The organism is Aeoliella straminimaris (assembly GCF_024054565.1).
GTDB lineage: Bacteria > Planctomycetota > Planctomycetia > Pirellulales > Lacipirellulaceae > Aeoliella > Aeoliella straminimaris.
Genome location: NZ_JAMXLR010000073.1, coordinates 1 through 57,671 on the forward strand (window position 1 = coordinate 1; position 57,671 = coordinate 57,671).

At 60.1% G+C, this 57,671-nt stretch carries 50 protein-coding genes (1 of these 50 running past the window's edge); 27 read left to right on the top strand and 23 right to left on the bottom strand.

The window, feature by feature from the left end; all coding sequences use genetic code 11:
* Positions 1-364 precede the first annotated feature (364 nt).
* The 5 genes from NG895_RS21055 to pgsB form a co-directional block, all read right to left on the bottom strand.
* Positions 365-1,222 (bottom strand): PP2C family protein-serine/threonine phosphatase, encoded by an 858-nt coding sequence (locus NG895_RS21055; RefSeq protein ID WP_252854509.1) that lies wholly within the window; start codon positions 1,220-1,222, stop codon positions 365-367.
* Positions 1,189-2,490: a serine/threonine protein kinase gene (locus tag NG895_RS21060; protein ID WP_252854510.1), complete on the bottom strand. Its 1,302-nt coding sequence runs from the start codon at positions 2,488-2,490 to the stop codon at positions 1,189-1,191. The genes NG895_RS21055 and NG895_RS21060 overlap by 34 nt, the downstream gene beginning before the upstream one ends.
* Positions 2,491-2,573: 83 nt before the next feature.
* Entirely contained in the window at positions 2,574-3,731 is a 1,158-nt protein-coding gene (gene pgsW / locus NG895_RS21065) for a poly-gamma-glutamate system protein (protein WP_252854511.1), read from the bottom strand.
* 164 nt (positions 3,732-3,895) lie between these two features.
* Positions 3,896-4,375, bottom strand: coding sequence for a poly-gamma-glutamate biosynthesis protein PgsC (gene pgsC, locus NG895_RS21070; protein ID WP_252854512.1), 480 nt, complete (start codon positions 4,373-4,375; stop codon positions 3,896-3,898).
* Position 4,376: 1 nt separating this feature from the next.
* On the bottom strand, positions 4,377-5,573 hold the full coding sequence (pgsB, locus tag NG895_RS21075; RefSeq protein ID WP_252854513.1) for a poly-gamma-glutamate synthase PgsB: 1,197 nt from the start codon (positions 5,571-5,573) through the stop codon (positions 4,377-4,379).
* Positions 5,574-5,944: 371 nt separating this feature from the next.
* Here pgsB and NG895_RS21080 point away from each other — a divergent pair, with 371 nt between their 5' ends.
* Entirely contained in the window at positions 5,945-6,388 is a 444-nt protein-coding gene (locus NG895_RS21080; RefSeq protein WP_252854514.1) for a hypothetical protein, read from the top strand.
* A 103-nt stretch (positions 6,389-6,491) separates the two neighbouring features.
* Positions 6,492-7,442, top strand: coding sequence for a VESA1 domain-containing protein (locus NG895_RS21085; protein ID WP_252854515.1), 951 nt, complete (start codon positions 6,492-6,494; stop codon positions 7,440-7,442).
* Between the two features lie 140 nt (positions 7,443-7,582).
* Here the strand turns inward: NG895_RS21085 and NG895_RS21090 are convergent, their stop codons facing one another.
* Positions 7,583-8,677, bottom strand: coding sequence for an endonuclease/exonuclease/phosphatase family protein (locus NG895_RS21090; RefSeq protein WP_252854516.1), 1,095 nt, complete (start codon positions 8,675-8,677; stop codon positions 7,583-7,585).
* 276 nt (positions 8,678-8,953) lie between these two features.
* Positions 8,954-11,815, bottom strand: a complete 2,862-nt coding sequence (locus NG895_RS21095; RefSeq protein ID WP_252854517.1) for a hypothetical protein — start codon at positions 11,813-11,815, stop codon at positions 8,954-8,956.
* Positions 11,816-12,062: 247 nt separating this feature from the next.
* Between NG895_RS21095 and NG895_RS21100 the strand changes: the two genes are divergently transcribed.
* The 12 genes from NG895_RS21100 (at position 12,063) to NG895_RS21155 (ending at position 26,022) form a co-directional block, all read left to right on the top strand.
* Entirely contained in the window at positions 12,063-13,598 is a 1,536-nt protein-coding gene (locus NG895_RS21100; protein ID WP_252854518.1) for a sigma 54-interacting transcriptional regulator, read from the top strand.
* A 365-nt stretch (positions 13,599-13,963) separates the two neighbouring features.
* Positions 13,964-14,743: a class I SAM-dependent methyltransferase gene (locus NG895_RS21105; RefSeq protein WP_252854519.1), complete on the top strand. Its 780-nt coding sequence runs from the start codon at positions 13,964-13,966 to the stop codon at positions 14,741-14,743.
* 833 nt (positions 14,744-15,576) lie between these two features.
* Positions 15,577-15,996 carry a hypothetical protein gene (locus NG895_RS21110; protein WP_252854520.1) on the top strand — a complete coding sequence of 140 codons (420 nt, stop codon included), beginning with the start codon at positions 15,577-15,579 and terminating at the stop codon, positions 15,994-15,996.
* Positions 15,997-16,452: 456 nt separating this feature from the next.
* The gene (locus tag NG895_RS21115) at positions 16,453-17,295 is read left to right on the top strand and encodes a hypothetical protein (protein WP_252854521.1); all 843 of its coding nucleotides are present in this window, start codon (positions 16,453-16,455) and stop codon (positions 17,293-17,295) included.
* A 597-nt stretch (positions 17,296-17,892) separates the two neighbouring features.
* The gene (locus NG895_RS21120; RefSeq protein WP_252854522.1) at positions 17,893-18,504 is read left to right on the top strand and encodes a leucine-rich repeat domain-containing protein; all 612 of its coding nucleotides are present in this window, start codon (positions 17,893-17,895) and stop codon (positions 18,502-18,504) included.
* A complete protein-coding gene (locus NG895_RS21125) occupies positions 18,449-19,120 on the top strand; it encodes an SMI1/KNR4 family protein (RefSeq protein WP_252854523.1) in 672 nt (223 codons plus the stop codon). The genes NG895_RS21120 and NG895_RS21125 overlap by 56 nt, the downstream gene beginning before the upstream one ends.
* A gap of 126 nt (positions 19,121-19,246) precedes the next feature.
* On the top strand, positions 19,247-19,450 hold the full coding sequence (locus NG895_RS21130; RefSeq protein ID WP_252854524.1) for a hypothetical protein: 204 nt from the start codon (positions 19,247-19,249) through the stop codon (positions 19,448-19,450).
* Between the two features lie 362 nt (positions 19,451-19,812).
* Positions 19,813-21,414, top strand: a complete 1,602-nt coding sequence (locus NG895_RS21135) for a glycosyl hydrolase family 28-related protein (protein ID WP_252854628.1) — start codon at positions 19,813-19,815, stop codon at positions 21,412-21,414.
* A 122-nt stretch (positions 21,415-21,536) separates the two neighbouring features.
* On the top strand, positions 21,537-22,232 hold the full coding sequence (locus NG895_RS21140; protein ID WP_252854525.1) for a polysaccharide biosynthesis protein: 696 nt from the start codon (positions 21,537-21,539) through the stop codon (positions 22,230-22,232).
* A gap of 104 nt (positions 22,233-22,336) precedes the next feature.
* On the top strand, positions 22,337-23,131 hold the full coding sequence (locus tag NG895_RS21145) for a hypothetical protein (protein WP_252854526.1): 795 nt from the start codon (positions 22,337-22,339) through the stop codon (positions 23,129-23,131).
* The gene (locus tag NG895_RS21150) at positions 23,128-23,805 is read left to right on the top strand and encodes a TIGR03067 domain-containing protein (protein ID WP_252854527.1); all 678 of its coding nucleotides are present in this window, start codon (positions 23,128-23,130) and stop codon (positions 23,803-23,805) included. Before NG895_RS21145 ends, NG895_RS21150 begins: the two co-directional genes overlap by 4 nt.
* A gap of 864 nt (positions 23,806-24,669) precedes the next feature.
* The gene (locus NG895_RS21155; RefSeq protein ID WP_252854528.1) at positions 24,670-26,022 is read left to right on the top strand and encodes an NAD(P)/FAD-dependent oxidoreductase; all 1,353 of its coding nucleotides are present in this window, start codon (positions 24,670-24,672) and stop codon (positions 26,020-26,022) included.
* On the opposite strand, the gene NG895_RS21160 is transcribed toward NG895_RS21155, so the two are convergent.
* The 3 genes from NG895_RS21160 to NG895_RS21170 are packed head-to-tail and all read right to left on the bottom strand — an operon-like array spanning position 25,999 to position 31,643.
* A complete protein-coding gene (locus NG895_RS21160) occupies positions 25,999-26,889 on the bottom strand; it encodes an ROK family protein (RefSeq protein WP_252854529.1) in 891 nt (296 codons plus the stop codon). The two genes, NG895_RS21155 and NG895_RS21160, sit on opposite strands and share 24 nt — an antisense overlap.
* A complete protein-coding gene (locus NG895_RS21165; RefSeq protein ID WP_252854530.1) occupies positions 26,886-29,108 on the bottom strand; it encodes an HAD-IIB family hydrolase in 2,223 nt (740 codons plus the stop codon). Before NG895_RS21165 ends, NG895_RS21160 begins: the two co-directional genes overlap by 4 nt.
* 51 nt (positions 29,109-29,159) lie before the next feature.
* Positions 29,160-31,643, bottom strand: a complete 2,484-nt coding sequence (locus tag NG895_RS21170) for a sucrose synthase (protein WP_252854531.1) — start codon at positions 31,641-31,643, stop codon at positions 29,160-29,162.
* A gap of 420 nt (positions 31,644-32,063) precedes the next feature.
* Here NG895_RS21170 and NG895_RS21175 point away from each other — a divergent pair, with 420 nt between their 5' ends.
* Complete coding sequence (locus tag NG895_RS21175) at positions 32,064-33,434, top strand: C1 family peptidase (RefSeq protein WP_252854532.1); 1,371 nt, start codon at positions 32,064-32,066, stop codon at positions 33,432-33,434.
* A gap of 44 nt (positions 33,435-33,478) precedes the next feature.
* Here NG895_RS21175 and NG895_RS21180 read toward each other — a convergent pair whose 3' ends face one another.
* Together NG895_RS21180 and NG895_RS21185 are read right to left on the bottom strand one after the other, a co-directional pair.
* A complete protein-coding gene (locus NG895_RS21180) occupies positions 33,479-33,706 on the bottom strand; it encodes a hypothetical protein (protein ID WP_252854533.1) in 228 nt (75 codons plus the stop codon).
* Between the two features lie 98 nt (positions 33,707-33,804).
* A complete protein-coding gene (locus NG895_RS21185) occupies positions 33,805-34,737 on the bottom strand; it encodes a UbiA family prenyltransferase (protein ID WP_252854534.1) in 933 nt (310 codons plus the stop codon).
* A gap of 51 nt (positions 34,738-34,788) precedes the next feature.
* On the opposite strand from NG895_RS21185, the gene NG895_RS21190 reads away from it, so the two are divergent.
* On the top strand, positions 34,789-36,753 hold the full coding sequence (locus tag NG895_RS21190; protein WP_252854535.1) for a RecQ family ATP-dependent DNA helicase: 1,965 nt from the start codon (positions 34,789-34,791) through the stop codon (positions 36,751-36,753).
* Here the strand turns inward: NG895_RS21190 and NG895_RS21195 are convergent.
* Both NG895_RS21195 and NG895_RS21200 read right to left on the bottom strand, forming a co-directional pair.
* The gene (locus NG895_RS21195; protein WP_252854536.1) at positions 36,696-37,736 is read right to left on the bottom strand and encodes a DUF6807 domain-containing protein; all 1,041 of its coding nucleotides are present in this window, start codon (positions 37,734-37,736) and stop codon (positions 36,696-36,698) included. The two genes, NG895_RS21190 and NG895_RS21195, sit on opposite strands and share 58 nt — an antisense overlap.
* 35 nt (positions 37,737-37,771) lie before the next feature.
* Complete coding sequence (locus tag NG895_RS21200; protein WP_252854537.1) at positions 37,772-39,109, bottom strand: hypothetical protein; 1,338 nt, start codon at positions 39,107-39,109, stop codon at positions 37,772-37,774.
* A 236-nt stretch (positions 39,110-39,345) separates the two neighbouring features.
* On the opposite strand from NG895_RS21200, the gene NG895_RS21205 reads away from it, so the two are divergent.
* The 9 genes from NG895_RS21205 (at position 39,346) to NG895_RS21245 (ending at position 46,577) form a co-directional block, all read left to right on the top strand.
* On the top strand, positions 39,346-40,740 hold the full coding sequence (locus tag NG895_RS21205) for a glycoside hydrolase family 88 protein (RefSeq protein ID WP_252854538.1): 1,395 nt from the start codon (positions 39,346-39,348) through the stop codon (positions 40,738-40,740).
* A 45-nt stretch (positions 40,741-40,785) separates the two neighbouring features.
* The gene (locus NG895_RS21210) at positions 40,786-41,568 is read left to right on the top strand and encodes a 3-ketoacyl-ACP reductase (protein WP_252854539.1); all 783 of its coding nucleotides are present in this window, start codon (positions 40,786-40,788) and stop codon (positions 41,566-41,568) included.
* Positions 41,569-41,599: 31 nt separating this feature from the next.
* On the top strand, positions 41,600-42,997 hold the full coding sequence (locus NG895_RS21215) for a BNR-4 repeat-containing protein (RefSeq protein ID WP_252854540.1): 1,398 nt from the start codon (positions 41,600-41,602) through the stop codon (positions 42,995-42,997).
* 3 nt (positions 42,998-43,000) lie between these two features.
* Entirely contained in the window at positions 43,001-43,630 is a 630-nt protein-coding gene (locus tag NG895_RS21220) for a bifunctional 4-hydroxy-2-oxoglutarate aldolase/2-dehydro-3-deoxy-phosphogluconate aldolase (RefSeq protein ID WP_252854541.1), read from the top strand.
* 70 nt (positions 43,631-43,700) lie between these two features.
* Positions 43,701-44,801 carry a sugar kinase gene (locus NG895_RS21225; protein ID WP_252854542.1) on the top strand — a complete coding sequence of 367 codons (1,101 nt, stop codon included), beginning with the start codon at positions 43,701-43,703 and terminating at the stop codon, positions 44,799-44,801.
* 71 nt (positions 44,802-44,872) lie between these two features.
* Entirely contained in the window at positions 44,873-45,070 is a 198-nt protein-coding gene (locus tag NG895_RS21230) for a hypothetical protein (protein WP_252854543.1), read from the top strand.
* Positions 45,071-45,085: 15 nt separating this feature from the next.
* Complete coding sequence (locus NG895_RS21235) at positions 45,086-45,337, top strand: ParE family toxin-like protein (protein WP_252854544.1); 252 nt, start codon at positions 45,086-45,088, stop codon at positions 45,335-45,337.
* A gap of 109 nt (positions 45,338-45,446) precedes the next feature.
* Positions 45,447-45,953 carry a DinB family protein gene (locus tag NG895_RS21240; RefSeq protein WP_252854545.1) on the top strand — a complete coding sequence of 169 codons (507 nt, stop codon included), beginning with the start codon at positions 45,447-45,449 and terminating at the stop codon, positions 45,951-45,953.
* Positions 45,954-45,989: 36 nt separating this feature from the next.
* Positions 45,990-46,577, top strand: coding sequence for a DUF6940 family protein (locus NG895_RS21245; RefSeq protein WP_252854546.1), 588 nt, complete (start codon positions 45,990-45,992; stop codon positions 46,575-46,577).
* Here the strand turns inward: NG895_RS21245 and NG895_RS21250 are convergent.
* The 9 genes from NG895_RS21250 to NG895_RS21285 all read right to left on the bottom strand — a co-directional run bounded on the left by NG895_RS21250 (position 46,574) and on the right by NG895_RS21285 (position 55,941).
* Entirely contained in the window at positions 46,574-48,376 is a 1,803-nt protein-coding gene (locus NG895_RS21250) for a biotin/lipoyl-containing protein (RefSeq protein WP_252854547.1), read from the bottom strand. The genes NG895_RS21245 and NG895_RS21250 overlap by 4 nt on opposite strands.
* Before the next feature lie 107 nt (positions 48,377-48,483).
* A complete protein-coding gene (locus tag NG895_RS30950) occupies positions 48,484-48,882 on the bottom strand; it encodes a four helix bundle protein (protein WP_425267246.1) in 399 nt (132 codons plus the stop codon).
* Positions 48,883-48,915: 33 nt separating this feature from the next.
* Entirely contained in the window at positions 48,916-50,043 is a 1,128-nt protein-coding gene (locus NG895_RS21255) for a sodium ion-translocating decarboxylase subunit beta (protein WP_252854548.1), read from the bottom strand.
* A gap of 60 nt (positions 50,044-50,103) precedes the next feature.
* Positions 50,104-50,427 (bottom strand): OadG family protein, encoded by a 324-nt coding sequence (locus NG895_RS21260; RefSeq protein WP_252854549.1) that lies wholly within the window; start codon positions 50,425-50,427, stop codon positions 50,104-50,106.
* Between the two features lie 159 nt (positions 50,428-50,586).
* The gene (locus NG895_RS21265) at positions 50,587-51,381 is read right to left on the bottom strand and encodes a biotin--[acetyl-CoA-carboxylase] ligase (protein WP_252854550.1); all 795 of its coding nucleotides are present in this window, start codon (positions 51,379-51,381) and stop codon (positions 50,587-50,589) included.
* Positions 51,382-51,441: 60 nt separating this feature from the next.
* On the bottom strand, positions 51,442-52,917 hold the full coding sequence (locus NG895_RS21270; protein ID WP_252854551.1) for a rhamnulokinase: 1,476 nt from the start codon (positions 52,915-52,917) through the stop codon (positions 51,442-51,444).
* A 70-nt stretch (positions 52,918-52,987) separates the two neighbouring features.
* Entirely contained in the window at positions 52,988-53,182 is a 195-nt protein-coding gene (locus NG895_RS21275) for a hypothetical protein (protein ID WP_252854552.1), read from the bottom strand.
* Positions 53,183-53,196: 14 nt separating this feature from the next.
* Positions 53,197-54,633: a purine-cytosine permease family protein gene (locus tag NG895_RS21280; protein WP_252854553.1), complete on the bottom strand. Its 1,437-nt coding sequence runs from the start codon at positions 54,631-54,633 to the stop codon at positions 53,197-53,199.
* An 18-nt stretch (positions 54,634-54,651) separates the two neighbouring features.
* Positions 54,652-55,941 carry an L-rhamnose isomerase gene (locus NG895_RS21285; RefSeq protein WP_252854554.1) on the bottom strand — a complete coding sequence of 430 codons (1,290 nt, stop codon included), beginning with the start codon at positions 55,939-55,941 and terminating at the stop codon, positions 54,652-54,654.
* Between the two features lie 222 nt (positions 55,942-56,163).
* Here NG895_RS21285 and NG895_RS21290 point away from each other — a divergent pair, with 222 nt between their 5' ends.
* Both NG895_RS21290 and NG895_RS21295 read left to right on the top strand, forming a co-directional pair.
* Positions 56,164-57,024, top strand: coding sequence for a helix-turn-helix domain-containing protein (locus tag NG895_RS21290; RefSeq protein ID WP_252854555.1), 861 nt, complete (start codon positions 56,164-56,166; stop codon positions 57,022-57,024).
* Between the two features lie 156 nt (positions 57,025-57,180).
* Positions 57,181-57,671, top strand: partial view of a phenylacetate--CoA ligase family protein gene (locus tag NG895_RS21295; RefSeq protein ID WP_252854556.1) — the start only. It continues 907 nt past the right edge of the window; the window shows 491 of its 1,398 coding nt (coding positions 1-491); it begins with the start codon at positions 57,181-57,183; the stop codon falls past the right edge of the window.

A 57,671-nucleotide genomic window follows, 5' to 3' on the forward strand; every position in this document is an offset into this window, starting at 1 on the left:
GTGAATTCCAGCACCCGCGACAAAGCGGCATTGTCCTCGGCGACCAGGATTTTGTGCGGACTAATGCTCATCGATACAAATCGGGGTACTCTGGCACGCGGACGGCGCGCAATCTGTGCACAAGACTTGTTGGGTTTCATCGGCCCTTAGCGGCCTGCAACTTCGTGGCAACTGCGAAACTAGTTGCGAGCAGCAAGTATCCGGCAGGATATCGGATTGCCAGATTTCCTAAAGCGACGAACGAATGCCAACAATGGGTGATGTGCGGCCGCTGGAAGCGCGGACGGATTCAACGGGTCGCGGTTGCTGCAGGTCGTGCTAGCAGTTCTGGTGGTCGGACAACGACCAAATCTCAAAAAAACCACTAGCGGCAAACGACAATGGTCAGGTCGTCCGCCTTCGAAGGCTGGCCATCGACTGGCGTGTCCATTCTCGCGCGGGCGGTGCTTCGCAGTTTCTCGCACGCCTTGTGGACCGGGCCCTTGCGAGCCAGCTCCACAATCTCCGCCAGGTGCAGGTTGTCGAACAGGCCGTCGCTTGCCAGCAGCAAGGTATCGCGAGCGGCCAGTTTGCGTTCCGGGCCGATTTCGATTCGCAGGTCGGGCGTGCCGACCACGTTGGACACGACGTGCCGATCTTCATGGTGCATAGCGTCGCTCTCGTCGATCAAGCCGGCCTCGACGCCATAACCCACGGGGGAGTGAGCCGTGGTCTGGAGTTTCATCTTGCCACGCCCGCCAAAGGCGAGGATGCCGGAGTCGCCCACGTGATAGGGGCGAATAGTCGATCCGGACAGCTCCACCACGGCCAGCGTGGTGGCGGCGCCGCGGCCGAGGTCGATCACATCGCGGTTGGCTGCCTCGATGCCATTGAGAATGGCCGAGCGAAGCATCGCAAAGGCAGGGTCGGCCTGTTGCAGGCTCAAGCGAATGCGGCGCACTGCCAGGGCCGAGGCCTGCTCGCCCAGGGCCTGGCCGCCAAGTCCGTCGGCCACCACCAGAACGGCCGCGTTGTCGCCCCAGGGAATAACGGCGGCCGAGTCCTCGTTGGCGGTCTCTTTGCCAGGCGAACGTTGCGACACGACTGCCACCCGGCGACCGGCGACAAGCACCTCGTCCGGCGCATCCATGTCGGCGGCCGTGTAAAGTTTTGCGCGTTGGAGCGATTTGTCGACAGTGGCGCCCGTGGTTAACGGACTGTCTTGAGCGCCTTGCTGCACCATGGGCAGTAACTCCAGTAATCACCCGCCACGCCCCAGCCACAACGCTGGCAACTCTGTTTCGATCCGTGCAATTGCCACCGCCGCCTGACTTTGGTCTGGCACCATGGGCAATATCGCATAAACGGCATCAGCACTTTGCGATCGCAACTGCGATTGGTGCATTTGGCCGTGTAACGCTTGTCGGAGTATTGTCGCTCACTTTCGGGAACAAAACCAGCGCCATAGCACCAAGGGCAGTAAACCCAGTCGAGTTTCATGCCTCGGTAACAGCGTGGGCAGCATTGCGGAAACTTGGTGTCGTCGGGGTGTTTGGTGCGTTTCTTGCCACACCAGGGGCAAGCAATCATCGCTTCGGACACGGGACCTTCGCAGTGGTGACACTCGTAGTTGGTCTCGAGTTCCCCACCAAACAGGCGCTGAAATTGTTTGCGTTGCACGGCCCGCCAATCGCGCATCCGCTGTGTCTTGGTGGCGGACGTGGTCTTGCCGTTTACTTTCAAAGCGCGGCCCCGCACCGCGTCGTAAGCGGCTTCCATCTGCACCGCGTCGCGGAATCGCTTGCGAGCGTCGAACTCCATGGCTCGCCGCAACAGGGTGATGAAGTCGGGATGCAGCTTGCCCCGCAAACGGTCGAAACCCGTGGGGGGCCATTCGTAAGGAAAGCTGGGGAGCCGGCCGGTGAGCATGCGATAGAACGTGATGCCCAGCGAGAAGACGTCGCTGCGGGGCGAAACATGCCCCATCGCTTGCTCGGGCGCTACGTAGCCCAGGGTGCCCGCACCCGAGCCTTGCAGCGTGTGCAGGGCTACGCGAGCGATGCCGAAGTCGGTGAGCCGAACACGATCGCCGCGGAACAACAGGAAGTTATCGGGCTTAATGTCGCAATGGACGATTCGCTGGCTGTGGGCGTAGGAGACAGCCGAAACCATCTGATCGGCATAATCGAGCGCCAGCTTGGGCGATAGCCGCCGCTGCAACCGGTCGTCGAGGCTCATCTGCCCCAGTGGTTGGATGATGACGAATTTGCCGTCGATGTAGTCGGCGTACTTCAGCGGCAGGATGTTGGGGTGATCCAGCTTGGCAACCAGGCGGACTTCCTGCCTAAATTCTTCCAGCGTCTCCTTGTTCAGCAAATGCGCATACGGCATTTTCAGCGCAACACGGATCCCCTCGATGGTGTCCCGAGCCTGGTAGACCACTGCAAAACCACCTTCGGCGATCTTGCGTTCGATGATGTATTTACCAAATCGCTGACGAGCGCGAAACATACTGTTGATAAGGGGATAGGCGGCAGGGGGAAGAGGTGAACTGGCCAGCGCTCGGGCTTGCCACGCACTTTTCCACCTTTGAATTATACCATTGGTTCGGGGTGCCCGGCTTGTTTCCGGGAGTGCCCGCCTTGCAGCAACCGGAAACCGATATCGGAACGGATAAATCCGAATAGGCTGGCTACGATCACCACCAGCACCCCGAAGGCCAGCGGCTTATTATAGTCGATGGCTTCGAAAACGGCGCCCTGACCCACCTCGACCAGTTCCCGCTGGTCGGCCATGGGGGCAACTGGCAGGCCAAACCGCTCGGCCAGATCGACGATATTGATAATATTGATTACCGGTATGCCCTGACGGCTGAGGCGAGGCATCACGCCGTCCAGTTCGGGTGGCATCCGCAGCGGGGGCCGCATATTAAGCCCCTCGTCAAACATCTTCTTGCCCACGCTAGTGCCGGCCGAAACGGCCCCACCGCCGACGTTGACATAGCACTTCAGGCCCTGGGGGCCGGCTGCATCTCGCATTAGCTTCATCCGCAGGTCGACCGCCTGCTTGAACGTTTCGGAGGGCAACGGATCAAATCCGCACCGGACCAGGCCGTTCTGCACCTCGATCCGTCCTTCGGGAGAAAGGTTCTCGCCGCGATCCTCCTCGCCACCAATCGAGGCCGCAATGCTGCGATGCTCGAGGATGCCCTGTTCGTAGAGCAGTTTCTCCATGTCGACCCACATCAGTTTGGGCAGGTTCGCGCCCCACTGCGAGGCGGCACCGCTGCTGATGGGGATGGGTTCGGCCCCCAGCGATTCAATGGCCACTAGCGTGCAGATGTTCAGTGCCGGGAAAGAGCCTGACAGGCCAACGCCCACCTTGTCGCCTTCCTTCACACCGGCCCGTTTCAGCATGTCGACCATCACGGCGGCGAAGTTGGGGTTCACCGAGGTTTGCTTCGAGGGCAGCACGCCATGCACACTGGTGATGCTCGAACGCACGACGCCAATCAGGCCGGTCTCCAACGGATCGAACTCGGGCACAATCTCCTCAATCCCCATCCGCGCATCGTAGACCACCTTAAATGCCCGTTCGGCCATCTGGGCAGCTTCGATCTTCTCCTGATGGTAGGCTTGCTGGCGATCGACGCGAAACTGTTCGACCATCAGCATGCCGACGGCCGACAACAGGGCGATCAGCCCCAGTGCGGGACGCGAAACTGCCTTGGGACGCCAGATGACTTTTTTCATGAGATTTGACTCGTCGCGGAAGAAGGCTTCTGCGGATGGTTTGTGTAGAAGGGTAATTCTGAAGTTGAATCTTGGGGGCCGGAGCCTCGGGTTTTCTTAGCGTCAACCTCCGGGCCGCCCGGCGCTAGCGCGGTCGGCTCACCAGGGATCGAGCTTGGACGATGCTAGTACATATTCAGTTGTACGCCGTACAGCAAAATAAGAATCAAGCGAATGGCCACGGCGGCCGTTAGCAGGGCGCAGAGCGTTTCGAGCCAGCCCTGGCGGTCGAACCAAATGGCGATCAGGCCCGGGATGATGTAACCGATCACCTGAAATTGGGTTTGCTCGCTGGCGTAGCGTTCCACCGAGGTAATAAAGTCCATCGGAATGTAGTTGAACAGCATGCGGACCAGGTAGCCCACCAGAATCATCAGCACCGTACGGCGGCGGCCGTACACGATGATGAAGGTGCTCATCAGGTACACGATCATGTAGGTGGCCAGGGCCGCCAGAATCGTGAGAGCGACGTCGATGGGGCGACTCAAAGCCAGGGCAAAATACCCTGGCACGACCATGCCGCCCGCCGCCAGGCCGAACAGCTCGGAGAACAACAAACTGACCGCCAGGCCAATGCCGATGGCGACGCTGAGCATTTCAACCATGTTACTTGAAGACTGTTTGAGTACTGCGATTAGCAAAGTAGCGAACCACGTCGAGGCCGACGCCGCCGATGTTGGCCATGCCCATGGCCAGGGACGACCGCCCCGATAGTTCGATAATCGTCTCGAAAATCTCTTCGGTGCGGCGGTTCTCGGCCATCACCAATTTGAGCGGGTCGAGCCCGGCGTCGGTGGCCGCCTTGCCGAAGATGTAGGTGCCGCTGCCGATCAATACGTAGTAGTCGGCCGGTGCCCAGTCGGCGATGATGCGTCCCAGTTGGTGCGAACGGTCGGGGCGGTCGACCCGGCAGTTGAACACGGCAATCCGTCGCTCGACGTCCGCATAGCGTTCCAGGGCCATGTTCCAGATCCGCTCGGTCGACTCGGGATCGTTGGCCGCAAAGCCGTTGACGAAGTTGATGCGACGGCCGAAAAAGTCCATTTCGTGCGCGGTCATCGCACCCGGATCGGGCTTGGCATTCCACATGCCCTGCAGCGCCACGCCGCGCTCGATGCCCAAGTCGTCGCACACTCGCAGGGCCAGGGCCACGTTCTCGGCATGCTCGACGTAGGGGAAGTTAACCAGGTCGAGCGGCGTAATCTTGGCCACATCTTCCTCGGTAATGGGAATCAGTTTGGTGCCGCGCTCGTCGCAAACCTTCTCGAAGACGCCCAGGTGATCGCGCTCGGCCGTGAACAGCTTGCCATTGATCGGAATCATGCCGGCCAGCGCCTTGGCCACGTCCACTTCCGTGGGGCCCATTACATCGAGGTGGTCTTCGCGGGCGTTGGTGATCACCGCGTGCGTGGCGCGGACAATGCGGTTTTCGCACAGCCACTGCAGGTAGGGAATTAACGCCATGCACTCGATTACCAGCGCCTCGGCTCCGGCTTCGACCGTGGCTTCGACGATGCGAAGCTGTTCGATCACATTGGCTCTCGCCGGGCGGAACACCGGGTACTCGGTGCCGTCGGGCAGGATCATGCGTGGCAGGGTGCCGGTGGTCTTGCAGCAGGTGCGGACCTGCCCGGCGCGCATGCCGGCGGCAATCAGCCGCGCGACGCTCGACTTGCCCCGGGTCCCGTTCACATGGACCCGGGTCGGAATCTGCGTCAGTCGACGGCGATGGGATAGCGATTCCACCAGGCCCCCCGCGGCGAGCAAGCCAGTGGTGGCCAACAGAATGGCAGCTGCAGACATGGAGGAGCGTTACCCTGCGAGGGGGGGACCCGCCACTGCTCGCTCCCGGATGGGGCCGAGCGGTGACCGAAAAATGGGGGATGGAAGCCGCAGCCGCTTAATCGCCTGGCCGCAATGCTGTCCGGAACTTTGCGCAGAATGTATCGGCCAGAAACCTTGCTGACAAGCGGCAGTTTCTGCCGTTTCGGGCAACCAGGGGAAATAGTTGGCTGGCGAGCGTGCGACCGGCTGTCTGCCAGCCTACTTCCGAGCAAATAAAATACCGACGCGACCGCTATCAGTCGCCCGGTATTGGGCTTGTTCGCACACCAGCAGCGGGGCTATAAGCTCGCTCGGCAAACCAACCCGTCACGCGTTGCGTATCGAGTGTTATGAACTTCTGGCGAACCCATCTGCTGAGAGTATGCCTGGTGTGGGCTACCGCGCTGGGGCTGTCGCTTTCGGTATTCGCCACCCGCCCGCCTTGTGCTTGCTCGCTCGAGCGTCCCCAGCCCGAGGTGCCCGCGTGCCCTCATTGCGCCCAGGCCAGCCACAACGCCCCGGCCAGCCCGGATAGCTGCTGTCAGCAGGGCTGCCATAGCTACGACGACTGCGAGTGCCCCTGCTGCAATTCGACGCCCGCCGATCAGCCGCTTCGGCTCGATTCGGCCAGCGAGCCGCAGTTAGTGCCGTTGAGCACGTCGTTCTTTACCGGCGCAGTGCAACAGCACCTGCTGCTTGCGAACCCGATTGCTGCGGCCGCCAGTTGGCGGTCGGGGCAATTTGTCGGTTACGAACCACCTCGTCTGGCGAAGCTCTGTCGCTGGATCATTTGAATCGCCCCCCGCGTGCGTCAAGCACCACCGTGCTACCGGTGCGCGCGTTCATGGATGATATGCGATTTACACTGTTTCCAGAAACTAACGAACGAGGAATTTGATGAAAGCAATGTTTTTAATCGCCGCGGTTGCTGCCGTGGCTTCGACCGGCGCCTTCGCCCTGCAGGGCGATTCGCCCGACACCACGGACGGCGCCAAGCCGTGTTGCAGCGAGAGCGGCTGTTGCCAGCAAGGCGACGCGACCAAGGCTTGCTGCGAGAAGTGCGGAGACGATTGCAAGTGCGATCCCTGTAAATGCTCGGATTCGGACGCGACCGCCGTGTCGGCCACCTGCCCTGTGAGCGGTTGCTGCGGAGAGAACTGCCCAGCCGGCCCGTGCGCCGAAGGTCAGTGCGCGGATGCCAAGTGCCTGAAGTCGGATGTGTCTGCCGTGTCGGCTACTTGCGAGAAGTGCGGCGCCGCCTGCAAGTGTGCTCCCTGCAAGTGCCCAAAGGGTGAAGCAACCGTGGCGCTCGCCAGCTGCCCAGTTGGTGGTTGCTGCGACGGCGCAAAGTGTACCGAAGGCCAATGCCCTGGCTGTCAGTGCCCGGCGTCGGACAAAGCTGCCGTGTCGGCCCCTTGCGAAAAGTGCGGCGACGCCTGCAAGTGTGCTCCCTGCAAGTGCCCAAAGGGTGAAGCAACCGTGGCGCTCGCCAGCTGCCCAGTTGGTGGTTGCTGCGACGGTGCAAAGTGTGCCGAAGGCCAATGCCCTGGCTGTCAGTGCCCGGCGTCGGACAAAGTTGCCGTGTCGGCCACTTGCGAGAAGTGCGGCGACGCCTGCAAGTGCGATCCCTGCAAGTGCCCAAAGGGCGAAGCGGTCGCCGCTCAGGCCACTTGTCCCAGCGACGGGTGTGGAACAGAGAGCTGCGCCGACTGCAAATGCAGCGATTGCCAGTGCCCCACTTGCGAATGCAGCCAGTGTGACGAAGCTTGTCCTTGCGACAACTGCGATTGCTCGGACTGCAAGAGCGGTGATGAAGAGGCCGCTGTGGCCACGACCGAAGCCAGCTAAACGCTGCGGCTAACTTGGAAACCTACGACCCCTCGCGCCCCTCTTGGCGGTGCGAGGGGTTTTTTTGTGTTGGCCGACGAGAGTGAAGAGGATTCACAACCGGTCCTGGAGTGGGGCGGGGCGTCAGAACCTCGCCGCCGCTAGTCGCTCGCTTCCTGGGCATCTTCCAGTCCCTCTTCGACCATCTGTTCGGCATCTTCGGCATCGTTGCCCTCGGGGTCAGGCTCAGTGGGCTCGTTGCCGTTGAGCGAAAATTCGGCCACAAACGCCAAGTGGTCCGAACCGGGGGGATGAAATCGCTCGACTCGCACGATCTTTGCGCTGTCGGGCAGGAATACGTGGTCGATCGGAAATCGAATCACTGGATTTTTGGCGTGGTACGTGCTCAACAACCCACGCCCGATTCGCGGATCCTTCAGGCCGCTCAAGCGTTTGAACAGCCTCGTGGTGTGGCTCCAGGCCACGTCGTTGAAGTCGCCGGTGACAATCCAATCGTCGTCGGGATGGTCGGTCACGTGGTCTGCGACCAACATCAGCTCGGCGTCGCGAATGCGGCTGTCGTGTCGGCCTTCGCCCTCACGCTTTTCGAGCCCAGGCGGCGTGGGATGCACACCAATAAAGTGCACCTGGCGACCGTTGGTCAGTTCGACTTCGGCAAAGATCGAAGGCCGAGCGTCAGAAACCAAGTAACGAATCTCGGAATCGATCAGCGGCAGCCTGCTCCACAGCATCAGGCCCAGGCCTTTCTCTTCGACCACGCCCTGGCGGTGGGGGAACTCGCCCTTCAGCGGTTGCAACGCGTCTTGCCAGGCCCGGTTGTATTCGATCAGGAGCAGCAGATCGGCGTCTTGCTGGCGGAGGATGGGCAGGGCGTCCTCCTTCTCGGGATTGTCGTACTGCAGGTTGACCACTGCCACGGTGATCGCGTGTTCAGCATCGCCGTCGGCCGACTGGATCTCCAGCGGCCAGAGTGGTGTGTAGGGAACCATGTGACTTGCCTGCCAGCAGGCGACGCCCGCCCCCGCCACGCACCAGGCCAACAGGGAGTTCGACCAACCGCCTTGCCACAGGCAAAGCACTAGTGCGGCCAGCGCAAGTGCGGTCAGGGCAGCGATTTGCAGTCGCGGGAAATCGCACAGCCGCACGATCCAGGCGCCCACCGGCAAAAGTGGCAGTACCGAGGCTACCAGCATCAGACCTATCACAACGCGGGCGACAATTGAAACTATGAACATGCGAGTGGCAGCGTAGAGGGCAGGATGGTTTATGGATGACCCAAGCTTAACGCAACTGGGATGCCAAGCGAACTGCCGGGTGGATGTCCGTAGTCAACTTGCGGCCACCGCCGAACAAGCAGCGAAGATATTCTCCGTCCCGACAGCGCATAGGACAGCCCGCCGGCGGGGCGAGGGAAAAGCACCCCACCGACGGGCTTCCACGCTTTTTCAATGGTGGGCGACGGGCAGTGGACGGCCACTTGGGCCCGCCACCTGCCAGTCGTCCCGGAGCGGTTACCTCCAGTCGAGTACGCGGAATACTCCTTCGTGTTGCCGGACTTTTTGCGGCAGGGCCAACAAGCGGTCGCGGTAAATGCTCAGCAGCACCGCGGCCGCGAAGAACGCCCCGCCACCGATCATCATGTACACCGCCGCACTTTGCAGTTCGGGCAGGTCAACCAGTGCCACCAGGCTAACAACCCAGGCGGTCAGCGAGCCGGCGCCCACCAGCGTTGTGACCCGCACGCGGCACAGTACGCCAGCGCCCAACAGCAATAGTCCGACCAGCAGGGCACCCAGCTCGTTCAGCACGGCCATCGCTTCCCAAGCCGGGGCGTACTCGGTGAATCGTTGGGCCAGCAAGCCCAACACCAGGGGGCCAGCGGACAGCAAGCTGCCGGCGAACAGTTGCAGGTCGACCGTGGGGTCGCGCCGTTCGCCTTCGCGACGCCAGCGAACATGGCCCGCGGCCAGCAACAGCAGGCCCGAGGCTACCGCGACCAATTCGGTACGTTCCCACACCGAAAGCGGCGCCATCACGTTGGCCACCAACACGCCCGCCAGTACATGCAGTCCGGCCAGGGTGCGTGAAGTCGTCTTCCAGTCGCGGGAAGTGCTGATGAGCGAGCTCAACAGCGCGGCCAGTCCTTGCCCCGCCGCCAAGGCGATCAGCGGCAGTTCTTCGTTGCCGGCCAGCAGTCGGCCCATGGTCATCAACAATCCGCCCAGCGAGCCAAACAGTACAATCACGGCCCCCACCGTGGCCAGACGATCGACCGGGTCGCCTTCGGTACGGTCCTTGCGGCGGGCGATGGCCATGGTGGCCAGGCCCACGGTGCTGGCTGCCAACAGCGGCGCGTACTCGGCCAATCCGGCTGCGGCCAAAAGTTGCCAAACCGCTGCACAAGCACTGATGCCAGCGGCAACCAGCGGCACCGATTGACGGCTCCGCATCGAGCCCACGCCCAACAATCCCGCTGCAGCGGCATAAAAGATGGTCAGTGCCAAGTGCTCCTTGGCCACCAACACGGCGGGAGCAGCGGCGAAGCCTGTCACCACGCCCACCGACAACCCCAACAGCAGCAACGTAGCAGCTACCGCCGGACGGTGGAGCGTATCGGTCCAGTCTTCACGGCCCAACACGCGAGCCGTAACCGCCAAGGCGACCGGAGCGATCATCGCCAGTGGCAATACCAACGCCAGCGAGCTAACTCCCAACGAAACCACCAGGGCCACTGCAGCACCCACCAGCGGTAGCCCCGCGGCGTATTGCAGCACATCGGCGGTGCGGGTGTGCCCGCGAAGCTGCGACATCCGGCCACCCACCACACAGCCCGCCGCGGCGATGACCATGCCGGCCATGTAGAGTAGATCGAGCGGGAAAGAGGCAATCGAGCCGGCCGGCACGAACAGGCCACGCAACAGGGCCACGGCGCCCCAGGCGACGGCCAGCCCGGTGCATCCGGTGCCCACGCTGCCGAACACCCGACTGAGTTGCTCGACCGCTTCGCCCCCCTTTCGCCAGAACCCCGAGGCCACCGCAGCAATCAACCCTGTGGAGGCCAGCACCAACAACCACAACCCTTCGGTGGTGGGTACGTTTAGCAAGTTCAGCAGGATCACTTCGCTCCACAGTAGCGAGAAAACCGACAGGTAGGCGTAGCGTTTCTCGCGCGTCGCGGTGGCCACCTGCGAGTAGGCATAAGTGTAAGTGGCCAGCAGCGTCAACAGCAGCGAGATCAACTTGGCGCTTTGCGCGACCGTCACGCTCGGCTCGGTGAACGAAACCCAATTAGCGAACACCGGCTCGTAGAAGTCGCCTACCAAACGTCCGGCGAGTAGCACCATCAGGCCAACGGCCATCACGACATGCCCTGCCAGGAAGAAGGCCCGACCGAAATTTTCGCGGTTGAACGGACCTTCTCCCGTATGGAATAGACGTTCGACGTGCACGCACGCCGCCCCCAGCACGACCATGAACACGGACGGACCGAGGATCTCCCAGAACCGATCGATCGATTGATCGGCCAGGAACAACAGGCCCGTCATGGTGACGCCCGCCACTAGCGTATAGACGAACATCGAGTCTTTGAGCAGTCTTGCCACGCCGGCGTAGACGGCACAACAGATCAAGGCCGGCACCCAGAGATGGCCGCCGTCCTTAATGGTGATCAAACCTTGCGCGTCGTAAAACCACAAGTTCAGTGGCAGTACCAGGCACGCCAGCAGGGTAATGGCTCGTCCCGCTGTCTGGTAACGCGAGTAACGAACCATTGAGGCCCCGGCCGCCAGCAGCCCCAGGTTTGCGCCGCCCAGGCAGAAGGCAACCGTCATAGGATTGTCGAACACCCCGATCGACCATAGCCAGATCGCCAGGCCCAGCATCAGTAGCGCCCCGCCGGTGGCCATCAAGGCTTGCAGGCTCCGCGGGTCGAGCAGGTACTCGACTAGCGATCGGCCCTTGGGGGCCTCGCCGGTGTCGGGCGTGAGTTGGATCTCCGAAAGCGACTCCTCACCATTCACATCTTCTAGCTTGGACTCCACGGCTTGGCGGCGCGTGGCAATCTGGGAGGCCATGGTTTCGACTTGGGCCGGGGTGATTCGCTGTTGCGAACCTTGGCGGCGAATCTCCTGCTCGATGAAAAGTAGACGCCGCCGCTCGACTTCCAACGGTTTTTGCGAATCCGCCACTGCCCGCGGTGAGGGCAGCACGCTGGTGTAGTCGAGCGACGGGTCAAGCTCCGCCCCCCATTTGCTGTACAGTAACTCGATTCGGGCATGCTGCGGCTGCGAAACAACGCCGGTCTGCTGCCACGTGGCGAACTGCCTCTTCAGTTCTTCGAGTGCCACAAGTAGTTCCTGATACGACTCGGTCATCTTTTTCCCCTTTTCCCTTTGTTAAGCGTGGAGGACCTGATGCCGACAGAGTCAGCGGATCCGAACGCCAACCCCTTAAGCAACGCCGGTGCCAGCACCGCAAAGAAATTTGTAAGTGCTGTTTTAGAAGCAACTTAAGGTGATTGTGCCGCGAAAGAGCGTGCTGGAGGATGGCCGCTGGTGTACATTGGGTGTATGCGTCGATGTGCGCTGATTGTCCACTCCCGATGGCGTAGTCCGGCTCAAAATGTCCGATTCGATCCCCCGCGAGCACCGAGCATTCCTCCAGTCGCTTGCCGACCTGGCCTACTGCAACCCGTTCAGTCCCCAGCGGTTGGTGCTGGAACAGCAGGCCCTGGGGCGGGATGCGACGAGCGTGACCGAAGAGGTCTGGAGCCGCACCCAGGAGACCGACCACACCGAGCGGCCGAGCGTACTAGCGATCAACGACCAGGCGGAGAATTTGGTCGAGCATCTCTGCGAGAAGTTCGCCAAGCGACGAACCCTCGATGCTCGCACGCGGGAGTTGTACGACGACCTGGTGACCTACGTGCTCTACTATCGGCACCTGGCACATCGAACCATCGAGCAGTTGTTTGCTCCCCCACGAGGCAGCGCGGGGCAGATTGCGTGGCGGAAGTTTGCCAGCGACTACGAGCGGTTGTTCGGTTCCCCGGCGTTTGACGACTACGATACCGATACGGCCGCCCATCTGTACGCCTGCCTCTGTCAGGTGCGCCGGGCGTTCAAACACATCTTCGATTGCATTCTGGGCGAGTCCGCGCCGGCGGGTCGGCTTCGCGAAGCGGTGTGGCAGTCGATCTTCACCCACGACATGCGCCGCTACCGCCGTTCGTTGTACCGCTCGCTCCGCGAGTTGCCCACGCTCATCTCGGGTCCGTCGGGTACCGGTAAAGAGCTCGTGGCCCGGGCGATTGCCTGCTCGCAGTACCTCGATTTCGACCCTGATCGCGAACGGTTTATCGACGACCCCGCGGTGGCCTTCACACCGATCAACCTCTCGGCGCTGTCGCCGACGTTGATCGAGTCCGAACTGTTCGGCCATCGCCGCGGCTCGTTTACCGGTGCGGATGCGGATCGCATTGGGTGGTTCGAAGTTTGCCGGCCGCATGGCGCGGTGTTCCTCGACGAAATTGGCGAGCTCGATATGGGCATTCAGGTGAAGCTGTTGCGGGTGATGCAGCAGCGAACCTACACGCGACTCGGCGATTCCGAGGAGCGAGTATTTGCCGGCAAGATCATCGCCGCCACGAATCGCGACCTGGCCGCCGAGATCGACGCGGGCCGATTTCGTCACGACCTGTACTACCGCCTGTGCGCCGACCGCATCGAGACACCAAGCCTCAGCCAGCAGTTGGTCGAACGACCACAAGCGCTCGAGGGGCTGGTGCACTTCATCGCCGAACGCGTGGCACCGGGCGAGTCGCAAGCCGTGGCGGCCGAGACGCTCGATTGGATCGCCGGCAACCTGCCGCGCAGCTACAGTTGGCCAGGCAATATTCGCGAATTGGAGCAGTGCGTCCGCAACATCCTGGTCCGCCGCGAGTACATCCCTCGCACCGAAGCTGCCACACAACGCACGGGTTGGCTCACCGCCGCGGAGGCGGGCGAGCTCACCGCCGAAGAGCTGCTGTCGGCCTACACCACCTGGGTCCACTCGCAACTCGGTACTTACGAAGCCACGGCCACGAAGCTGGGTTTGGATCGGCGTACGGTAAAGAGTAAGATTGATGCGAAGTGGCTGAAGAGCTTGAGGGAATGATGGCTCAGTAACCTAAAAGCAACACATGAAGGATCTTCGACCATTTTCGCGTTTCTATAACCCTTTGCGGTGGACTGCGCTGACATGGTTCGCAGTGATTGTCTGGTGCTTTGCCGCGATTCCGCTGAATCTGCCCCCAACGGAGTCGTATCGAATCGACCCCATCACAGGAGAGCTGGGCGCTCAGCGAACTGGTCGTTGCTGGTGGACAACTGACGCAATCGTTGCTCGGGTCGCAGACGGCGGGGTAGGGGGGCCGCACGGCAGGGTGGCTTCGCTCGCCGCGGCCGGATCCTCTGCCTGCTCGACTTCGTCCTTGATGGCAACTCACACCATAGACATTGGAAACGCAAAACGGAGTTAAGATGGACATTCTCGAACACAATCGCAAGGCTTGGGACAAGGCGGTGCAAGAGCAGGATCAGTGGACGTGTCCTGTCGATACCCAGGCGATTGAACGGGCGAAAGCAGGGGAGCTCGATATCGTGCTGACCCCCACTAAGTCGGTGCCGATGAGTTGGTTTCCCCCGTTGCCACAGTTGCCAACCTTGTGCCTGGCGTCGGGCGGTGGGCAGCAAGGGCCGTTGCTGGCCGCGGCGGGTTGCGATGTCGTAGTGTTCGACAACTCGCCGCAACAGCTGGGACAAGACCGGTTGGTTGCCGAGCGCGATGGCCTGCAACTGCGGACCGTGGAGGGTGACATGGCCGACCTGTCGACCTTCGACGACGACAGCTTTGGCCTGATCGTTCACCCTTGCGCGAACTGCTTCGTACCGGACGTGCTACCGGTCTGGCGCGAGTGCCATCGGGTGCTGAAGAAGGGAGGCATCCTGATGGCAGGCTTCTGCAATCCCGTGCGATACATCTTCGAAGACAGTCGCTACGAGAACGGGGTGCTGCAGGTCCGCTATCCCATTCCCCATTCCGACGCCGCTGAATTGGGGGATGCCCAACTCAAGCATCGCATTCTCGACAAACTCGAACCCATGGAGTTTGGGCATACGCTCTCCGACCAGATCGGGGGGCAACTGGAAGCGGGATTCGTGATCACCGGTTTCTATGAGGACCGATTCGGAGGACCGGAACCCGACCCTATCTCCAACTACCTCGACACCTTCATCGCCACCCGCGCCGTCAAACCGTAGCCAACCACCGCCGCGACCCTCGGCACCGAGTTTTGCTACAACTTCCACCATTCGCATTCATGGGCCCAAAACTCCCGGTGTGTCGGCCCCCGAATTCTTGCCAAACCCCTTGTTTTTGCGAGGATTCTTGCCGTTCGCCGGCTCAATCCCCCAGGAGTAGTTCCCCAACTATTCAGCGAGGTGGACCAAAACTCCCAAGTGGGCCCAAAACTCTGGAAAGGTTCAAATCCTGGATCAGCTCCCGCCACCCACGGCTGGCGCCATCGGCTCACTTACTCACTTACTCACTTACTCTCCTACTCACTTACTCACCTAGCCCTCTCACCAAGGCCCCAACGCCCCCCGTTTGCCGAGTGTGCACACCACCCTGCAGCACCATTGGAGCACACCCCCATTCGATTTCTACGGTAACTTTTTTACACGCGGCAGATTCACGTGCTTTGGGGGGCATCGAGAGCGTTTGAGAACCAAGCCGGAAACGGCGCTGGGCGAGGTAGTCGGGGCGGGTTCTGAGCTTCTCGAATCTATTAAGGAGAGCGGCGCCGACGCGGTTTCGGAAGTTTTGTAGCTGAAAGCGGTTGTGACAACCTCAGCGAGTTCAAGGACAACCATATTGCGGTAGGGATGTACACCGAGGAGGATTGTACAGGTATACTGAGAGCCGCCCAGAACGATGGCGCCCGGGTCTGTGCTGATTGTAGTACGACGTCCTCGCTGACAGCCCTGTTTCGTCACTCCTGACATTGATAGAGTTCAAGCTCGTGGAGAAAAAGAATCCTCTTCGACTTAGTGACTCCCTGGTTTTTCTGTTGTTCGGGTCATTCTTGGCGTGTGTGTCCATCGTAATGGTGGATTTCTGTGGCCAATGGTGCTACTCAGAATATCAGTTTTCTCTGGATAGCATTGAAGGCAAAGGAACGGTCATTGACGTTGAGGAGGAAAGCGTAAGGGCAAGTCTGCGTCGGCGAACAAGAGTCACCTTTTATAATTTGGTAGTTGAGAGCGAACATGGAGAGTTGAGAATCGGGGCAACGGAATCGGTACCGATAGGTTCAACAGTACACTACGAATTCTCGCCAACGCAACAGACAGCTAGGTTTCATGGCGAATCGATGTTCTGGGAGACCATGCTGGGTACAATGCTGTTCGTAGCTATTGGAATCTTCTCGCTATTTCTATTGGTTTTGGCTTACCTCTGCTCTGGCGGGAAGCGTGCCGTCGACGAAGAGAATACCCAGCAGCCCATTCCATAGTTTTCGGTGTCTGCATTGCAGTGAACAACTACGGTTAAGGCTGAGCTCAAACTCGGAGAGCAGTTTCACCCTATCTAAGAACGCGGGCCGGTGCAGCTCACTTCGGTCAATATGCTGGTCGCCAATTTGCCCGAGGTGTGCCCAACCTCAGCGGTTTCGCAAGCTCCGGATCTGACAGCGGTTGTGACAACCGACCGCAGATAGGTCACCCCGCTAGCCGCTGCGGTGATGTACACCGCGGGGAGTTGCGGGTTGGCCCGCAGGACTTGCACCGCGGCTTGAGCCGATGTCGCTTCAGAGGAGAGACCCCTGCAAGCCCGCGCCGAGCGCAACCTTCTGGTTTTCCAGCCGAAGTAGGTGCGAACTACGCGTAGGGAATGCCGGTGTTCCCATTGCCGATAGTCAGTGGCCCGCTAGATGATTGGATCGCATGGCCAGCGTGGTGGTGTTACACTCATGGAAATCACGCTGCGACAGCTCTTGGGATTTCTATCTGTCCCCATTCGTTTGTACGGGCGAGGAGAAAATATGGGTTCAAGCACACGCCGCGGGCTTCGTCTGTCGCTTCGCAAAGTACTTCTTTTGGTTACCATCGTCGGCTTGGTCTGCGGATTATGGGCGCAAAGTCAGCAGCATCAAACGGTGTTGGCCGAGCTGGAAGAGCGGCATCAAAGAGATTTGGCCGAGCTACGAGCCGAGTTGTTTAGGAACGAAGCACATGCGTACATGGAGCGCTCCTCCCTTTTTTACAAATGGGCTAATCAGATCGCCATCAACCGCGCGCAGTTCGACGCGACCGAAGTGGCCGGAAAGACCATTGGCGAATGGGGAGTTGGCTTCTCATTCCCCAATAGTTCTGATCCAAGTAGTGGTATCGGTATACTATCGTATGAAGAGTCACCGATATTAGATCCCGAATGCGTCGTTTTGATTAATGAGCCCGATACACCGCCCGCTGTCGTACGGGCGGCTGTGGTCTTCGCCGTGTCCCAGGTGTTTCCGTGGGCGAGCAACCTCGAGAATGATGCCGATCTGGTCGTGGAACACTACGAGGATCCTCAAGGGCAGAGCACGCGAAAGCTGCTGTGCGGTGACGGCAGTTTTTTAGTTGACATGCAGCCCAGAGACAGTAAGCAGATGCTTATTCAAGTGCGGACAGTAAATCGTAAATCGCTGGACAAACTATTGGAAGGGAAGGGATTCGGCATTCCGGATGTGAACGGTAAAAACCTCTTGCAGTGGTGGACGGTCGAAGAGATCGATCAACTGCACGGACCCATTACTCGACCATCGGAATGATGAACCTGGCCGAAGTCACTTCGCCATCACTTCAACCTTCGGCGATTGCCTTGGTCACGCACCGTACCGGCAACCTTTGGCACGTCGGTCTTGGCAACCTCTGTGGCTAGCTGATCGCCGTTCATGGGCACGATGAGCCGTTTCCAAGGCTTCCCCGCGCGTCGGTGCAGCTCCCCTCTTATAGCTCGCTGGTCGCCGAATTGCATGAGGAGTGCCCAACCTCAGCAGATTTCAACGGTCTCGAATCCGCAGCGGTTGTGACATCCGACGCGGGTTGGATGAGTGTGCAATTGCGTCAGGAGAGCCGTGTCGGCGGTAGCTGGAGGAAGTTTCGCAACGTACGTCGAGGGCCCCTTTCGCTGGCAACGCGTTCAATTCTGTATATCTCGCCGATTCTCTCCCCGTCGAGTTCGCAAACCTTGCAGTCGGGTGGAGTTGCGCCGACAATGGAGCCGACTGCTTAATGGGTTAGGCAGACTTGTTTCTGTCCATTTATTGTTCGCATGCTGAAGGCGACTCGTGACATTCCAGCGTCCAACCTGTACATGCAATGACGCTTGGCATCAACGCGGACGCGAAGTCAAGCTTCATCACGAAATGCAAGATGAGAACTCTGACGGCTGGAAACGCCTGCTTGATCTGATAAGCGACGCTGCAGCGCGTAACATCGAAGAATGGACGCCGGGCTCGCTCATGCCACCGGAGGAATGGCACAGCATCGTCACGTTGCCGCCACAGATCGGAACCCTCAAATCGGTGCGCAAGCTGTGCCTGTACGGAAGCTCGCTCGTACGCATACCGCCCGAAATCGGCGAAATGTCCGCACTGCAAGAATTCGATCCGTACACGTCGTACCGCTTGCACTGGTTTCCCTATGAAATCACGCGATGTTCGCAACTAACCGACAGCCGTATCAGCACGCGGGCGCTCTACGGGAACTTCAAGAATCGGAATCCGTTTCCTGATTTGCGACGTGAAACCGATTTTCTTGACTCGATACGCCCAATGACGTGCAGCATTTGCAATACTCAGCTCGACGATACGTACACAACCCGATGGATTTCGCTGAACATCGCGACCGATGTCGTTCCGCTGCTCGTTTTTGCCTGCTCACACTCCTGTATTGATTCATTGCCGTCTCCACCTGACAATCATGTGTCGAAACCGCATCGCGGCGGACGTTCAGTCGAGCAACCACCTCGATGGTGACGCAACGCATGCGAACCATCGCATGCACGAGAGCGGCGGTGGCAAGCGGAAATTTGAAATCAACGTCGACTCCCGCCGCCCCGTGATGCGGGTCGTTATCCGACAAGAGAGCCAAATGGAAAACTCGATCCTCGAGAAGATTGAGACTTGGCTCGCAGCAAATAGGCCGGACTATCACTCGCTACTGAACCCTCCCGCTCAACACTACCTGTTCAGCGCCCTCCGCTCAGCGGTCGGCATCACTTTGCCCGTGGGCTTGCGATCGTTTTACCTTTGGCACGATGGCCAGAATTCGGATTCGTTTGAGCCACTGCTTGAGAATCTGACGTTCATGACCCTCACCGAGATTGCGGCGACACATCAAACACACTCAGACGTTGCTATCTTCGATCAATGGGATGATGATTTCTGGAGATCTTGCTGGATTCCTTTTTTATCCAATGGGGGAGGCGACTATTTGTGCGTCGCTTCCGAAACCACTGGAAAAGTACCGATTGGCTCTGTCTTGTGGTATGATCACGAGACTTCCGATAGGGTAATCGTGCATCGACATTTCGATGATTTCCTGAATGATCTCTACGATCGAATGGTCAATGATCGCCTCGACGTCGGATAACAAAAAATGCACCCGAGTCGCGAAGTTGGGCGTTTTGTCAATCGAGAATCTCTCGTCGCGACTGGGTGATCCTGACCGTGATGTTGCTGATCGTACACGCACGCAGCGCGTTGAAAGGGCCCTCCAATGACCAAGAATCCAATCGCGATAGGAGCCATGACGTTCGTCGTGGCATTTCTCGCAGGTGCCGTCTCCAGCCAACTATTACGCGGCGACCCCAACCTGATTCCGTCGCTCGTGACCGCCGCCGCAATGGGCATTACCTTCGGCGCGTTCACGCAATGGCAAAACAGCAAGAAATCCAAATCCGGATCCGATGATTCGCAATGACTACCACCAATTCGCTGCGCCGTTGATGCTTCGCCCACAGTTCTACGGAACCAAAAGTTGCGCGGATAAAGACTTGCGCAGAAGAAGACTTGCTCGGTCGCGTGGGGGGCAAAAAGAGGTGCGGTCGGCAACGCGTGATTCAACGTCAGCCGTAAAATGCAACATAACAAAGCCGTGCACGCGGAGCACGGCTTGCGAGGTTTTACAAGTGGAAGGTCGTCGGTCCGTGCCCGGTGACGGCTGCCGTTCGTCTCAAAGGTATTTGCTGCAGAGTAACCACGAGTCGCAAATTGAGATCTTCCATCCCAATGACCCACTTTCTATCTAATCGCGAATCTGCATTTCTGAAGCTAGCTGGCTTGGTGCGTCTGTCGCTCTTTCTGATGGTCTGCCCTCCGGCCCAGGCAGCCGTGACAGCCTACCCCTCACCGCCCAACGCGGTGAAGAGTTCCGTGTTTTCCGTGTTGATCGACGGCACGGCGGTGCCCGTCGTGAAGCATATGAACTACCACTATGCGCACTTCGCCTTTTCAGGCACCGTTGACGTGGCGGTTCGTTCACCGAAATCCGTGAGCTCGCACAGGATCAGCCCCGCGAGCCTGGGGATTCAGGGGAATGCATCGGGAAACGAGTTGAAGTTTTCCATGACGCAGGCTGGGGACGAGGATAGCACTCCCCGCTACCTCGTTGTGCAGATTGACGACCTCGAGAAATTGGTGCTTCTCGGAGACCCCCCGCAGTCCAATGTTCCGCCCCCGTCCGGAGAGGGCGTCTTCAATGTTGTGAGTGATTTTGGTGCCGACCCCACCGGCGCGACCTACACGCAACCAGCCATCCAAGCGGCGATCGATGCCGCCAGCGCTTTCGGTTCGCCATCCAAACCGGGGGTGGTTTATGTGCCGCCCGGTCATTTCCGCGTTCGCGCCGGCCTGAAGGTCAAAGACAACGTCGATCTGTACCTCGCACCCGGAGCCATCTTGAAGGCGGATGACGACATCAGCAACTACAGGACGCCCCGCAGCGGAACGATCGCCCCAGTGCTGATGATCGATCGCGCGGCGAATGTCACCATTCGGGGACGCGGGGAAGTTGATGCAAGTGGAGTTGCCCTGATGGGTTTGCTCAGTCAGAAGCCGCCCGTCTTTCTCACCCAGAGCAGGACCAACCCACGCAGGCGGGCGATTCAATCCAGCGAGCAGGGAGCCACGCGCAATCTAAGGATCTCGGGTATCATCGTAAAAGACGCCACCGGGTGGTCCTTGGAACTGGTCAAGGTCAAAGGTGTCGTCGTTCAGAACGTGAAAATTCTTAACCACACGGACATCCATTGGAAGATCCAAAACGATGGAATCAACGCGACCTCGTCATCGGATGTGCTGGTCAATCAGTGTTTCGTGATGACGATCGATGACGCCATGTGCTCCAAGGCCCGCTACAAGTCGGTGGGATCGATGGACAATGTGGTGTTCGCCAACAACGTCCTCTGGACATGGGCGGCGGGCGTCAAGGCCGGCATGCAGAATGACCATCCCATGAACGGGGTCGTTTTTCGAAACATCGACATCGTTCATTGCCGGCGTGCCATCGCCGTGGACACCAAAACGTCAAAGGACAGAGGTGAGGAGATTCCCATCGCGGGCGTCAAGTTTCAGGATATCAGGGTGGACGAGATTCAAGGACACTGGAAAATTTCGAAGCACGACGCGGTGGAGTTCCAGCTCGAAGACGCTCCCGCCCTCGATATCGAAATCAGGAACCTTACGCTCCCCATGAATCGACCCCTTCGCTGCCGAAACAACTATCCGGCCAAGGGTGTAAGGTTTTCCAATCTTGTCATGGCAGGGGAACTCATCACGGACGTGTCTCAGGTGACACTAGCGGGGAACCAGGCGATTGAAAACTTGACCTTCGCTACGGATGGTTCTGGCTCCGATTCCGCAGACCGGCGCGATCCAGCCGAATAGATATCGACTACCAAGGCGCTGCGAGTGGCGGGTACGTTGACCTGCACGCCGAGCGTTTCAAACCCGCAAATTGGCCGCCGAACCATGCGATGAACCGAGGTCGCGGAGCAGTCGTTTTGACAATGGAAAATCAATCGCCGCGACTCGGTTATCGCAGTCGTTCTGTCGCTCAATCTTTATTGGATCGTTCAATCGAAATAGCAGACGACACTTCGCGGCGAAAGCCTTCGACGGCGTATTTGATTGTATTGAACGCGCTGGTGTTTCTTGCACTACTTCTCCCCGGTCTGAATCCAATCGGCTGGATCCTCGCTATTCCGGCAACCATCATTTTTGTCGCATTGTCTGGCGTATGGCAGGGAATATGGTTGCATCTCGACCGTCGATTCCGATTCTATAACGTCGTTCGTTGTGTCGGGTTTGTGCTCCCTGCAACGGCGCTCGTTGCATTCCCGTATCTCGGTTTCGAACCAACTCGGCCAATCAACAAACAAAAGCCTGCGTCAAGCGAAACTGGGGAGTATCTGGCTTACGTACTTGCCAAACCCGGCGGATGGACCGTAAAAATCCGAGATCAAGCGGGCAAAACACTTCACGATGAAAAAACCGAATTCGTCCCGCACTTGACCGTCTACTGGATCTGGGGTCCGAATGACATCTTGTGGCTTTACAACAGTGATGACGGTCGCGTTCACTGTTGGTATGCTAAATTGGACGGTACGTGGCAACATGTTCCGTGGGGCTATGGCCATACTCAGGAAACAGACGTCGAGGTAGGTGGCCCGCCCGAAAATTTGTACCCGGACTACGCACGCTAACCCGCGACAGAACAAAGCCGTGAACCGGAGCGGCGAAGTCGGGCGTTTCGGAAACGGACAATCTCTCGTCGCGGCTGGGTGGTTTCAGACGTTAGTCAGCAACAATGAACGCACCTGAAAGTGCTGTCGAGCGTTCTCCACTGGTGCCAACATCGTACGTGGTCCGTACGACCTGCTGGATCGTCGCCCCAATCGCATTGGTAAGTCTGATGATCGGCGCATGCGCCGGATTCATCCCGCCGTGGCCAGTTGTGATGTCACTTTCAGTCGGCTTTACTGCGGCCATCGCATTTGTTGTCGCAAAGAAACCCGCGATTGGCGTTGCCGTTGCTCTTATCGCACTTTCTTTCTCCGGCTGGTTTCTTCGATCCGTCGTCGATGTTCGCGCCGCCACAGCAACCGACCGCATTTACGAACGATACTTCGGCATTGATTCATACGAAGAAGATGTCGCTGTCACATACAGAAACATTGCTGTCGCAACTGGGACATTTACACTTGGCACATGGATGTCGGCGTCGCTGTACCATGTTAACGGCGGCAACGTTCAGGAAATCAACGCATTCACGGTTGGCCGAAGTCCGAATCGAATCGGTGCCCCGCACTGGGTCGACATGAAACTTACACTGGCATTGGGTGATCGCGACACTCCCGCAGGACGCGTCACTCAACTTGGCGCCGCTGGCCACTCGCGGGGTGGCGGTCGCGGTGGCGAAATGACACATGACGTTGTCGCAAGTTCAACAGAATCATTGCCGGCAAGGTTTACGTCCGGTACAAAACGTATCGTCTACGTCGAAGGTGACAACGGATTCAACGTCGGCTCCACGATGACACTTGCCGAATTCGCACGTCGGAACAAGGGCAATTACTTGGTCGTCGAGCTGGAACTTCATTGAGCGCGTACTTCGCAAATGCTGACCAACAAACCGTTGCACACGGAGCCGTGGGCCGCGCGGTTTCTGAAATCAACGTCGTTCGCCGCGGCCCGGTGAACTTGGCCGTTCCCCGACTAATGCGCAATACAGGTGCCACCATGAAGAAATGTCTGCTCGCCCTCTTGTTGTTCGTTTTCGCGCCTTACAACTACGCAGATGATGCGACTACGCAAAATCCGTCAACTGTTGACAAGGACTTCAGTGAGACAGATTTTGAGTATGACGGGGTTTGGAAGCCGAAAGGAGCGATGCTGCGGGGTACGCTGTTACCTCCGTCGGCGCTTCAGGCGATTACACTCACAATTAAAAACGGAACCTACGAGGTCACCGTTACTGGCGAGGATCACTCCGACAAGGGGAGCTTCATGCTCGACGAAACTGTCACGCCCAAACGGATGGCAATTCAGAGCATGTCCGGCCCCAATCAGGGAAAGATAATCCTCGCGATTTATGAGATTAAAGGCGAAAACGCGATGCGGGTCTGTTACGACCTGTCGGGCGACGCATTCCCAACGGCGTTCAAAGCACCAAAGGGTTCTCATTTGTACCTTGCTGGTTACCGGCGACAGCAAACAGAGGATTCTGACGACAAGCAGATTCGTCCGAAACCGGATTGCACATCAGACGCAGAATGAACTCCGAGAAGTTGGCGAACCAGGCGTTGCATGCGAGCGGGGGGCAGCGTCGGTTTTGAGATCAACATCAAACGCTCCCGCCGCGTGATCGCGGTCGTTCGGAAACCGCAGGCGACGCCGCTGAGGTCGACACACCGCTGCAAGTTTCCTCGTTCGCCAACTCGCCGGAGCTGGACCATCCGACCGCTGGAGGGGCTCGGGGCTATCTGCGGAGGTGTCCTCGGATCAGCGACACCTCCCGCAGTTGCGCAAACCGCAGGTTCGGTCGAGTTGGCCTATCCGAAACGCCCCGCGGTGTGCATCCCCTCAGCAAGCGAGAGAAACGAAATCGTCTCTCCGCTTCCTCGTCCCGCAGGCCTGCTATGCGCTGTCCACGCCACGCGACTGGGGCGATTTTCCTCGCTGTGGATAAGCTCAAAGTTGCTGCAGTTTGTTGCACGCATTGCTGCTTGCGTGAGCAATGTTTCGCGGTGACTGCCGGACGCGCTGCCGCAAATGCCGCAAATCGGCGGAGGCCGAACAACCGCCGTTGAAAACGAGCGCAGGTTTGATCTAATGGGCGGCTGGAACTGAGTGTCTAAGGTGAGCAAGTACGCAGCGGGCGGTCGGCCGTGTTGCTCACCAGGCGTCGTCGGGTGCATGCCCGAACCCTGAAAACCGACCGGTCTCAACGTTTTGGTCCTGCAAGTGCTGTCTACGCTTGCGGTGACAAAACCAGCCACCGCTCTCGGCGACTTGCGCGATGCGGTCGTCAGACGGCCAGCGGCTTTCAGAATTCGGCAAATGATCCGTGACGAATCGCAGTTCCGCGCCATAATACAGATAGACCCTCCCGCCTCTACCTCCCTCCCCCCATTCCCTCCCATGAAAGTTGTAATTGTCGGCGGTGGCTTTGGTGGCCTGAATGCGGCCATCGGGTTGCGGTCGGCCGACTGCGAAGTCACGCTGATCGACCGCGAAAACTACCATCTGTTTCAGCCGCTGTTGTACCAGGTGGCGACGGGCAGCCTGTCGCCGGCCAACATTTGTGCACCGCTGCGCAACGTGCTGAGGCGACAGAAGAACGCTACGGTGCTGCAAGGCGACGTGGTCGACTTCGACTTCGAGCAGCGGGAAATCGTGCTGAAGGATCGGCGCGTGCCGTTCGACAAACTGATCGTCGCGGCCGGCATGACGCACAGCTACTTTGGCCGCAATGCCTGGCAGCAGCTGGCACCGGGGCTGAAGTCGATTTCCGAGGCCACCGAGATTCGCGCTCGGGTGCTCAGCGCGTTCGAGCAAGCCGAGTGGGAGCAGGACGAAGTCGAGCGGCGGCGGCTGATGACCTTTGTGGTGGTGGGCGGAGGTCCAACCGGGGTGGAACTGGCTGGCACGCTGGCCGACCTGGCCCATCATACGCTGGCCAAGGAGTTCCGCCATATCCATCCGCAGACCACTCGCGTGGTGCTGGTGGACGCTGAATCGCACGTGCTGACACAGTTTCCCGAGTCGCTGTCGGTCAAGGCTGGCGAAGCCCTGGAAAAGCTCGGCGTGGAGGTTCGCACGGGGCTGCGCGTTTCGGACATTGATGAGGCCGGCGTGACGCTGGGCGACGAGCGAATCGACGCCGGCACGGTGCTGTGGGCCGCTGGTGTGACCGCCTCGCCGCTGGGCGAAAAGCTGGCCACCGCGGCAGGTGTCGAAACCGACCGAGCGGGACGCACCCTGGTTCAGCCCGATTTGTCCTTGGCTGGCCATCCCGATGTGTTCGTGATCGGCGACCTGGCGCACCTGGAGGACGAAGAGGGGAAGCTGATTCCCGGCGTGGCGCCTGCGGCCATTCAGGAAGGCAAGTACGTGGCGAAGCTGATTCGCAAACGGCTGAAGGGACGGGAGGTTTCGCCGTTTCGCTATCGCGATCTCGGCTCGCTGGCCACCATTGGTCGAGCGGAAGCCGTGGCGCGACTCGGACGCCTGCAGTTCACCGGTCACCTGGCTTGGCTGTTGTGGTTGTTCATCCACCTGATGCAGCTCGTGGCGTTCGAGAACCGCCTGCTGGTGCTGTTGCAGTGGACGTGGAGCTACATCACACGAGGTCGCTCGGCGCGGCTGATTACCACGCATCCGCACCGGCCCAAGTCGGCAGCATCTTCGGAGCCACGGCCCACCCCGCGAGAGCATCGGCCAACTCGCCCGATTGCTTCGGAGCCGCAGTTAGTCCAAAGCCAGTGCGAGTGAGCCGAGGATGCCAGCTTTGTCGCCGAGTCCCGGGGTGACGATGAACGAGTCGATGTGATCCAGGATGGCGGGAGACTGCACGTAGTTGTTCAGCAGCTTGAGCGTCCGCTCGCGGATCATCGGCAGCAGGAACTGCTGATGCATGACGCCGCCGCCCAGGATGACGCGTTGCGGCGAAAGCGTGCAAACCAGGTTCACCACGGCTAGCGACAGGTAGTCGGCCTGCAGTTGCCATGCCTGGTGGTCCTCGCCAAGCTGCTTGGCCGAGGTGCCCCAGCGCTTCTCGATGGCGGGCCCGCTGGCCAACCCTTCGAGGCAGTCGCCATGGAACGGACATGCCCCCGCGAAGGGGTCGACTTCTGCATTGCGCGGCAGGCGCATGTGGCCCATCTCGGGATGGATGAGGCCGTGCATTAACCGTCCGCCGATCATGCCGCCACCACCGATGCCGGTGCCAATGGTCATGTAGATGAACGTGTCGAGTCCTTGCGCGGCGCCCCAGCGATGCTCGCCCACCGCGGCGGCGTTTACGTCGGTGTCGAACGCCACGGGGACGTCGAGCGCCTGGCGCAGGGGGCCTACCAGGTCGGTGTTCGACCACCCCGCCTTGGGGGTGGCGGTAATGTAGCCAAAGGTGGGCGACTGCGGATCGAGGTCCACCGGGCCAAAGGAACCCACGCCCACGCCCCGCAGCTTGCCGTGCTGGGCTTCGGCCTGGCGGAAGAAGTCGACCACCTGGGGGATCACCACCTCGGGGGTAGCTGTATCGAAGCGGGCTTGTTCGGCGATGTGATCGGGCCCGGAAGCCACCATGGTGATAAACTTGGTGCCTCCAGCTTCCACTGCTCCATAGAGCGAACCACTCATACGGCGTTCTCCAACTCCTCAGCTTTGGACTCGTCGACCAGATCGGCAGCGGGGCCGAGCAATCGGTAATGATGCAATCCCTCGATGATGCCTTCGGCGTAACAGCCTTCGGCGAAGTAAATTCGATCGTTCTTCGTCAATTTCAGGTTCGCCAGTTCGGCGTCGTGGTTGCCTACCACCACGCCGGCAGTACGTCCTTGCAGCATATCGCGGTCGTTCCCGGAGTCGCCCGCCGTGGCCACGCGTTCGATGGGGATGTCCCACTTGCGGGCGAGGAAGCGAACGGCCTTACCCTTCGAAGCGCGGTGGGGCAGCACGTCGACGAACGCCCCATGCGACAGGATCAGCGAGTAAGCCGACTCGGTGCTGTCGAGCGCCTCGTGCAGCAGGGGCTCGGCTTCTTCGGCGGTGATGTCGCCCACCAGGTCGTAGCTGACCTTGAACTCGCGCTGGGCATAGTCGCGATCTTGATAGTGCAGGAAGTCGAGTTCGTCGAGCACGGCGCGAATGCGTTCGGGTTTCCACTTCGATCGCAGCTGATTGGACCAGCCACGGTCCGGCGCCAACTCCGGCCCGTAGTAAATCTCCGAGCCGACCGACGAGATAATCACATCGATGTCCTTGATGCCGTGTTCGTCCAGGGCTTCCTGCACGAGTTCGAGCGATCGACCGGAGGCGATGCCGAATCCCATGTGCTCGCGATTTTCCTGCAGCAGCTTGATCAGCCGTTCGCACGCGGCGTCATCGCCGATCAAGGTGTTGTCGATGTCGGTGATCAAAATGCGGTCGAGAGCCGCCAGGCGTTGCCGGACCGGAGCATTGGTGCTGCTGGTATTGACGACCGTGGGTTGCGACTCCAGCTTGCTGATGGCGTCGACGTAGTGACGGACGTGCGTCTCCCAGGTGTAATGCTCGCGAACCCGGTTCACGCCATTGGACGAGCAGGTGTCCCACTTTTGGCGATCGGTCAGCAGCTCGATCATGGCGCTGGTCAGCTGCTCCTGGTCGTTTACGTTGACCAGCAGACCGCTTTCGCAGTTCTCGTAGATGTCTTGCGGACCGCCATTCTCGGTTACCACAAACGGCAACCCCGTAGCAGACGACTCGATGGCCGTCAGGCCGAACAACTCGACAAACGCCGTGTTGACGAACACCCCGCCGCTGGCGGCTGCCAGGCGGTAGAGCTCGGGCACTTCGTACTCCGAGTCGTGATTTTTGGGAATCGCCAGCTTGCCATACAGGTTGAACCGATCCATCGCCAGCAGCATGTCGGTTAGCACTCGCTGCTCGTTTTCAGGCATCGATTCGATGTCGTCGCGAATGCCGGCGAAGATCGCCAGATTGGCAATGGCCTGCAGTTCCTTACTTGCGCCAAAGGCTTGGACCAGGGCGCCAATGTTCTTGCGGCGATCGGGTCGACAGAGGGCCAGGATCAGCGGTTTCGCCGGATCCTTATAGAACCGACTCAGGTCGGCCTGCAGTCGGATGCGGGCCTGCTTGAACTGCTCGTCGATATCGACGGTTGGCATCTCGTAGTCGTAGTAAGGAAAGAAGCGATCGAGATCGGTTCCCGGGGGAATGATGTGGAACGGCAGTTCGTCGCTCTTGTGATACTTGCCGTACTGCTGATCGCGTTCGTGGCGGGTGCTGGTGATTACCGCATCGGCTGCCACCAGGCATTCCTGCTCCACGGCAATGCGATGCTCGATGGTCAGTTCCTTGTTGGCCTGCTCGATGCTCCAGCCTTCCTCTTCCAGATAGTCGAGCTTTGGCTTACCCAGCGAATGGCCGGTGAAAACGAAGGGCACGCCATAGGCGCAGGCCACTTCCTTGGCCACATAACCGGCATCGGCGTAGTGACCATGCACCACCGTAGGGGTACGGCCTTCGCGGGTGGTGAAGGCGATCATCGCGTCGATGTAGTCGTCCAGAAACGGCCAGAGCTTCTCCTTGCGAATGTACCGACCGCCGCCGCAGGGCAGTCGCACGATGCGGCAGTCGTCCGACAGTTCTTCGATGTCCTGACCGTAGTCGGACGACACCCGTTTGTCGCGGATGCGTCGGGTAAACAGGTCGACCGCATCGACGGCCGGGTGTTTGGCTAGGGTCTTGGCAAGTTCCAAGACATAACGTATTTGACCACCAGTGTCCGCATCGGCTCCCATCTCGACATTCCGGCCACGGACCAGACCATGAATGCTTACCAATTGGATGTACATAATTGTTCTTGTTGGCCTCCAACCTTTGAACGAACTACGCCTGTAGTTCTCCTATTGCGTCATCGACTGCGTACGAGGGCGATACACCGTGTGGTAGAGCGTATGGATGTAGCGATCCAAGGCAGGTCGATTCATGACGTCGGTGTGGTTCCAATAGCTATAAACATTGGCCAGGCTAAGCAGCCGCGAGGCATGACGCCGCCAGGTGTAGGCTTCGGCCACGCGCTGGATGCCCCCCTCATGATACCGTTGCCACAGTTCTTCGTTGCCAATTACTCTCAGCAGCAACTCGGCGAAGTGGTGTTGGTCGTTGGGGTCGGCAATGTCGCCGCACTCGCCCGGCAAAATGATCTCCGAAGGACCGCCAAAGCAGGTTGCCACGACGGGGCAACCGCAGGCCATGGCCTCGATGACTGTCAAACCGAAGGTTTCCATGAACGCCGGTTGGGCGAACACACCCCGGCGATCGGCGATCAGGCGATAAATCTCGCCGGTCTCGGTCTTGTCGAGTCGAGCGGCACACCAACGGATATGGCCGTCGAGTTCGTACTTGTGGATGAACTCGTAGGTGCGATTGACCTCTTCGATTTCCTCGGGGTCGCTCGACGCCTCGACGGTGTTCAGGCTGGTTACCAGCAGCAGGTTGGCCTGCTCGCGAAGGGTCTCGTGCTTGCCGAACATCTCGACCAGTCCCGATAGGTTCTTCACCTTGTCCATCCGCGCCATGGCGAATATGGGCGGCCGGTTGGGGTCGTCCAGGTGGCCGACGTTGCCTTCGCTGGGCTCGGCCGTCAGGAATCGCTCGGCCAGTGACTTGGCGATCTGCGGTACGCGCCGCGAGTGGTCCTCGTTCGGGTAGAAAAACTCCTCGCTGGCGCCAGGCGGAACAATGTTGTGGCGAGCTAGCCGTGGGTTGAATCCCGACTGCACGCGATACAGTCCCGGCATGCTGAACAGGTCGTACGATTCGATCATGCCCATCTCGTCGCGGGTGCCGGCAATCTCGCGAAAGCTGCTGGACACGATGAAGTCGGCCGAATTGTAGGCCAACAGGTCCGCTGTGAAGTGCATGCTGAAGCGGTACTGGTCTTCCAGGTCGGCCCAGTGAGCGGCGCTCAACAGGTACTTGGTTTTCTCCAGCGCGTGCACACATGCGCAATGCGTTGTGCCGAGACGATCGGCCAGCAGATGGGCAACCAGGTTGCCATCGGTGTAGTGCCCGATGATGAAATCGGGCTTGCCCATCAACTCGGTCACTACGACGCTTCGCGCCTCTTCGGCGAAGTTTTCGACGTAGGGCCATAGTTGGAATCGCGAGATCCAGTGCGGCAACACTTCGCCCGACTGGTCGCGGAAGGGCACGCGCACGATCCAGGCATTCTCGGAGCCATAGATCTTCTCGCGGGGAACATTGCAGGTGGTGCCATCGGCTTCAGGGATCAGTCGTGTGAGGACGATCACCTTAGCGCAGACATTCAAACCACTCAGCACGATGCGTTCGTTGATTTCGTGTTCGAGCGCCCGAGCCTGGTCGAGCACGTAAGTCACCTGACCACCGGTATCGGGTCGGCCAAGCACCCCTTCCTGAGCGAACCAACCGTGTGGCGATACCATCAGTACGCTGTGCACCAGTGGCAACCGTGCGAGCAGTTCCTCGAACCGCACTGCATCGGCGGAGTTGAGCACTTGCTCCAGCAGGTGCAGGGTGTTGGCGATTCGCTCCACGGTGGCGCCCCAGCCCGCTTCGAACCCGTGGGATCGCATCTCGTGCGCCACTTCGGGTTCGTATGGCGTCGTGCCGTCGTAGTCGTCAAGCAGCGAGCGAACGTTCGAAAGCTCCGCGGCGAACTCCTCGACGGTACGGATCTGCTCGTTGAGCAGAATGTTGTGGCTGTTAAGGTGGGTTTCTTTCAGGAAGTCGACCAGGGCTTTGCGGAACCGCTCGGGGTTCTGGTACATCTGCGCCGACAGGTGCCGGTTGAGGATGGAGATGCCGCTGCCCATCTCGCCGGGATCGGTCACCAGGGGCAAGTCGCGAAAATAAGGCCGGAAATCAATCACCAGGCCCTGCTTGTCGGCCTCTTCCACGCCCTGAATCTGGGCGTCCTTGAGCTGCAGGTAGTCGCCCCGCGAAACGCTCTCGAAGTCGTGGGCCGCGGGGTGCAGGCGGACCAATTGCTTGGTGCCCACCGAAGGACGAAGCACGATGTAAGTGAGATCGCCGTCGATCATCACTTCGGGGCATCCCCGCAACATCTTCTTCAGCTTTCGCGCCACGGGCTTAGAAGGGGCGTGGGGTTGGGCGAGGAACTCGTCGAGCCGCGCGGCCAGCGTATGTCCCAAGAACAGCTTGTCGCCTGAGGCTTTCAGGCCGGCAAAGAACCGCTTCGCGGCATCCACGACGGGGGGATCGGTGGGATCGGAAATGATGGCTTCTGCGCCATTTCCATTCTGCGCCGTGGTCGCAGCAGCGTTGTTCGAATCCATGGGCGCAAACGTCTTGTGTTGAGTCAGGGTCGAGCTATCGGTGGGCATAATCCTTTAGGGGGTTGAGGTTTGGACTCGGCGCAGCAAACGGCGTGAGCAACGATCGATCCGTTACCTCTGATAGTTTTGCATTGTACAACGCTGCGCGCGCCGTGGGCAGTCGCTCATTCGCTACTGAACTGCGTCAAACCAGAGTTTTTCCGTAAATATCCGCGCCAGCCTAACCTGGAGCAACTTGCGCGCCATAAATGTCAGCGCTGCATTGCGGCGGTTTTACCGCACCGCCTTCGTTACCACCTGGTACACATTTGGTGGGTCGGCTGCCACGTCGGCTGCCCGGCACTCAGGGGCATCCTACCGCAACGATCGAGTTTGCGGCCCGCATCGCTGCCACGGTATAATCCCGTCGCCTACCCCCTCAGGTTCATCGAACCTTCTCGTTGCGTGCCGACTATTGGTGGAGCTTCCATGAATCGAGTGTGTGCTGCCCTGGTGCTGTTGATGCTCGCTTCGACAGCAAGTCGCTCGACTGCGAACGATCTGCCAAGCCAAGTCGATTTGCGCCCGCGCTTCGAGTCGCTGGACCTCGCGCCGCGTCATCAGGGCACGCGCAACACTTGCTCGCTGTTCGCCGTTACGGCTTGTGCCAACTACGCCTGGAGTGCGGCAGGGCAACCGAAGTCGCCAGTGTTCTCCGAAGAGTTTCTGGTGTGGGCCGCCAACGAGGCGACCGGCCGGCGAGGAGATCAGGCCATGTTTTACGAGGCCGTGCAAGGGCTCAACCAACTCGGTATCCCCGGCGAAGCGAGCTGCCTGTACCACGCCACGGGCGAGACCGAGCGACCGGCCGACTCCACCATCTCCGCAGCCGGCGAGAACAGCGGCCGCTGGCGGGCTCATTGGATCAAGCTGTGGTCGACCAAGTCGGGTCTCACCAACGAGCAACTGATCGCAATCAAGCAGACGTTGGCCGCCGGCCGACCTGTGGCCTGTGGCTTGCGCTGGCCCCGCTCGAAAATGCCAGCAGAACTGTTGACGGTGCCCCCGACCACGGCCGTGCAAGATGGTCACAGCATTGTGTTCGTCGGCTACCAGGACGACGACGGCGTAGCGGGGGGCGGCTACTTCGTGCTCCGTAACAGCTACGGTCCCGGGTGGGAGGATTCAGGCTACGGCCGCATGGCCTACGCCTACGCTGGCACGTACGCCAACGATGCGCTGTGGATCGAGTTGGGGCCGCCGCGCTCTGAGGTTCCGACCCACCGCATCGAGGCCGAATCGCTCGCGCTGGTGGAACAGACCGGCTGCCGGACGCAGAACGCTTCGATGCGACGTTACGGTAGCGGGATGTGGAGCGGTGGGCATCAACTGCAGGTGGCTGCTGAACCCGAAGCCACAGGCGTGTGGCAGTTCACGGTTCCACAGTCGGGCCCGTATCGCGTGCGGCTGGTTACCACGGCCGCTCCAGGCTATGGCATAATCACCGCCCAGTTGGACGATCAGTTGCCCACCCAGCCCATGGATCTCTACGCCGGCAGGACGTGCCCTGGTGCGTCGTTGGAACTGGGAACCCACCGACTGGAGGCCGGCGAACATCGGTTGAGGGTAACCGTGGTGGGCAAGAATGAGTTGTCGGCCGACTTTAGCTTTGGGCTCGATGCCCTTGACTTGTTGCCCGCACCGCCAACGGCCTCGAAGCAGGAAGCGAGTACCACCGAGCAACCGGCAGCTCTCGTCACACCGAACACTTCGGGTGGCATTCGCAAAGCGTCGCCGCAGTTTGGACAACATGGTCCAGGATTGCCACCCGAAAAGATTCGTGTGCTGCGGTACCAGTGACTCAGCGCACCGCTGAGTCACTGGCACCACCGCCAGTCGAAGGACTACTCGGCCGGTTCGGCAGGAGTCTCATCGGTCGTTTCGCCTTCCACGGCATCTTTCATCTCGTCAACAGCCTTCTCGGCGTTCTCGACGGTGTCCTCGGCAGCGCTTTCCGCGGCGTCGCCAGTGGCTTCCACTGCATCGCCAGCCTTGTCCATGGTTTCCTGCGAACAACCGAGTCCGCAGCCCAAAGCCGCCATCACCGCCAGGCAAAAACCAAACTTACGCATCTCAATAGCTCCTGAAGAAAGGAAAACAAAGTCCACAGATTTCCATAATAGCCACAATTGCAGGCGAGTTCCTAGACACGGGGGCATTTTGGGTGCAGCTACCGCACAAAAAGCCCGTTCCGCCATACCAGGTACATACTTGCCACGGCCACTACATTCCATGCCACTAGCACGTAGGCCAGATGACGGGGGGCGATAGTGCGGCCGCCACGCAGCCAGCCATCGCCGGCAAATCCCACCCCGGCCAGCAGTAAGAAACCCGCCGCCAGTCGCCCCATGGCGGTTTGGCTAAAGTAGGCGAAAAGTAAGGTCGACTCAGCCAGTAAAATCAGGGCCACCACCAGCTTGGTCCGCCCGCCACCGATGGCGACGGCCGTCGTTCGCCGACCGGCCGCACGATCGGGCTCGATGTCGGTGATTTCTGCTAGTAGATGCGAGTGTATGGCGAACAGCAAACCAAACAGAAACACCGGCCACGGCAACTGGGGGACATTGTTCACCCAACTGGCCAGCACGAACACCAGCAGGTATCCACTTTGACTCAGCGCGTCCAGCAGCGGCCGGCCCTTGAAGTTGATCGCCGGCGAATTGTAGCAGGCATTCACCGCCACGGCCGCCGCGATCCAAAGCAGGAACTTGGCTCCGATGAGCAGCGTAAACGCCACAAAAAACGGAATCTGCACGACCGCAATCATCCACGGCAATCGCTTGAGTGCCTCGGCCGGCAGTCGGGCCCCAAACAGCAGATTGCCTTTGCGGGGATTAAGCCGATCGGTCTCGTAATCGGCCCAGTCGTTCCAGCCGTAGAGCAATAGCCCCAGTGGGAACATCACGTACACCGCGCCCAACCAGAACCCCACGGTGTCGAGCAACCGATGCCCACCCAGTGGAAGCAAATAGAACCACAGTTGCGTCGACCATAATCCCGGGCGAGCGACCTGAATAAGTTGGCGAGCGGTAATGGTCGGCTCCGGGTAAGAAAACGAAGGGTTCGAGAAATCGCTTGCAATCCGGCGGCGGCTCGGTAACATGGGGTAAATGAACTGGCGTACACTATCCGTCCCGAGCTCGAGCAGCCCACCATGACCGCCACGGTTACCGAGAACAGTGCGATGGCGATTCCCCGTGAAGCGACCAGAATACTCCAGGAGGTCTTCGGGTTCGAGGACCTGCGTGCCGGCCAGGGGGAGGTAATCTCGGGATTGCTCGCAGGGCGGTCGTCGCTCGCCATTTTTCCCACGGGCAGCGGCAAGAGCCTCTGCTACCAGTTGCCGGCTCTGGTGCTGGATGGCGTGACTTTGGTGGTTTCGCCGCTGATCGCGTTGATGAAGGACCAACTCGACTTTCTCATCGAGCGGGGCGTGGCGGCCGCGCGGCTCGATTCGAGCCTGTCGCGCGAAGAGAACTTCAAGGTGTTCGACGACCTGCATGCCGGGCGGACACGACTGCTGTACGTGTCGCCCGAGCGGTTCGGGAACGAACGTTTTCTGAAGACGCTCGAGCAGATTAACATCTCGATGCTGGCTATCGACGAAGCGCACTGCATCAGCCAGTGGGGGCACAACTTTCGGCCCGACTACCTGCGCATCGCCTCGCTGGCCGCGAAGTTGGAGATTCCCCGGGTGCTGGCGCTCACCGCCACGGCGACGCCCGAGGTCGCCACCGACATTGCCGAGGCGTTTTCCATCGAGCCGGCTGACGTGGTGCAGACGGGTTTCTATCGTCCCAACTTGCACTTGCACGCTTCGCCGTGTGGGAGCGATCAGCAGCGTATCGACTTGCTGATCCGCCGACTGAAGGAGCGTCCCGTCGGGCCAGCGATCGTGTATGTCACCCTGCAAAAGACGGCCGAGCAAGTGGCCTCGCTGCTGGAAGGGCAGGGCATTCGCGCACGGGCTTACCATGCCGGGTTGGGCTCGGAGAAACGGAGCGAGATTCAGGACGCCTTTATGGCAGCCGACGACATGGTGGTGGTAGCGACCATTGCCTTTGGCATGGGCATCGACAAGGCGAACATCCGCGCGGTGTACCACTTCAACCTGCCCAAGGGGCTCGAGAGCTACATGCAGGAAATCGGCCGTGCCGGCCGCGATGGTCAGCCCGCCCATTGCGAATTGCTGGGCTGCTCCGACGATGTGATCACGCTGGAGAACTTCAGTTACGGCGACACCCCCACCCGCAGCGCCATCGCCAGCATCGTCGAGGAAGTGCTCGGCACCGACAACGACGAAATCGAGTTGTCCCTCTACGAACTCGCCCACAAGCACGACGCCCGCGACCTGGTGGTGCGGACCTTGCTCACGTACCTGGAACTCGAAGGCGTGGTTAAGCCCACAGGGGCCATCTATACCCAGTATCGCTTCAAACCACAGCGCAGCTCGGCCGATATCCTCGCCCGATTCGATGCCGAGCGAGCCAAGTTCATCGCCAGTGTCTTCAAACACTCCAAGGCAGGCAGAACCTGGTTCACCATCGACGTCGCCAAGGCGTCGGACGAACTGCAGGAGCCTCGCCAGCGAATCATTGCGGCCCTCGACTATCTCGACCAACAGGGCGATCTGGTGCTCGAAGCCTCTGGCGTGCGGCACGGCTATCGGATTACCAAGCGCGTCGACGATCGGCAGGCGCTGGTCGATTTGCTGGTCGAGCAGTTCATGACCCGAGAACAGAACGACATCGCCCGCATCCACAACGTCATCGAGTTGGCCGAGTCGCCCGACTGTTTGACGCAGACGCTACTGTCGTACTTTGGCGAAGACCGTGGGACGTGCGGCCACTGCGACCGCTGCCAGGGGGCGAAGCCGAAGCCGTTGGCCGGGGTGCCTCCTGCGATTGCCGACGACGACCGCTCCGCCATCGGCCGCGTGATTGCCGAGCAGAAGCCGGCGCTCGCCTCGGCGCGTCAGCTAGCCCGCTTCCTGTGCGGCGTCACGTCTCCGGCGGCGTCCCGCGCTAAACTGCGCGGGCATCCCAGTTTTGGCCGGCTGGGTCATGTACCGTTTGCCGAGGTGTTGTCCGCTTGCGAAGAATTGGGGCTGTCCGACTGATCGGACTCGGTCTGGGCGTATTTGGCATATGCGCCGGCAATGTCGGCGTCCGTGTGGTCGCCCTTGTGAATCAGAATGCGGTGTCGCAGGACGATCGGCTCGCCCTCTTCACGTTCCAGGCCACCAGTAGCTTGCCCCTTGGTGTAGTCGGCTGCGCCAATCGGGTTGGCAGCGAACAACCCATACTCGCGGACGTGCCAGCGTGGTTCGGGCTGCAGGCTCGAGGGGTGCGCCATGATGGCGATGCCCACGGTCTCTCCCTCGACCGGGCCGTTGTAGTCGACCCAAGCGGCCGGCTTGCCCCAGGCGGCCCCGTTTTCGTCGCCATTGCTGGAGATGTACTTGCCACCCATCTTGGCGGTGTTTTTCATCGTCCCGGCCACGCGTACGGCGAAGGCACCTTCTTTCGTGTCGCCGATCTTCAAGGGGCCTGTGGGCGACCAAAGTTTAATCGTGACATCAATCCAACGCGTATCGCCATCGGTGCCGAATCGATAGATGCGTTCATCCTGCGCTACGACCTCGCCGTGGAAATCGACGTAATCGTCTTCCGTGACCAGCAGCACGGTGTCGCCGTCGAGTTCCATCTTCTTGAAGTTCTTATGAACCTGCCGGCCAAATCGGCCTTGGAGATTGTCCGGGTCTTTGGGCTCCGCCCAGAAGTCGGCGCCGTTGATTCCCTCGTAGCCAAACCAGATGGAACGGTGGTGCGGGTGGTCGTCCCTTTCGTGCGGGCCGGCGGGCTGCATGGGGTAGTCGCGGGTGACCGGTTTGCCTGTCGGGCCGATCACGGGGTACAGGATCGGCTTGGTGCCGGACGACTTCACGTAGCGGGTGAATATCTCGCCATCGATGGTGATGGTCACGCCATCGTCGTCCATCGACATTCCCATTTCGGCGTCCGTTGCGGCGCTCGAAAGGGAGGCCACAGCCAGGCAGGCGGCGCACAGCCAGCAGTATGGTCGGTAGGCGAATGCAAACATGGGGCTAACCTGGCGAGAAGGAAGGGGCTTACCGTTCAACGTCCGGCGATGAACTCTTGGAAGTTGTCGTGAAGCAGCAGTTTTGCGTCTCGGCGAATGACCTCGTCGCTGATGGGCCAGCCGGCACGGCTTACCTCAGCGTACTTGTCGGCGAGTACCTTGGCAATGATTTCACGGCTGTGTGCCCACTTGTAGACGATTTGTTCCAGAACTCTGGCGTCGGAGTGCTGGGGAGCAAATGACGTCCCCAGCAGTTCCATCCTCATGCGAGTCATCTCTTCGATGAGCGACGGATTATTGAGAAACCACCAGCAGCCAAACGGCATCAGGTTGTCGAACTTTCTGGCCGCCACGGTAAACTCGTGCTGATTCTCCCGCGAGAGCAGCGTGACCATAAAGCGGTTCTGCGGGAAATCGGTGCACAGGCGGCAAATGCTCGAAACGTCCGCCTTCTCCACGCCATCGCCGGCGATCGACAGTCGCGGATTCACCCCCCGCACGACACCAATCATCAGGGCCATAGCCAGGTTTCGTTCCGCCAGCGTTGGCAGCACCGCTTCGCGGAAAATCACGCTGCTCAGTTGGGTGTCTTCTGGTCCTTCGAAACGGAACGTGGGAGGCAGGCTGACCGCACAATAGATGGCGCCGGTGCGATCGATCCATTCTCGCAGGAATCGTTGCACTTCTGCAATGCAATCGGGCGATGGCGTTTCACTGGTACGGTACCCCCAGTCGGCCAGTTGCCGTGCGGCCGCGGGCCAGTCGCAAAGCAAGGCGTCGAACCGCAGGACGGGGGCGAATCGCGAATCGCCACCCACGGTTGGATCGGCCAACCAGCGTTGCCGCTCGTTGTCGTCGAACACGTCGTTGGTCATCGTGATCCGGCAGACGCCCGCCGCTTGCATCACGCGATCGATGTGATCGTCCGGTTCCTGTTGGGCGAACCACTTGCGATACCCATCCAGATCCTTATCTGCCGGGTCCAGGCCAAGGCGTTGGAGTGTGGTCAGCACTCCTCGGCACGCTTCGCTGATGGGCGATCGTTCCAGAAACAGGTGCTGCCAGATGTGGTCGGCCTGCTCTCGCTTGCTCATTTGCCAGAAGTCGGCGTAGGGCAACACCCGGGAGGGCACCACGCGAAACACCTCGGCCACCAGGTAATGGTAGGTCAGCAGTTCGTCGATACCCCACAGCATCAGACCGTTCGCATCGGCCGCGCTCTGGCCCGTGCCCGACAGGGGGGTGCCGAACGTGGGAGGATACAGGTGGGTGTGAAGGTCCCAGGCGGGCGTTTCGTCGAGAATTCCGCGGACCTGGTTGGTGAGTCCTGTTTGGTAGCTGTCGGTCGTCGCTGGAATGGTAGTGGTGGACATGTTGCTCTGGATGGCAGAAAGCAGCAGGATTGCGCCGGACCTTTTGTTGTCCAGCGAAAAGATTCGTTTCGCGCAATATCGTCGCGGCCCCTAGTCTAGACGATCATTGCATGGCAATCGACCCGTTCGCATTGGTGGCGGGCTCCCTCACTGCCAGCATCAGAGTTCGGTACAATCCATATTTGTCCCTTTTCAACTACCTGTTTGACCAGAATAAACGCTTGGAATCTCGTAGTATGATCGACGTTAGCTCCTCTCCCATTCGCCCTGCGGATTTGCTCCCCCAGATCGATCGCATGTGGTCTGCCTCGGCCGATCGCCTCGATCGCATTGAAACGCGTTGGAAAATTGGAACTCCCAGCCCGGTTTTTACGGTGGAAGGGAACTATCAAGCGCAAGGTTGGACCGAATGGACGCAAGGTTTTCAGTTCGGCAGCCTGATTTTGCAGTTCGACGCGACCGGCGAAGAGCGATTTCTCGAACTTGGACGCCAACGCACCGTCGACATGATGGCGCCGCACGTCACCCACATCGGGGTGCACGACCATGGGTTCAACAACGTCAGCACGTATGGAGCGCTGCTGCGGTTGATGAATGAGGGGCGGATCGCGGAGGATGCCTGGCAACGCCATTTCTATGAGATCGCCATGAAGGCCTCCGGCGCCGTGCAGGCCGCGCGGTGGTCGACCACGCGCGATCACGGCGGCTACATGTATTCGTTCAACGGGCCACAGTCGCTGTTCGTCGACACCATTCGATCGTGCCGTGCGCTGTCGCTCGCGCATCAATTGGGCCATGTGTTGATGGGCGAGCGGGACGAGCCGATCAGTCTGCTGGAGCGGGTCATCGACCACGCCACGGCCACCGCAACCTACAACATCTGGTACGGCGAGGATCGCGACACCTACGACATTCGCGGACGCACCGCACACGAGTCGCTGTTCAACGTCAACAACGGCGACTATCGCGCGCCCTCCACGCAGCAAGGCTACTCTCCGTTCACCACCTGGACGCGGGGATTGGCCTGGGCCATGGTTGGTTATCCCGAGCAACTCGAATGGCTCGCCACACTCGAGGACAACGAACTCGAGGCGATGGGGGGACGGGAAGCGATTGAGCAGATGTTCCTGAAGGCGGCCACCGCTACGTGCGACTTCTACATCGAGTACACCCCCACCTGTGGCGTTCCCTACTGGGATACCGGCGCGCCAGGCCTCGCGCAACTGGGCGACTATCTCGATAAGCCGGCCAATCCATTCAACGACATCGAGCCGGTGGATAGCTCGGCCGCCGCCATTGCCTGCCAGGGATTGTTGCGACTGGGCCACTACCTCGAATCGCGCGATTCGGACGCCGCGACGCGATATACGCAGGCCGGCTTGAAGGTACTGCAGACGCTGCTCGACGAACCCTACCTGTCGACCGACGGGAAACACGAAGGGCTGCTGCTGCACACGGTTTACCATCAGCCGAATGGTTGGGATCATGTGCCCACCGGCCGTAAGGTGCCCGTTGGCGAGGCCTGCATGTGGGGCGACTATCACCTCCGCGAAGCGGCCTTGTATGCCGCACGGCTGGCCAAAGACGAAACCTACTACACGTTCTTCGGCCCTGCCCAGCAGCAAGCCTGACAATCGCGGCCATCAGCACTCCTCTAACCTCCCCATAGTAGCGATATGAGCAACCCACAGCGGCGAGTGGCTTTGGTGACCGGTGGCAGCCGGGGAATTGGTCTGGGCGTGGCCAGTGCGCTGGCGTCCGCGGGCTTCGATCTGGTGATTAACGGCCGTCGCGAGGCGAGCGACGTGGCCGAAGCGCTCGCTTCGCTCGAATCGTTGGGCGCGGCAACCTTGTACTGCCAAGCCGATATCAGCAACCTGGAAGACCATGCCAACATGCTGTCGCAAATCTGCGACCGGTTTGGGCGACTTGACGTGTTGGTTAACAACGCCGGCGTGGCGCCCGACGTCCGTGCCGACCTGCTCGATGCCACGCCCGAAAGTTTTGACCGGTTGATACGGATCAATCTTCGCGGTCCGTATTTTCTTACGCAGGCCGCCGCCAAGTGGATGATCGAGCAGCGCCAGGTCGACAGCGATTTCGCGGCCGCCATCATCAACGTGTCGAGTGTCAGCGCTACCGAGGCTTCCGTCAACCGCGGCGACTACTGCATCTCGAAGGCCGGCGTGGCGATGGCCACGCAGCTTTGGGCCGCCCGTCTCGGCGAGTTCGACATTCCCGTCTTTGAAGTTCGCCCCGGCATCATCCGCACCGATATGACGGCCGGTGTAACCGACAAGTACGACAAGATGTTGGCCGAAGGCCTGACTGTCGAACCTCGCTGGGGCGTGCCCGACGACATTGGCCGCGCCGTCACCGTGTTGGCCACTGGCCAACTGACTTACGCCACCGGCGCTGTGTTGCCTATCGACGGCGGAATGACGGTCCGCCGTCTGTGACGTTCCTCAAAACTCTTACACGACAACTCCGATGAAACGCTTTGCCAAACTGTGCTGCCTTCCTTTTCTGTTGACAACGCTCTCGTTGTTCGCCACACCAGTGCGTGGGACGGACGATGTCCGCGGTGGCCAATTCTTTACGCTCACCGGTTCGCCGGGTGTTCCCAACGGCGGGTGGTGTTGGTACCAGGACGAGCGGGCCGTGGTCGATACGCAGGGCCCTGATGGTCCGCTGCTGCTGGCGAGCAGCGTATCGGCGGGCGAGTCGCCCGAGCATGGCGACATCGATTTGTTGTGGCGCAATCTGCAAACCGGCGAGCAGGGCGAGTTCGAACTCGACGACCAGCTCGAACAAGACGACCACAACGCGGCCGCACTCTACATCCGCCCCGACGGTCGCTACTTAGCTGTATGGGCACGGCACAATAGCGATGGTTTCACCCGCTGGCGGATCTCAGCGAATCCTCACGATCCAGCGCGGTGGGGGCCCATCCAGAAACTCGACAACAAGGCGGGCGCTACCTACAACAACGTGTACTTCCTGCCGGACGACCGAGACGGACAAGGCCGCCTGTACAATTTTACGCGGGGTCGGAACTTCGATCCCAACGTGCAGGTTTCGCACGACCAGGGCCGCAGTTGGAAATACGCCGGCAAACTACTGACCGAAGGCGGCCCAGGCGACCGTCCGTACGTTCGCTACGCCTCGGACGGTAAGCGAATCCACCTGATCACGACCGATCGCCACCCCCGCAACTACGCCAACAGCATCTACCATGGTTACGTCCAGGACGGCATGCTTTTCGATTCCGCGGGCGAGGTGGTGGACGATTCGATCCTCGATGCCGAGGGTAAGGCACCTGCGGCGTTGACTACCGTGTTCCGAAACGGATCGGAGCATGGGGGCGTCGAGATGAACCGGGCGTGGACGGTCGATCTGGAACTCGATGCCGAAGGCAACCCGGTGGGCATCTTCTCGGCCCGCGTGGAGGATAGCAATCGGGACCACCGCTTTTTCTACGCTCGCTACGATGGTGAGAACTGGCACGTGCACGAAATGGCCCAAGCGGGCGGGTACCTGTACCGCCGCGAAGACGACTACACGGGGCTCGCGGCCATCAATCCGGTTGATACCAACGAAGTCTTTATTTCGTCGAACATCGATCCGCGAACGGGCGATGCCACCGAGAAGTACGAGATTTACCGGGGAGCAACCAGCGACGAAGGGCAAACCTGGCAATGGCAGGCGATCACGGAAGACTCGACGATGGACAACCTGCGGCCGTTGGTGCCGAAGTGGGACAGCGAGAAGACCGTGCTGCTATGGCTGCGCGGCGAGTTCCGAACTTATACCGATTACGATACCCAGGTGGTGGGTGTTGTGTTGTCGGGCGACAAGCCCGCGGCAACTTCCGCAACGGAGAGATAAACCATGAGCCATGCGATCTACGAATCACTTGCCGAGCACCGATTGGTGCCTGTCATTGCCCTGGACGATGTTGCCCAGGCCAGCCCCCTGGCCGATGCGCTGGTGGCCGGTGGGTTGCCGGTGGCCGAAGTGACTTTTCGCACGCCGGCCGCGCTGGAGTCGATCCGCACGATGGCCCAGCGCGGCGACCTGTTGGTGGGTGCCGGTACGGTGCTCACCACCACACAAGTCAGCCAGGCCCAGGCGGCGGGGGCGAAGTTCCTGGTGTCGCCGGGGTTTAATCCGCGCGTGGTGTCGCACGCCCTATCGATCGGCATGCCCATCTGCCCCGGAGTCTGCACCCCCAGCGATGTGGAGCAAGCCATCGAGCATGGTCTGGAAGTGGTGAAGTTCTTCCCGGCCGAGGCGTTCGGCGGCCTCTCGACACTCAAAGCCATCGCCGCGCCGTATCGGCAAATGCGATTTATCCCCACCGGCGGCATCGGCCCGGGGAACGTCATGGATTATTTGGCGTTCGATCGCGTCGTAGCGTGCGGCGGCAGCTGGATGGTGAAGCCTTCGCTCTACGCGGATGGCGACTTCAGCGGCGTCGAAACCGCAGTCCGCGAAGCAGTGCAGCTGGTGGGGAAGTAACCGCGGAAAGACAACTCGTACCCAATAGCCGACGAGCTACGCCTCGTCGCGAAAACCAGGCAAACAAACCATGAGCAAACTCGAAATCAAAGCGGCAGATGCGTGTGCGTACGACCAAATGTCGTTAGGCGAAGTGATGTTGCGACTCGATCCAGGCGAAGGACGCATCCGCACCACTCGGCAATTTCGTGCGTGGGAAGGGGGCGGTGAGTACAATGTCGCTCGCGGCCTGCGGCGATGCTTCGGCCTGCGGACGGCCATCGTCACGGCGCTGGCCGACAACGAAGTGGGCCGCCTGGTGGAAGATTTGATGCTGCAAGGCGGTGTCGACCTGTCACATGTTCGCTGGGTTCCCTACGATGGCATCGGCCGCACGGTGCGGAATGGGCTAAACTTCACCGAAAGGGGTTTCGGCGTCCGCGGCGCGGTAGGCTGCAGCGATCGAGGGCTCACGGCCGCCTCGCAACTGAAAGCGGGCGACATCGATTGGCAAACGATCTTCGGTGCCCAGGGGGTCCGCTGGTTCCACACCGGCGGCATCTTCGCGGCATTGTCCGACACCACGCCCGACGTTGTGGAGGAAGCCCTGACCGTTGCCAAGCAGCATGGCGTCGTGACTTCGTACGATTTGAACTATCGCCCGTCGCTGTGGAAGTCGATCGGCGGCCAGGCCCGCGCCCAGGAAGTCAATCGCCGTATCGCCAAGCTGGTCGACGTGATGATCGGCAACGAAGAAGACTTCACCGCTTGCCTGGGCCTCGAGGTCGCCGGCGTCGACGAGAACCTGAGCGAACTGCCGCTAGAGGCGTACAAGCGAATGATCGAGCGGGCGGTTGAAGAGTACCCCAACTTCCGCGCCACGGCCACCACGCTTCGCACCGTGAAGACGGCCAGCGTGAACGATTGGGGCGCGCTGGCCTGGTACGATGGAAAATTCTACGAAGCCACCCACCGCGAGAACCTCGAGATCCTCGACCGCGTCGGCGGCGGCGACAGCTTCGCCTCGGGCTTTATCTACGGCATGATCACCACCGGCGATCCTCAAACCGCCGTCGAATACGGCGCGGCCCACGGCGCGCTCGCCATGACCACCCCGGGCGACACCACCATGGCGACGCTCAAGGAAGTGGAGAAGCTGGCCGGGGGAGGTTCGGCGCGGGTGGATCGGTAGACGGAGCTTTGCCCAATTCGGCTCGCTTCAGCTTGATGCGCGGCGTATAATAGGATTGCAGGAAAATTAGCATGACTGTCGAATCCATACAAACTGCCATCGAATCCCTATCTGCGGAAGAGCTTGCTCGGTTTCGCGCTTGGTTTGAACAGCGCGATTGGCAACAGTGGGATGATCAGATTGAAGCCGATAGTGCAGCGGGTAAGTTGGACTTTCTGGTGCAAGAAGCGAAGCGTGCCGTCAGCAACGATGAGTTGCAGGACTTGTAATCCAGCGCACCGCTTATGCATCGCACCACTCCCGAGTTCTGGAAGCGATTCGACGCTCTCCCAAAACAAGTCCAGCAAGTCGCCAGGAACAATTTTGCACTTCTGAAGGACAATTCCGCGCACCCTTCGCTGCATTTCAAGAAAGTTGGTCAGTTCTGGTCTGCGCGTGTAGGGCAACACTATCGTGCGCTGGCCGTGAAGGGCGAGCAAGGATACATCTGGGTGTGGATTGGTAGTCACGCCGACTATGACAAGATTGTCGGCTAAGCTTTGCGGCACGGGTAGATCGGTGATGGTTGACGGGGTGGTGTTCGCGTGTATACTTTCAGCGTTGTGTGGTGAGCTGGAGTAATCCCCATCCTTAAAGGAGCGCGCGATGTCCTACGCCCAAATGATTTTACCCGAGTTCGACCAGGAGATGGCTAACACCCGTAAGGTACTGGCGCTCGTGCCGGACGACAAACTCGATTGGAAAGCCACCGAGACGGCGCACACCATTGGCTGGAATGCGAGCCACCTGGCCAATCTGCTTACCTGGACGGTGATGACGCTGGAGAACGATTCGTTCGATGTCCAACCCGAAGGAGGCGAGCAGTATCAGACTCCAATTCTTAAAAGTAATGGGGAGATTCTGGCGTCGTTCGATGAGAACGTCGCCGCCGCTCGGGCGGCAATCGAAAAGGTGAGCGACGAGGACATCATGAAACCGTGGTCGCTGCTCAAGCAAGGCCAGGTGATGTTCACGATGCCCCGCGCGGTGGTAATTCGTTCGTTCGTCCTGAACCACACGATCCACCATCGGGCGATCCTGCTGACTTACCTGCGGCTGAATAAAATTGCCATCCCAGGAATGTACGGCCCAGGCGACGAGGCGGCAGGTTAGTTTGCCCCCAGCAAGGTGCTATGGAGCACGCCCGACATGTGGACGGAGAACGTCACCAGCCTGGCGGCGGAGCGGTGTCAGAGGATTGAGTTGACCGGCGATGGTCAACCGGTCACGGTTCGCGATTTTTACGAAGCGCTCGCGACCCATGAAACGCACCGTCGCAGCTTCTCAAACCTCGTGACATCGTTTGGCTATCGGGCTCTCAGGTGGGAGACGCCACCGCTGGATCCATCTTCGGCTGACCAACCGTTTGAATGCGTGGTGCTTGATAGTCCCGGCCTGGATCGCCCCGCATCGAGGTCGGCCTTCAAGGAGCACTTCACCCAATCGTGGCCCGACGATGTGGCCGTGTTCAAGAATCTGAGCGGCGATGCTACGTTAATTGTGCCTTGCCCCATGGGGAGTGACTCGGCGTACTGCCACCTTGCGAGTTTCCTCCGCGAGGCTCCCGCCCAGCAAACGGATGCCATGTGGCGGGCGGTGGCCATGGCCGTGCTCGATGGGTTATCGGACCGACGGATGTGGGTGAATACGGCGGGTGGCGGAGTGCCGTGGCTGCACGTGCGGCTCGACTCGCGGCCCAAGTACTATCGTCACGCAGCGTATCGGGCGATGGCTTAACCCAGAATGGCCAGTTCCTGGCCGTTGGCAACTTGCTGCCCCGGTTGCACCATCACTTCTTTGACTACGCCGTCGCAGGGCGACGCGACGGGCACTTCCATCTTCATTGCTTCGAGGATGAACAGCGCCTGGCCAGACGAAACACGGTCGCCGGGATTCACCTTGGCTTTCAGGAGCACGCCCGGCATCTGTGCCTTGACGCTAGTCGTGGCGCCCGAGGTGGCAGGGGCTGCGGTTTCGCTCGAGTCGCCCGACCGCGGGGCGAGCGACACCTGAAAGACGTTTCCGTCGACCACGACGTTGTTGCCGTTGAAAGCCAGGAAATAGTCTTTGCCATCGACAGTGACCGTGTACTCGGCGGGTTGGCCGGGGGCCGGTGGCGTGGCGACTCCGGCAGCCGAGGCGGCTTCCGCCGGCTTGTCGACCTTTCTCACCCCGAATTCTGCCTTGCCTTGGAGGAAGGCCAGGCCTTTGTCCTTGCACGTGGCGACGATGAACAGGTTCTCGTCGGTCTCGGGAAGGTTGTTTTCCTTGAGCTTCTTGCGGGCCGCTTCGAGTCCCTTGTTGGGATCGGCGTCGTTACGCTCCAGCGGAGGGTCGGTGGTCGGTTCGAGCTCCAATTGCTTGGAGGCCAATTCCACGATCTTCGGATCGGGCGGCACGGGGGTTTTGCCAAAGTAGCCGAGCACCATTTGGCCGTACGGCTCGGCAATCTTTTCCCACGGGCCGAACATCACGTTGTTGAAGGCCTGCTGGAAGTAGAACTGCGAAACAGGCGTGACAGACGTGCCGTAACCGCCGAGGCGAACCACCTCGCTCATGGCTCGGATCATATCCGGGTATTTTTCCATGATGCCGTTGTCGCGCAGCATCTGGGTGTTGGCCGTTAGCGCGCCGCCGGGCATGGGGCTCCAGGGAATCAGCGGCTCGACCGCCACCGCTTCGGGCGGCAGGAAGTAATCGGCCATGCACTCCTTGAAGATCTCCTCCGCCTCGCGAACCTTGTCGATGTCGACGTCCAGTTCGTACTCGCTGCCACGCAGGGCGTGCCACATTACCAACACATCGGGCTGGCAAGTTCCGCCAGAGCAGGGGGCCAGCGACAGGTCGATGGCGTTGGCGCCCGCGTCGAGGGCCGCCTTGTTGGCCAGCACGCTGACGCCGGCCGTTTCGTGCGTGTGGAAATGAATGTAAGCGTCCGCCGGCAGCATCTTCCGCGCCCGCTTGATGGTTTCGTACACCTTCGATGGCACCGCCGTGCCAGAGGCATCCTTGAAGCAGACCGCGTCGTAGGGAATATCGGCATCGAGAATCTGCTGCAGCGTGTCAGCGTAGAAGTCGGCGTCGTGCGCGCCTTCGCAGCCGGGTGGCAGTTCCATCATGGTCACCACCACCTGATGCAACAGTCCGGCATCGGCGATGCACTGGCCGCTGTAAATCAGATTGTTGACGTCGTTCAGGGCGTCGAAGTTGCGGATGGTGGTGATGCCGTGTTTGTGGAACAACTCGGCATGCATCTTGATCACGTCGCTCGACTGCGACTCCAGCCCGACCACGTTCACGCCGCGGGCCAAGGTCTGCAAGTTGGCATCGGGCCCGGCCGTCTGGCGGAAGGCGTCCATCATGTCGAAGGCGTCTTCCTGGCAGTAAAAGTACAGCGACTGGAACCGCGCACCCCCGCCCGCCTCGAAATAGTCGATCCCTGCATCCCGCGCTGCCTCGAGCGCGGGCAGGAAGTCCTTGGTCTGCACGCGAGCTCCGTAGGCGGACTGAAATCCGTCACGGAACGCGGTGCACATGAAGTCAACTCTTTTTTTGGTCACAGTGATACTCAGCTCGGTACGTTTTAGGGACTGGCAGCATCCAGTGGAAGCTCAGGTGAGTAAGTGAGTAGGTGAGTATGTAGTCATCTCGTCTCAGGTGGAGTTCCTTGTTTCGACCGTCGAAGGTAAGAAATGTAGCTATTGATGCGGGCAATTACTAAGTCGGCTTCGCTTTTCAGGTGTTCAACAAATGGCGTTTCACCATACTCTTCGTCAAGACATACATTGAAATCATCGATAAGTTCCTCTACCGACCCTCTCGAGATTCGACAAAACCGAATGCTCTCCTGGTAGTACCATCGGCCATGACCTTCGGCAATGTTGTTCGAGACAGATACGGCCGCTCGCCTCATCTGGTTTGCTAGGCAGTATTTTTCCTCTGTGGGAAGTTGCCGAATCAGTTGATACACCTTCTTGCGGAAATTTCGGCACGCGTTGTATAGCTCGAAGTCGTCCAGTCGAAAGTTGCTCTCATACGCCATCCGGTCACCTACTCACCTACTTACGCACTCACCTCAATTACCCAGCACGCTCCACAGCACACCGGCAGCTACGGCCGAGCCGATTACGCCCGCCACATTGGGGGCCATGGCGTGCATCAGCAGGAAGTTGTGCGGGTCCTCTTTCTGTCCGACCATCTGCACCACCCGCGCTGAGTCGGGCACGGCCGATACGCCGGCCGCACCAACCAGCGGGTTGATCTTGTGGGTGAGGAACAGGTTCATGAACTTGGCGAATAGCACGCCGCTGGCGGTGGCGATGGCGAATGATAGCGCACCGAGGCCGAAGATCATCAGCGAGTCGCGGGTGAGAAATCGGCTGGCATCGGTGCTGGCGCCCACCGAAAAGCCAAGCAGGATGGTCACGATGTCGATCATCGCGGTGCGGGCACTGTTGGCCAGTCGCTCGGTCACGGTGCTTTCCTTCAGCAGGTTGCCGAGAAACAGCATGCCGATCAGCACGATGGAGCCGGGTGCGATCATGGTGCAGATCAGGAACGCGGCGATCGGGAAAATGATCTTCTCGCGACGGGTAACGTGCCGCGGCGGTTTCATGTGGATGAGCCGTTCCTCGCGGGTGGTGAGCAGCTTCATGATGGGTGGTTGGATTACCGGCACCAGCGCCATGTAGGAGTAGGCGGCGATAGCGATGGCCCCCAGCAGATTTGGTGCCAACTTCGAGGCCAGGAAGATAGCCGTCGGCCCATCCGCTCCACCGATGATGCCAATGGCGCCGGCTTGGGCTGCATCGAAGCCAAGGTAAAGCGCGCCGAGTAGTGTGAGAAAAATGCCCATCTGCGCCGCGGCACCGAGCAGCACGAGCTTTGGATTCGAAAGCATCGTGGAGAAATCGGTCATCGCTCCGATGCCCAGGAAGATGAGCGGTGGAAAGATGCCCTGGCTCACACCGAAATAGATGTAACGGAGGACGCTGCCCTCGTCGTAAACGCCGAGGGCCATGTCTTCGGTAGTGGGGATGTTGCCGATGAGAATGCCGAATCCGATTGGCACCAGCAGCAATGGTTCATAGTCCTTGATGATGGCCAAGGAAATGAACACCAGCCCGATGAGAATCATGCCGGCGTTGCCCCACGTCATGTTGGCGAAGCCGGTGGTCTGGAGAAACTGCTGGAGGATATCCATCTGGTCGGGCGTACTGGGTGCAAGGGGGAAGCGGTGGAGGAGCAGGGTGCGCGTGGCAGGTCACTTGGACTGGCTGAGCGTCTTCTGGAACTCGGTATGCAACACCATACCTATCGCTGCGACGACTCTTTCCTGGTCCAGCGGTGACTGTTCGTCGGGCGTGGGCGGCGCGTGGTGACTGTGGCCTTTGGGCAGGATGGGATCGAGCCACGCGAGGAGGCTGGGCACCATCGCAATGAATACGGTGATCAGAACCAATGCTACGAAGACGATGGTCATCCCCATCAGGGAGATAGCGATGCCATTGCCTTCCACTACTGCCTGCCAGCCGCGCGACGGTTCGTCGGCAGCCTGCGCTAGCACGGCGCCGGCTGCGAAGATCATAGGTTGGATTGCCGCCACTTGGTCGATCCTGTTGAAAAGGTAGTTACCGCGTGCGAACCGAGTGTCTGGATCATCAAGGGAAGTACGTCGAATGATTCATTCGACAAAGCACTAGGATAGTCGCCCGGTGCGCGGATTTGAATCCGGGCCTGGGGGCGATTATTGAAAATCGACAACTACCCCACCGTATAGTTGCTGGATGCCGCCGGAGGTCTGGATGCACAGCGCGCCGTCGTCGGCAAGGCCTTCGCAGCGCCCCTCGATCATCTGACGCGGCGTTTCTACGCGAATCTGCCGGCCGGTTAGCAGCGAGCGGCTTCGCCAGTCGCTGGCGAGCGAGGGGTCGCCGTTTTCAAATCGCGCAAGCTGTTCTTCCATCTGCGACAGGCACGCCACCAGTACGGCGGTCCGATCGAGCTGCAGCCCGCTGGTGGGCAACGCATCGCACATCGCAATCGCGGATTCACGCAGTTCGGCGGGGGCATTGCGTGTGGAATTGTTCACGTTCAGTCCCACACCAACGACCAGCCGGGGAGGCGTGCTGGCTGGTAGCTCGATGAGGATACCCGCTGCCTTGCGGTGGTTCAGGAAGACATCGTTGGGCCACTTAAGGGAGACGTCGCCTTCGACAAATTGTTCGACCGCTTCGCAGATGGCCAGCCCCATGGTTAGCGAAACCTGGGGAAGATGGGCCGGGGGAACCGTGAGAGGTCGCGTGAGTACCGACCAGGTGAGTGAGCCATCGTCGGACCACCAGCGATTCTGCCCCCGACCGCGTCCGCCGGTCTGCTGTTGGGCGACAAATAGCTCGTTGAGTGGTTCGCTGGACCCAGCGGCGTGGGCCAGCGCCTGGGTGTTGGTCGAGTCGGTCTGGTCGAAGTAGTGAACACGTTCGATGCCCGTCTCCTGCGTGACGAGCGCCAGGTCGAGCGGGTCGCAATCGGGATCGGGCATCGTGGCAACGTGGGATTGGTGGGCTAGGAGCGAACAGCAGTTCGCAGAATCTTAGCTGTTCTAACGGGCGGTTCGCAAGTTGGCGAAGCGCTGCTGCGTTTCGCTCCACGCGTCGCCACCAGTGGGCTCGAACGAGTCGATGCCAAACGAGTTCCGCACCACGCGGCGCAACGAAACCAGATCGTCGAGTTGCCCGAGCGCCGTGGCCTGGATTAGCACGTTGCCAATGGCGGTCGCTTCGACCGGTCCGGCCAGCACCGTGCGGCCCGTAGCGTCGGCGGCAAACTGGTTGAGCAGCTTGCTTTGGCTGCCACCTCCCACGATATGCAGTCGACGGATCTGGCGGCCGGTGAGCGACTCGAGGGTCCCGAGCATTTGGCCGTACATCAGCGCGAGACTTTCCAGAATGCAGCGGGTGAACTGTCCTGGTGTTTCCGGTACCGATTGGCCCGTCTGCTGGCAGTAGCTGGTGATGGCCGTCGGCATGTGCTCGGGCTGCAAGAAACGCGGATCGTTGGGGTTGATGATCGAGCGGAACGGCTCGGACTCGGCGGCCAGGTCGGTCAGTTCGGCGTAGTCCAAGGTTTGCCCTTCGCGCTGCCACGCCCGGCGGCACTCCTGCAGCAGCCACAAACCAATGATATTCTTGAGGAAGCGTATGGTGCCGCCGTATCCGACCTCGTTGGTGAAGTTTTCTTCGCGAGCCGTATCGTTAATCAGCGGCTCGGGTAGTTCCACGCCGATCAAAGACCAGGTGCCCGAGCTGAGGTAAGCCCAATCGTCTCCTTCGGCCGGCACCGCGGCCACCGCGGCGCCGGTATCGTGCGAGCAACTGGCGATCACTTGGGCGTCGCTGAGCCCTGTTTCATCCTGCAGTTCAGCCGAAAGTGCGCCGAGCTTGGTGCCGGAGGGCACGATCTCGGGAAAGGCATCGCGGCGGAGGCCACAGGCTTCGATGAGCGGTGTGGACCAGTCGCCCGACACCGGATTGTACATCTGCGTGGTGCTGGCCAGGCTCGCCTCGCTACGGCCGACGCCACTGAACAGATAGTTCAGGTAGTCGGCGATGTTGAGGAACTGCGTAGCGAGTTGCAGGACCGCGGGGCTTTGCTGCACGTCGGCCAACAGCTGATACATCGTGTTGAGCGGCATGAACTGGATGCCGGTCTCGGCGAAGATGGTCTGCCGCCCGATCGACTCCAGTGCCGACTTGTACGTGGCATTGGTGCGCGGATCGCGGTAGTGGTACGGCAGCGTGAGCATCGGTTGGCCATCGCCCATCCAGACATAGTCGACGCCCCACGAGTCGACACTTACGCCCGCGGGCTGAATGCCGCGCTCGGCTATCTTCCGCAAGCCTTCTTTCAATTGCTCGAAGATGCCGAGGATATTCCACCGCATGGTGCCGGCGACACGGACCGCGTGGTTAGGAAACCGATGGATTTCGTCGAGCGACAGCTTGTCGCCGGCGAGCGTGCCAAGAATCACACGGCCACTCTCGGCGCCCAGGTCGCAAGCGATGTAGTGATGCGTCATGGGAAACAGTATTGACTCGGTTCGGCCGTGCAGGGCCGCCGCTCTTCAACGGAGAATAGATGCTGGGAAATTAGATTTCGACTTCGGCGTCGTCGACTTGTGGCGTGCGATCCATCCACAGGGGAGTGGTCGCGAACCAACACACGGTGCCGATGATCGCCATCCACAGTACCACATCGTGGGAGAGTACCCCACCCAAGTACAGCAAACTGGGGACGATCGTGACCGCCAGGGCTGCCAAAGAAACGATTTTCAGAGGATTCATGTTCGATTCTCCGCTCAGTTGTTCGCTAATTGATCGTAACTCGGCACCGGACGCTGGAGCACCTTCGACAGTACCAGGTACAGCAGGCCACAGACTATCCAGCAGGGGATCACAAGATAAGCGGCGAACACGCCTTGCCAGAAGATCAGGTAGAGTCCTACGGCTACCGGTAGTACCCAGGCCAGCAGTACGGCAATGTTGAACGAAGACTTCGCGTGTGTTGAGTATTCGTCGGCCAAGCCAAATTTACGCATCAGGTAGAAGTCGACGAAAATCACCGCCCCCATCGGCCCCAGTACCGTGCCGTAGGTGCCGACGAAGTCGAGCAGTTTGGCGGAGAGGTTCGGAAATGCTCCGGCAATGGTGGCAACCAGTCCGGCCACGAGCGTCATGGCAATGCGGGAACTTTTGGGAAAGATCCCCTGGAACGCCAGTCCCGCGCGGTAGATCGTCGGGTTGGCTGTGGTCCAGCCGGCGATGATTACGCACAGGATGCCAGTCCACCCGACAGCCTCCGCTGCCAGCCAGCCTGGGTTGGCAACGACTTTTCCCTCGCTGTTCAGCAGCGCTTCGAAGTTGCCCGATTGCTGACTGAGCTTGATGGCAGCAGCGAGCATCAAAGCGGCCGCAATCCATGCCATGTAATGCCCCAGAAACATTCCAATTGCTGGCGCCCAGCCGGAGGATTTGTCGCGAGCGAAGCGGAAGATCGAAAGATCCGACATACCAAAATGCATCGCTCCGTTGCAGAGCCAGGCAAAGATGACGATCTGTGTGAAGGAAAAACTCTGCGGGTCCCGTTCCTGAACAAATGCCACGGCCGAGTCCCAATTGGCGATCAACGACGTCCAACTGGAGACATCCATCTGGGCCATCGAAACTAACCCGCAGGCGGCAAAAATGGCAATCATCCACGGAGCCGCGATGTTAGCCACACGGGCAACCATTTCGTACCCGGCGGCTGCAATCACCGCAATGACTGCGCCTACAATTACTACTAGCAGCGTAAACGACGGTTGGCCCAGCCCGAACAGTTCCTCGGGCACAGCGAATTCAACGCCCAGCGGCACGCCCACGGCGGTGGCCGACACGGTAATCATTGCACCCGCCAGGAAGCAGAACAGCACGCCATTCACCACGTTGTAGAGCTTCACCATCGAACCACCCGCGATCCGCTCGAGTTGATAGTAGAGCGTCATCCGCTTGGCCATGGCGATCGGCACCACCAGGAACCGCCAGGTGAGCACCGCCAGGATGTTCCCCAGCAGCAAGCCCAGGATCAAGTCCTGCAGGCTGGCTCCCGCACCTAGAAACAGGGGGCCAATCATGAACTCCGTACCTGCGGCGTGCTCGCCGGCGTACATGCCCCAGAATTTCCCCGGTCCCTTGAGCGCCGAATCCGGTACCGGCTCGCGTTCGAATTCGCCGCCTGTCGATTGCTCGTCCGCCATGCAAATCTCCCTGCAAGACTACAGCACGGCCGGGGTACCCGACCTGTTGATAAGAGTTGACCGCTCGTACTGGCGTACCTGGTCCAGCCAATCCATACCGACCGGCACGCCCGCTTGCAGACAATAGTAATCCCAAACCGGGCCGAGTGGCAGGGTTTTTATTTCCTCCATCAGGGCCAGCCGGGCGGTAAAGTCGCCTTGTTCCTCAAACTCGCGCAGTTTGGCCGTTGGCTCCAACAGCGCCGCGAGCAGCGCCTTGATCATGTTGCGTGTGCCGATTGCCCAGGCGGCGATGCGGTTGATGCTGGCGTCGAAGAAGTCGAGGCCGATGTGCGTCCGCTCGAGATAGCCACCGCGGACCAGTTCGGCGGCGATTTCGTAGAGCTCTTGGTTGTAAGTCACCACGTGATCGCTATCCCAGCGAACCCCCCGGCTGACGTGCAGCAGCAACTCCGGCACGTAGGTCAAGACCGACGAAATCTTGTCGGAGATGACCTCGGTGGGATGAAAATGCCCTGCGTCGAGGCACAGCAGCTTCTGTCGCGAAATCGCGTAGCCCAGATAAAACTCGTGAGAGCCTACCACGTAGCTTTCCGAGCCGATACCGAACAACTTGCATTCCACCGCGTCGAGATTCTGTGCCGGATCGATTGGTTCGGCGAATACCGCATCGAGCGAATCGGCCAAGCGTTCGCGCGGTGCCTTGCGATCGGCCGGAGTGTCTTTCATGCCATCGGGAATCCAAGAGTTGGTTACCGCTGGCGTGCCGAGCGCTGCGCCCATCGTGGCACCGATCTGCCGGCAAGCCTGGCCGTGCTCGATCCAGAAGTTCCGCATCTTGGCATCGGGGTGCGAGAGCGTCATGCCGTCGGCGGCCAGAGGATGGGCAAAGTAAGTGGGGTTGAAGTCGAGCCCCAGCTGTTGCTCCTTGGCCCAATCGATCCAGCCGGTGAAATGCTCGGGGCCAATCTCGTTGCGATCGGGTACGTGATCGCCGAACTCGCCGTAGATGGCGTGCAGGTTCAGGCGGTGGTTGCCCGGAATCAGCGAATAGGCCTGCTGGAGGTCCATCCGCAGCTCGTCAGGGGTGCTGGCCTTGCCGGGGTAGTTGCCGGTGACTGCCAGGCCGCCCCCCAGCTCGTCGCCCGACTGCTCGAAGCCGACGACATCGTCGCCCTGCCAGCAGTGCAACGAGATAGGGATCTGCCGCAGTCGCGACATCGCCTGCTCGGCATCCACGCCCAGGGACGCGTAAAGGTCACGGGCCAGTTCGTACGCTTGCTCGACACGCTGATCGCTAGAAGGCATGGGAGAGTCCGCCTGCATGCTGAAGTTGGGAAGAGGTACCGCTGTTACCGAAGGCAGATTCTAACCGACGCAGGAGGGCAAAACCTTGACGATCGTGACGTCTACTAGCACAATGGTGCCAGGCTGGTCGCCTTCCGCGATTGGCTGAGGTCTTTTCGCAACTCTTTGCAGCAAAACAGTTTGCTGCATGCAATGCCGTGGGCATTCCGCAATGGCGGCCGGATGATTCGCACTCTCAAGAAAGACGACTGGTTTCATTCCGATGGATTTCCCATTGTCATCGAGCGACGTGACCCCCAGGAGCCATTCGGGCTGCACGCCCACGAGTTCTCCGAAGTGGTGCTGATCACCGGGGGGCGGGGACTGCACGTTACGGGTGAAGATTCGTGGCAGCTTTCGGCCGGCGACGTCTTTGCCATTGGCGGCGAACGGCCGCACGACTACTTGAACATGGATCGCTTGCAACTGGTGAATATCATGTTCGACCAGAACAGCCTGTCGATAGAGCCGATGGACCTCAGTTCGCTGCCTGGCTATCACGCCTTGTTCCGGCTGGAGCCAGCCTGGCGGAAACGCCACCAGTTTCAAAGTCGCCTGCGGCTCTCATCCGCCGAACTGGCGGTGGCCATGGGGTACGTCGATCAACTGGAAGACGAACTGCAGCGGCGATCGCCCGGTTTCCGCTGCATCGCGATGGCCTGCTTCATGCAACTGGTTGGATACCTGTCGCGTTGCTACGGACAGGCCAAGAGTTCCGACTCCAGGGCGCTATTGCGAATCGCCGAGTGCATTACGCACCTGCAAACGCATTTCGCCGATGCGATTCAGCTCGAACAGTTGTGCCAGATGGCCGGCATGTCTCGGCGGAGCTTTCTGCGGGCGTTCGAGGCGGCGACCGGCTGCACGCCGATTGCCTACCTGATTCAACTGCGCGTTACCCACGCGGCCCGGCGGTTGCGGCAGTCGCCGGACAGCGTGACCGACATCGCCTATGCGGTGGGGTTCAATGATAGTAACTACTTCTCTCGCCAGTTCCGCAAGCACTACGGCACCTCGCCCCGCGCCTATCGACAGTCGACGTGAGGCCTGCGCGATCGACTCGGGGCGGTGCTGGTCATAGGGCGACCAATGGCCGAATTCTTTCACATGGTATCTAGTCCGTTGGTCGCCAACTGCGAGAATAGGGCGTCGGGCATTCTGGGTTGAGTGGCCACGTTTACGTTTCAAGGAGCGGCGTCGATGGAGCTATGGGAAACACTGCGGTTCGGTGCGCGAGCCCTGCACTTGAAGTCGATGTCGACGGCTTCGCCCGAGAAGATTGCCGATAAGCAGCTTTCCCGTCTGCGGCGTCTGGTGGCACACGCCAAGGAGAACTCGCCGTACCTGGCGGAGAAGTATGCTGACGTGAATCCGGAGACCTGTGAGCTCGCGGACCTGCCCGTCAGTGACAAGTCAGAGGTGATGGAGAACTTCGATCGTTGGCTGACCGTCGACGACGTGAAGCAGAACGAAGTGGAGGCGTTTTTTGACGACGAATCCAACCTCGGCAAGCTGTTCAAAGAGCGGTACGTGCTCAGCCACACCTCTGGTAGCACCGGACAGCCGTTGTTGTTGGTCAAGGCGCCCATCGACTTCGAGTTGATGTTCGCTCTACAGGCCGCCCGCGGGCATCGGACCTCGCTGGACCTGAAGGAGATGTTTACCCGCCTCACCGAGCCGGTCCGTTTGGC

Bases quoted from the DNA above. Each gene is read 5' to 3' on its own strand.
- NG895_RS21180 (WP_252854533.1), bottom strand. From the start codon at position 33,706: ATGCGTAAGTTTGGTTTTTGCCTGGCGGTGATGGCGGCTTTGGGCTGC.
- NG895_RS21080 (WP_252854514.1), top strand. From the start codon at position 5,945: ATGAACTTCTGGCGAACCCATCTGCTGAGAGTATGCCTGGTGTGGGCT.
- NG895_RS21165 (WP_252854530.1), bottom strand. From the start codon at position 29,108: ATGTACATCCAATTGGTAAGCATTCATGGTCTGGTCCGTGGCCGGAAT.
- NG895_RS21085 (WP_252854515.1), top strand. From the start codon at position 6,492: ATGAAAGCAATGTTTTTAATCGCCGCGGTTGCTGCCGTGGCTTCGACC.
- NG895_RS21220 (WP_252854541.1), top strand. From the start codon at position 43,001: ATGAGCCATGCGATCTACGAATCACTTGCCGAGCACCGATTGGTGCCT.
- NG895_RS21275 (WP_252854552.1), bottom strand. From the start codon at position 53,182: ATGAATCCTCTGAAAATCGTTTCTTTGGCAGCCCTGGCGGTCACGATC.
- NG895_RS21175 (WP_252854532.1), top strand. From the start codon at position 32,064: ATGAATCGAGTGTGTGCTGCCCTGGTGCTGTTGATGCTCGCTTCGACA.
- NG895_RS21230 (WP_252854543.1), top strand. From the start codon at position 44,873: ATGACTGTCGAATCCATACAAACTGCCATCGAATCCCTATCTGCGGAA.
- NG895_RS21265 (WP_252854550.1), bottom strand. From the start codon at position 51,381: ATGCCCGATCCCGATTGCGACCCGCTCGACCTGGCGCTCGTCACGCAG.
- NG895_RS21240 (WP_252854545.1), top strand. From the start codon at position 45,447: ATGTCCTACGCCCAAATGATTTTACCCGAGTTCGACCAGGAGATGGCT.
- NG895_RS21245 (WP_252854546.1), top strand. From the start codon at position 45,990: ATGTGGACGGAGAACGTCACCAGCCTGGCGGCGGAGCGGTGTCAGAGG.
- NG895_RS30950 (WP_425267246.1), bottom strand. From the start codon at position 48,882: ATGGCGTATGAGAGCAACTTTCGACTGGACGACTTCGAGCTATACAAC.
- NG895_RS21155 (WP_252854528.1), top strand. From the start codon at position 24,670: ATGAAAGTTGTAATTGTCGGCGGTGGCTTTGGTGGCCTGAATGCGGCC.
- NG895_RS21215 (WP_252854540.1), top strand. From the start codon at position 41,600: ATGAAACGCTTTGCCAAACTGTGCTGCCTTCCTTTTCTGTTGACAACG.
- pgsC (WP_252854512.1), bottom strand. From the start codon at position 4,375: ATGGTTGAAATGCTCAGCGTCGCCATCGGCATTGGCCTGGCGGTCAGT.
- NG895_RS21250 (WP_252854547.1), bottom strand. From the start codon at position 48,376: ATGTGCACCGCGTTCCGTGACGGATTTCAGTCCGCCTACGGAGCTCGC.
- NG895_RS21090 (WP_252854516.1), bottom strand. From the start codon at position 8,677: ATGTTCATAGTTTCAATTGTCGCCCGCGTTGTGATAGGTCTGATGCTG.
- NG895_RS21105 (WP_252854519.1), top strand. From the start codon at position 13,964: ATGGACATTCTCGAACACAATCGCAAGGCTTGGGACAAGGCGGTGCAA.
- pgsW (WP_252854511.1), bottom strand. From the start codon at position 3,731: ATGAAAAAAGTCATCTGGCGTCCCAAGGCAGTTTCGCGTCCCGCACTG.
- NG895_RS21140 (WP_252854525.1), top strand. From the start codon at position 21,537: ATGGAAAATCAATCGCCGCGACTCGGTTATCGCAGTCGTTCTGTCGCT.
- NG895_RS21235 (WP_252854544.1), top strand. From the start codon at position 45,086: ATGCATCGCACCACTCCCGAGTTCTGGAAGCGATTCGACGCTCTCCCA.
- NG895_RS21260 (WP_252854549.1), bottom strand. From the start codon at position 50,427: ATGATCTTCGCAGCCGGCGCCGTGCTAGCGCAGGCTGCCGACGAACCG.
- NG895_RS21210 (WP_252854539.1), top strand. From the start codon at position 40,786: ATGAGCAACCCACAGCGGCGAGTGGCTTTGGTGACCGGTGGCAGCCGG.
- NG895_RS21270 (WP_252854551.1), bottom strand. From the start codon at position 52,917: ATGACGCATCACTACATCGCTTGCGACCTGGGCGCCGAGAGTGGCCGT.
- NG895_RS21125 (WP_252854523.1), top strand. From the start codon at position 18,449: ATGTGTCGAAACCGCATCGCGGCGGACGTTCAGTCGAGCAACCACCTC.
- NG895_RS21115 (WP_252854521.1), top strand. From the start codon at position 16,453: ATGGAAATCACGCTGCGACAGCTCTTGGGATTTCTATCTGTCCCCATT.
- NG895_RS21145 (WP_252854526.1), top strand. From the start codon at position 22,337: ATGAACGCACCTGAAAGTGCTGTCGAGCGTTCTCCACTGGTGCCAACA.
- NG895_RS21120 (WP_252854522.1), top strand. From the start codon at position 17,893: ATGCAAGATGAGAACTCTGACGGCTGGAAACGCCTGCTTGATCTGATA.
- NG895_RS21095 (WP_252854517.1), bottom strand. From the start codon at position 11,815: ATGACCGAGTCGTATCAGGAACTACTTGTGGCACTCGAAGAACTGAAG.
- NG895_RS21185 (WP_252854534.1), bottom strand. From the start codon at position 34,737: ATGTTACCGAGCCGCCGCCGGATTGCAAGCGATTTCTCGAACCCTTCG.
- pgsB (WP_252854513.1), bottom strand. From the start codon at position 5,573: ATGTCTGCAGCTGCCATTCTGTTGGCCACCACTGGCTTGCTCGCCGCG.
- NG895_RS21280 (WP_252854553.1), bottom strand. From the start codon at position 54,633: ATGGCGGACGAGCAATCGACAGGCGGCGAATTCGAACGCGAGCCGGTA.
- NG895_RS21290 (WP_252854555.1), top strand. From the start codon at position 56,164: ATGATTCGCACTCTCAAGAAAGACGACTGGTTTCATTCCGATGGATTT.
- NG895_RS21285 (WP_252854554.1), bottom strand. From the start codon at position 55,941: ATGCCTTCTAGCGATCAGCGTGTCGAGCAAGCGTACGAACTGGCCCGT.
- NG895_RS21200 (WP_252854537.1), bottom strand. From the start codon at position 39,109: ATGTCCACCACTACCATTCCAGCGACGACCGACAGCTACCAAACAGGA.
- NG895_RS21060 (WP_252854510.1), bottom strand. From the start codon at position 2,490: ATGTTTCGCGCTCGTCAGCGATTTGGTAAATACATCATCGAACGCAAG.
- NG895_RS21130 (WP_252854524.1), top strand. From the start codon at position 19,247: ATGACCAAGAATCCAATCGCGATAGGAGCCATGACGTTCGTCGTGGCA.
- NG895_RS21195 (WP_252854536.1), bottom strand. From the start codon at position 37,736: ATGTTTGCATTCGCCTACCGACCATACTGCTGGCTGTGCGCCGCCTGC.
- NG895_RS21190 (WP_252854535.1), top strand. From the start codon at position 34,789: ATGACCGCCACGGTTACCGAGAACAGTGCGATGGCGATTCCCCGTGAA.
- NG895_RS21205 (WP_252854538.1), top strand. From the start codon at position 39,346: ATGATCGACGTTAGCTCCTCTCCCATTCGCCCTGCGGATTTGCTCCCC.
- NG895_RS21225 (WP_252854542.1), top strand. From the start codon at position 43,701: ATGAGCAAACTCGAAATCAAAGCGGCAGATGCGTGTGCGTACGACCAA.
- NG895_RS21055 (WP_252854509.1), bottom strand. From the start codon at position 1,222: ATGGTGCAGCAAGGCGCTCAAGACAGTCCGTTAACCACGGGCGCCACT.
- NG895_RS21160 (WP_252854529.1), bottom strand. From the start codon at position 26,889: ATGAGTGGTTCGCTCTATGGAGCAGTGGAAGCTGGAGGCACCAAGTTT.
- NG895_RS21170 (WP_252854531.1), bottom strand. From the start codon at position 31,643: ATGCCCACCGATAGCTCGACCCTGACTCAACACAAGACGTTTGCGCCC.
- NG895_RS21255 (WP_252854548.1), bottom strand. From the start codon at position 50,043: ATGGATATCCTCCAGCAGTTTCTCCAGACCACCGGCTTCGCCAACATG.
- NG895_RS21100 (WP_252854518.1), top strand. From the start codon at position 12,063: ATGTCCGATTCGATCCCCCGCGAGCACCGAGCATTCCTCCAGTCGCTT.